A 57,671-nucleotide genomic window follows, 5' to 3' on the forward strand; every position below is an offset into this window, starting at 1 on the left:
GCCCTCAAAGAACATGTGCTCGGTACGGCAGAGGCCGATGCCCTGCGCGCCGAAATCACGGCCCTGTTTCGCGTCCTTCGGCGTGTCGGCGTTGGTGTAAACTTCCAGCTTACGGGCAGCGTCGGCCCACTTCATGAAGCGGTCGAAGTCGCCGGAAATTTTGGCGGCGGCAGTCGGAATCGCTTGTGCGTAGATATTGCCGGTGGAACCGTCGATGGAAATATAGTCGCCCTCTTTCACGGTCTGGCCCGCGAGGGTAAATTGCTTCGCGTCATAATCGACAACGATTTCGCCGCAGCCGGATACACAGCAGGTACCCATGCCGCGCGCAACAACCGCCGCGTGGGAGGTCATGCCGCCGCGTACGGTGAGGATGCCCTGTGCGACCGCCATGCCCTCGATGTCTTCCGGAGAGGTCTCCAGACGGACAAGAACGATCTTCTCGCCCCTATCGTGCCATTCCTTCGCGTCCTCCGCGGAGAATACGACTCTGCCGCAGGCAGCGCCCGGGGAAGCCGCAAGGCCCTTGCCGATTGCCTTTGCCTTTTTAATGGCGGCAGCGTCGAACTGCGGGTGGAGCAGGGAATCAAGCTGCTTCGGCTCTACTCTCAGCACGGCCTCTTCCTCGTTGATCATGCCTTCGTCAACCAGGTCGACGGCTACTTTCAGAGCGGCGGCCGCCGTTCTCTTGCCGTTTCTGGTCTGGAGCATATAGAGCTTGCCGTTTTCAATGGTAAACTCCATGTCCTGCATATCGGTATAATGTTTTTCAAGGTTGTTTGCGATCTCTGCGAACTGGTTGTAGACTTCCGGCATTTCCTGCTGGAGGTGGCTGATCGGCTGCGGGGTGCGGATCCCGGCGACAACGTCTTCGCCCTGTGCGTTAATGAGGTACTCGCCGAAGAGAGCCTTCTCGCCCGTAGCCGGGTTGCGGGTAAACGCGACGCCCGTGCCGGACTTGTCTCCGGAGTTGCCGAACACCATCGCCTGTACGTTGACCGCGGTGCCCCAGTCGTAGGGGATTTCGTTCATACGGCGGTATACGTTCGCGCGGGGGTTGTCCCAGGAACGGAATACGGCCTTGACGGCTTCCATCAGCTGAACCTTCGGGTCGGTCGGGAAGTCTTCGCCCTTCTGCTCCTTATAGAAAGCCTTGAACTTCTGAACGAGCTCTTTCATGTCGTCCGCGTCCAGCTCTACGTCCTGCTTTACGCCCTTCTTCGCTTTCTGGGCGTCGATGATCTTTTCAAACTCTGTTTTGGAAAGCTCCATCACAACGTCGGAGAACATCTGCACAAAGCGGCGGTAAGAGTCATAAGCAAAGCGCGGGCTGTTCGTCAGCTTTGCAAGGCCCTCCACAACGGTGTCGTTAAGGCCGAGGTTCAGGATGGTGTCCATCATACCCGGCATGGAAGCGCGGGCGCCGGAACGTACGGAAACCAGCAGCGGGTTTTCCGGATCGGCGAACTTTTTGCCGCAGATCTTTTCCATTTTTGCGAGGTATTCATAAATTTCAGCCTGAATATCGGCGTTGATTTCACGGCCGTCCGTATAGTATTGCGTACAGGCTTCGGTGGAAATCGTAAAGCCCTGGGGAACAGGCATCCCGAGAACGGTCATCTCGGCTAAGTTGGCGCCTTTGCCCCCGAGAAGCTCTCTCATTTTGCCATTGCCTTCGGAGAAAAGGTAAACGTACTTGTGGCTCATTAACAGTACCTCCTATTAAATTGTTGGTTTTTACGAGCTATATTAATTTGTAATTTTGTAAATAGTCGCTCAAAATGTATTATAGCAAAAAGAGTTGGAAATTACTATATGTTTTTTTATAAAACCGCCCGATATTTCAAATTAAATTTTGTAAAAACAGAGTATCTTTCACAAATCATCCTCAAAAGTTGATTTATATCTTGAAAATTCTGATTCTTATGAGATAATAGAGATAACCTAAAATGTGTTTTTATGCTCAAACGCGAATGCTATAGATGATCACGGAGGAAACAACATGCCAGAGGAATGCTGTGCAGTAATTCTTGCCGCCGGCGAGGGGAAACGGATGAAATCCAACCGCCCCAAAGTGCTTTCACCGGTGCTTTTCAAGCCGATGCTGCAGTGGGTGATAGATTCCGCGCACGGCGCGGGAGTTTCCGGTATCTGTGTAGTCACCGGCTATATGCACGAGGAGGTCGAGCGGTACCTTGCCCTTCTGAACGAAAGCGGCGCCTTCGCCCCGATTTCCCACGTTCTTCAGCCCGAGCGCAAGGGCACCGGCCACGCCGTCATGATGGCCGGGGGCTTTCTGCGCGGCCACCGCGGGGAAAACGTCCTGATTTTAAACGGAGACGCGCCGTTTGTGGGTTCCTCCGTCATCGGCGAGGCGCTGAAGGACCACGTTGAGAACGGCAACGCGGTCACCGTCATTTCCGCCGTTCTGGACGACCCCACCGGGTACGGACGCATTGTGCGCGACCCGGAAACCCACCTGATCAGCGCGATTGTGGAACAGAAGGACGCGGACTTCGCGACCCTTTCCATCTGTGAAATCAACTCCGGCGCATACTGGTTCCGCGTGGACGACCTTCTGGATATTCTTTCCAGAATCCGGAACAACAATGCGCAGGGTGAATATTATCTGACCGACGCGGTCAAACTGCTGATTGAAAACGGCAAAAACGCCGGAGCCCACACCACCAGCGACGCAAACGCCGTGCTGGGCGCGAACGACTGCCTGCAGCTCAACGCGCTGAACTCCGTCGCCCGCGACGAAATTCTCTCCCGGCATATGCGCAACGGAGTGGAAATTCCGTGCCGCGACGGCGTGATGATCGGTCCGGACGTGGTCATCGGCAGCGATACCTGCATCTTACCCGGCACCATTTTGCGCGGAGCAACCGTCATCGGCTGCAACTGCACTGTGGGGCCGCATTCTTTTTTATCGGACTGCCGGGTCGGGGACGGTGTGGAGCTGATTTCCGTGCAGGGCGAAAACAGCGTGATTTCATCGAACAAGGCCGTTGCGCCTTTTTCGGTCATCAACCGGAATATAGTTTGAGTCAACAGAATACAGGGGGATATGCAAATGAACTTTCATGGCAAGGATATCAAAATTTTTGCTGCCAACGCCAACCAGCGCGTAGCAAAACAGATTTCGGAGTGTCTGGGCCTTCCGATGGGCAAAAGCGAGGTTTCCACCTTCAGCGACGGTGAAATTTCCCTATCTCTTTTCGAATCGGTCCGCGGTTCCGACTGCTTTATTGTCCAGTCGACCTGCGCCCCGGTCAACAACAACCTGATGGAGCTGCTCATTATGATCGACGCGATGAAACGCGCTTCCGCGGCGCGCATCACCGCCGTCATGCCGTACTTCGGCTACGCCCGTCAGGACCGCAAGGCAAAAGCCCGCGACCCGATTTCGGCGAAGCTCTGCGCCGACCTGATCACCACCGCCGGCGCCGACCGCGTGCTGACCATGGATCTTCACGCGCCCCAGATTCAGGGCTTCTTCAATATCCCTGTGGATCATCTGCTCGGCGCGCCGATCCTCTCCTCTTTCCTGAAAGAGCGCATCGGCGACGAAACCGACGATTACGTGATCGTATCCCCCGACCTGGGCTCCGTTACCCGCGCGCGCAATTTCGCCGCCCGCATCGGCTGCCCGCTCGCGATCGTGGACAAGCGCCGCCAGAAGGCCAACGTGTGCGAGGTCATGAACATCATCGGCGACGTAAAGGGCAAAAAGGTGGTGCTCGTCGACGATATGATCGACACCGCCGGGACCCTCTGCAACGCGGCCAGCGCCATCATGGAAAAGGGCGCGAAGGAGGTCAACGCCTGCGCGACCCACGCGGTTCTTTCCGGCCCGGCCATCGAGCGGATTCAGGAAAGCCCCATCAAGGAGCTCGTCCTGCTCGACACCATTCCCCTCGCCCCCGAAAAGCTTCTGGACAACTTTACGATCCTGCCCGTCGCCCCGCTGTTCGCGGAGGCAATCGAGAGGATTTACGAAGACAAGCCCGTTTCTCCCATGTTTGTCTGATAAATAAAAAAAAGCAATATCGGGTGGGGTAGAGTGATCTATCCCGCCATATTGCTTTCCCCCTGCTCCGTATCGGGCGGGGTACCGGAGGGAGGGACGGCCTCCCCCGGCATATGTTAAACTCCCCCACCATAGTGGCGGCCCCTTCAGAAATCGGGGCCGAGTTGTAATCTTTTCAGTCGGATTGATCTGACTCCCTCAGTCAGGCTCCGTCTGCCAGCTCCCTCAAAGAGGGATTTGTTTCGGAGTGCTCCGAGACCGATTCAACATGCAACTGTCTGGGAGCATCGCCGTAGGCGACTGCCGACCGCATGGTCCGCATGGTTCCGGGGGGACTGAGGGAATCCCCCCGGCCAAGCATATGTTAAACTCCCCACCAAGTGGCGGCCCCTCAAAAACGGGGCCGAGTTGTATTCATTTTAAAATTTAACACAAGAAGGACCGGCGGGGAAAAGCCAAAATGGGGGACTCTCGCCGCCGGCCTTCCTGCGGCAGGGCACAAAAAAACGCCGTACACGGATGACTTCATCCATATACAACGCCGTCAGGTGCGGCGGATACAAATCACCCCTGTACAAAACTGCAAAGAGGCGGTATAATAATATCCGCAGTGCGCCGATTATTCGGTTGCGTATGGAGGTGCGACTCCGTATGCAGGGGGCGGGGTGGTGGTGCACCCCGTTCCTGCTCTGCACTTTTTATTGTGCCTTACAAACCGATTATAGCGCGTTTCTTCCCTCAGTGCAATAGAAATTGTAAAATAACGGAAGATTATGGAAATCGATGGGAGAGGCCCGGCTTTCTCAGGCTGATAGCATTCCAGCCGCTTTGTGGCAGCCCTTGCTTTCCCGTATCCCCCGTCAATGAAAACCATAACAGTATCGTGCCACACAAAGGTACTTTGGGGATACCCCGGGGGTGCAGGGGGATTTTATGGAACCCTCCCGCCGGGAATTCAAAATCCCCCTGCGCGCACTTTGCCTACTTTCGGGCAAGAACCGAAAGTAGGGGCCTGCCCGGCCTGAGGGCATAGCTAAAGATTAACTCTTGTTTGCGGCGATGCTCTAATGAAAACCAATGGGAGGAAATGCGGAGTCTCTGGGACAGGTCCCTGTCCCAATATCAGATCGAGGTTACGGAACATGTTTAAAAACATCTTTGCAAGAAGCGCCGAGCCGGCCGGTCCGGTCGAATACATTGTCGCCGGTCTGGGCAACCCCGGCGGCAAATACGAGGGCACGCGCCACAACGCGGGCTTTATGGCGCTCGACTATATTGCGGAGAAGGCCGGGGCGCGGGTCGACCGCGTCCGGTTCAAGGGGCTGACCGGCACCGCCGTGATCGGCGGGAAAAAGGTGCTTCTGCTCAAGCCCTCCACCTATATGAACCTGAGCGGGCAGAGCGTCACCGAGGCCATGGCCTTTTACAAGCTGCCCCCGGAAAAGGTGATCGTCCTTTTCGACGACGTTTCGCTGGAGCCGGGCCGTATGCGCATCCGCATGAAGGGCAGCGACGGCGGCCAGAACGGCATGAAAAACATCATCTACCTGAGCGGGAGCGACCGCTTCCCGCGCATCAAGCTCGGCACGGGCGCAAAGCCGAACCCCCAGTGGGATCTTGCCGACTGGGTGCTTTCCAAATTGACGGAAGCGGACAGAAAGGCGCTGTACGAGGCGATCGGCCACGCCAGCTCCTCCGTGGAGCTGATGGTGCGGGGAGACGCCGCCGAAGCGATGAACAAATATAATTCCTAACGAACGCATATAATAGAGAAGCAAGGAAAAGAATGGAAAAGCGCGATTTTTCCGATTCCTTCAGAATAAGGGAGATTTCATGAAATTTCTCACCAACGCCATCAGCGGCCTCAAGGAGTTTCAGGAGCTTGAAGCCGCCGTCAAAACCTCTGCGCTGCCGGCGGCGGTCACCGGGCTTTCCGGAATCCATAAAGCAAATATCATTTACTCGCTCTGCGTAAAATCAAAACGCAGGGCTTTTGTTGTTGCCGGTGACGAAAACGAAGCCCAGCGCCTGTGCGACGACCTTGCCGCCATGGGCATGAGGCCGCTGTTTTACCCCGTGCGCGACTTCAATTTCCGCGACACCGCGGGCAGCAGCCACGAGTACGAGCATCAGCGCCTGCAGGTGCTGGAGCAGACGCTGAACGGCGCGTGCGACGCGGTCGTCTGCTGTATGGACGCGGCGCTTCAGTACACCATCCCCCCCGCCGAGCTGAAAAAACGCACCGTGACGCTGAAGGCGGGCGATACCGTCTCCATGGAGCGGGTGCTTGCCGCCCTGACCGCCTGCGGGTACGAGCGCGCCGTTCAGGTGGACGGCACAGGCCAGTTCTCCCAGCGCGGCGGCATCCTGGACATTTATACCCCGGACGCGCCCAGCCCGGCGCGCGTGGAGTTCTGGGGCGACGAAATCGACACGATTTCCCTGTTCGACCTCGAAACCCAGCGCCGCACGGAAACCGCGGAGCAGCTCGTCATCGCCCCCGCGGTGGAGGCGCTGATCGACAACCCGGGGCTTCTCGCGGACAAGATCATAAAACACGCGTCCACCCTGCGCGGAAAGACGGCGCCCGCCGCCAAAGCCGTTCTGACGGAGCAGGCGGAAAAGCTGGAAAACGGCGTCCGCATCGGATGCGCGGATAAATATATCTCCCTGCTGTACGGCGCCGCGGCGACCCTGTTCGACTATATGGAGCCCGACACCCTGCTTTTCGTCAGCGAGCCGGTCAAGTCCAAGGAGCGGATGCGCAGCACGCTTTGGCAGTGGGGCGAGGATGTCAGGGACCTTCTGCAGGAAGGCACGCTCTGCCGCGGACTGGACACCTTCAGCGGGGACTGGCCGTACGCGCTCGAGCTGTGCGAGCGGCGCGGGGCGATCTATCTGGACACCTTTGTGCGCGGCAGCTACGAAACGCCGGTGCGCACCCTGATCGGGATGACCGCGCGGCAGCTTTCCGTCTGGGGCGGCAGCACCCAGCTTCTGAGCGAAGACGTGCAGAACATGATGGCGACCAGATGGGCCTGTGTGGTGCTCGCCGGAAGCGAGCGCAGCGCGCGGACCACCGCCGCCGACCTGCAGGCGGCCGGGCTGCCCGCGGGTTACGTGGAAAACCCGGAAACCGTCCAGCGCGGGACCGTTGTGGTCACCACCGGGGCGCTTTCCGCCGGGCTGGAATACCCCGGCGCGTTTTTCGGCCTGATCACCCACGGCCGCCTGATCACCGCGCCCGCCAAAAAGGCCAGGCGCAGCAAGAACAGTCAGGAAATCTACAGCCTTGCGGAGCTGACCCCCGGCGACTACGTGGTGCATGCGTCCCACGGTATCGGCGTGTTCGAGGGCATCCACAAGCTCGACATGCACGGCATTGTCAAGGATTATATCAAGCTGCGGTACGCCAAAAACGACACCCTGTACGTTCCTGTCACCCAGCTGGACATGGTTTCCAAATACATCGGCCCGCGCGAGGACGCGACCGTCAAGCTGCACCGCCTGGGCGGCGTGGAATGGCAGAAGGCCAAGGCGAGGGTCCGCGCGGCGGTCAAGGATATGGCGAAGGAGCTGATGAAGCTCTACGCCGAACGCATGCAGGCACAGGGACACGCCTTCCCGCAGGACAACGAGTGGCAGCGCGATTTTGAAGCGCATTTTGAATACGACGAAACGGAGGCCCAGCTCCGCTGTATCGACGAGATCAAGAGCGATATGGAGCGGGAAGCCCCCATGGACCGGCTTCTGTGCGGGGACGTGGGCTTCGGGAAAACGGAGGTCGCCCTGCGCGCCGCGTTCAAGTGCGTTACGGATTCCAAACAGTGCGCCATGCTCGTGCCCACCACCATCCTCGCGTGGCAGCACTTCCAGACCATCACCAAGCGCATGGAGGGCTTCCCGGTCCGGATCGAGCTGCTTTCCCGCTTCCGCACGCCGAAGCAGCAGGAGGAGATCCTGCGGCGCCTGAAGCGCGGGGAGATCGACATGGTGGTCGGCACGCACCGCCTTGTTTCCAAGGACGTGAAATTCCGCGATCTGGGACTGGTCATCATCGACGAGGAACAGCGCTTCGGCGTCGCGCAGAAGGAAAAGCTCAAGGCGCTGTGCAAAAATGTGGACGTCCTCACCCTTTCGGCCACGCCGATCCCGCGCACGCTGAACATGGCGCTCTCCGGCATCCGCGACATGAGCCTGATCGAGGAGGCGCCGCACGACCGCCACCCGGTGCAGACCTACGTGCTGGAGCACGACAGCGGCCTGATCAGCGAAGCCATCCGGCGCGAGCTGCGGCGCGGCGGGCAGGTTTACTACCTGCACAACGACGTCGCCACCATCGAGCGCACCGCCGCCCGCCTGCAGGCGCAGATTCCGGAGGCGCGCATCGGCTTCGGCCACGGCAAAATGAACGAGCAGGAGCTTTCCGAGGTCTGGCGCCGCCTGATCGAGCACGAAATCGACGTGCTCGTCTGCACGACGATCATTGAAACCGGCGTGGACGTGCCCAACGCCAACACGCTGATCATCGAAAACGCGGACCGGATGGGCCTTTCCCAGCTTCATCAGATCCGGGGCCGCGTGGGGCGGTCCAGCCGCCGCGCCTACGCTTACCTGACCTTTACGCCCAACAAGGTGCTGACGGAAATCGCCCAGAAGCGGCTTTCCGCCATCCGCGAGTTCACGGAATTCGGCTCCGGCTTCAAAATCGCGATGCGCGACCTTGAAATCCGCGGCGCCGGGAACATTCTGGGCGGCGAGCAGCACGGCCATATGGAAGCCGTCGGCTACGACATGTACCTGCACCTGCTGGCGGAGGCGATCAGCCGCGAGAAGGGCGAAGCCCCGCCCGAGTACGACCGGGAATGCCTGGTGGATATGCAGATTCAGGCGCATATCCCGGAAGGCTACATTTCCAACCTCAGCCAGCGGCTGGAGATTTACCGCCGCATCGCGGACATCCGCACCCGCGAGGACGCGCTCGACGTGACCGACGAGCTGATCGACCGCTTCGGCGACCCGCCGGAGAGCGTAAACGGCCTGATCGAGGTCGCGCTTCTGCGCAACCTCGCCTCCCAGCTGGGCATTTATGAGATCAAGCAGCAGAACGACGTTCTGCTCCTTTATAAGACAAACATCGACATGAAGCAGGTCGGTTCCCTCATTTCCTCCATGCGTTCCCGCGTGATGCTGAACGCCGGAGCGAAACCGTACATCAGCGTCAAAATCCTTCCGGGCGCCACCCCGCTGGACACCCTGACCGAAATTCTCAACACGATCCGGGAATAACGTCATACCGCGCAAAAACTCACCGGTTTTCCACCGAGGTTTCACACAACCTTCACAAAATCGGTGGGCGGCGCACTGGACAAGCCGGACGGATAAGAGTATAATAATCTGGTGAAACTTGAATCAGGTCTTGTTGACAGACGAGGCCCGGCACCTGTTCAAATTTGGCTGCGCACAAGCGCATGGAGGTAGTTATGTTAAAGAAGTCGAAAAAGGTGGTCGCCGCAGTGCTGGCCGTCGCCATGATAGCGGGTACGACCGCGTGTAAAAGCGACAAAAGCTGGGCGATGAAAAACGACAGCCTGACCGCTCCCATCGGGGCATATATCTATAATCTGTATTATGCTTACCAGAGTGCGCAATCCCTGGCGACGGACACGTCGAAGCCGCTTCTGGAACAGAAGATCGACGGCAAGGACTCGGAAGCCTATATCAAGGAAAAAGCGCTGAATTCCACAAAGATGCTCTTTGTGATGAACGATAAAATGAAGGAGCTCGGCCTTTCCCTGACCGCGGACGAGACGAAGTCCATCAGCTCCAGCACGGATTCCCAGTGGGCGCAGGCAAGCTCCACCCTTGAAAAATACGGCATCTCAAAGAGTTCGTTCAATCTTGTGTATTCGGATTATTACACCAAATACCAGAAGGTGTTTACGGCTCTCTACGGCAAAGGCGGCAAAAAAGAAGTTTCCGATGCCGACCTGAAAGCCTATTTCGAGAAGAACTACACCGACTTTTCCTATTTCCTCAAGCCGCTTTACAGCACCGACGCCAACGGCAGCACGGTGATGATCACGGAAACCGAGCAGGCCGCGCTGGAAAAAGAGTTCAACGGCTACGCGGCGGACATCAAGGCCGGAAAAATGACCATGCAGCAGGCTGCCGACGCCTATAAAGTCTCCTCCAAGCAGACGACCGACCAGCTTCAGTCCGGCACCGAGATCCTGGACAGCAGCTCCGGTTTCCCGGCGGATTTCCTTTCCCTCTTCTCTTCCATGAAGCCGGGCGAGGTCAAGGCGGCGGAAATCTCCGGCACCTATCTGGTCGCGATGAAGAACGACGTCACCAAGAAAACCGCCGGGCAGCTCGGTACCGAAAGCACCCGCAGCTCCATTCTGGCCCAGCTGAAGGGTCAGGAATACTCCGACGAAATCGAAAAGGAAGCGGCGGCGTACACCAACGTTACCCTGAACCAGAAGGCGATCGATTCCTATAAGCCTTCCATGTTTGAGACCAAGACCTCCTCCGCGGCTGCGGCATCCTCCGCTCCGGCCTCTTCGGCGGCCGCCTCAGCGGCAAGCGCCGCGTCGTCCAAATAAACAGCTAAAACAAATTAAGGGCGCGGACAGAAGCTTCTGTCCGCGCCCTTTTCTTTTCTATATCTACCGTCTTTACCGTCAATGAAAACCATGAAGGTACCGTGCCACATAGAGACATTTTGGGGATACCCCGGGGGTGCAGGGGGATTTTATGGAACCCTCCCGCCGGGAATTCAAAATCCCCCTGCGCGTCCTTTGCCTACTTTCGGACAAGAGCGAAAGTAGGGGCCCGCCCGGCCTGAGGGCGAAGCTGACGATCAACTCTTACTTGCGGCGATGCTCGCAGATAGCTACCTATTGAATCAAAAGAGGAACTCCCGGGGAGACTCCTTCCGTCGCGCCAAGCGCGACACCTCCCTCAAAGAGGGAGGCAAGGAGTTAGCCCGTCAGTACAGCACCACGGTGCCGCCCTGTACGGCGCAGCTGCACTCATAGCTTTTCTGGGTCCCCGTCTGCGCGTCAAATACCGAATTGAACTCAAAGGAATCCTTCTCGTCCGCAAGAACATAGCGGGCCAGGATAAACCGGTCGTCCACACAGGCGAAAAACTCCCCCAGCTCCTTGCTGTACCGCGTGTGGATTTCGGAATTCAGCACGCCGTCCACCCGGTAACCGTCCTCTTCCTCCGCGATCCGGTAGACCCGCGCGCCGTTGCCGTCGATGCTGAACATGGCGGGGGCCTCGTCCTCCTTCAGGTTCAGCTCCGCCACAATCGACTTTTTCCCCGTCGTCTTGTCGTAAGCGCAGATTCTCTGGTCGCCGGTCGGAAAATACTTGATCCGGAAATACAGGCTGCCGCCGTCCATGCCGGCAAAGCGCACCAGCCCCGGGGTTCCCGCGCTCAGGATCAGCTCCAGCGGGGCGCGCTCCTCCCCGGTCTTGACGGCGACAATAAAGTCGAACAGCGGGCAAAGCCAGACGTTGTCGTTGATATTGTCGCCCAGCCAGCGGATGTTCCGGTAGCAATGCTCCTTTTCCGCCTCGTCGCCGTGCGGCTGCAAAACCAGAAGCTGTCTCTGCCCGTCCGCCTCGTAGGGAATCAGTCCGGCGCTGTCCGCGGTACAGACGCGCGGGTCGCGCACATAATAGTACTTTTCGTCGTCAATATCGTAAAGATACGCCACTTTTTCAAAACCGGTCAGCTTTTTGTAGTCCTCAAACAGCGCCCGGTGCCGCGCGTTCTCCTTTGTGTAAATCATCAGGTGGCTTTCGTCCAGAGCGGTGCAGTCCGAAAACCCGCCGATAAAGTTCAGCGTGGCCATGTTCCGTTCCGCGCCCGTGCGCTTGTCGATCCGTAAAATCCACGCCTCGCTTTCCCCGCTTTCCATCACGACGATAATGTCCTCCGGAAAGCTGAAAAAATGCTGTACGAAAGCCGGATTGCTCAGAAAATAGTTCGCGATGATCCGCTCACGGCGCGTGACGCGGTTATATTCCAGAATAAAGAGGTTGTTGTGGCCTTCCTCTCTCTTCTCTTCCGCATAATAAATGAATTGATCGCTGATTTCAATCAACACGTCGTTACAGCTTGCAAAGACGTTTCTCAGATCGACAACCTTCACTCCGAATCCCTCCCGTTCTCTTTATTATAGCATAAAGGGCCCGATCGTCCATCCCTGTTTTTGACATTTCAGGCGCTTCCTTTTTTCAAATTGATGGGATCATAATCGCACGCGATGAGGATACCCGTTCGCCAATTTACAAATACGCCACAACGGCGCGCCGCGGCTGTGGTATAATAGCCGTAAAGACGATTCCATAAGAAAAGCGGGTTGGGGAAAGCAATGCGTCAGACAAAACACGGCAGCGTACTGGAAGTGGATATTCACGGCATGACCGCCGGCGAGGCCAAACGCGGCCTGGAGCAGCTTTTGACCCGCGCGGACAAAAGCATTTCGGAAATCCGCGTCATTCACGGCTACAACAGCGGCCAGGTGCTGCGCGACATGGTGCGCAAGCAGCTCAAGCATCCGCGCATTTCGGCCAAGCTCATCAGCCTGAACCCCGGGGAAACGCGCATCCTTTTAAAATAACAAGCGGGCAGGAAACCCTGTCCGCTTTCTGATATCCTGAAAATTTCCCGGGTAATATTGCCGGTTCCCTTCCCGGGCAATTTTTTCACCGGCCAAATTCTTCTTTTTTCCGTAAAATCCGGGCTATTTTTTAAATTCCTCGATCCGGAAACGCGGCCTTGCCTTGACTTCGCTGTAGATCTTGCCGACGTAGCCGCCCACCACGCCGAGGCACAGCAGCTGGATGCCGCCGAGCAGCCAGATGGAGCAGACGATCGCCGTCCAGCCCGCGACCGCAAGGCCCATAAAATACGAAACCAACGCGTAGATCAGGCCCAGAATGCTAAGCAGGGACAGGATGATCCCCAGAGTGGAGATCATTTTCAGCGGCTTTACGCTGAAGGACGTGATACCGTCCAGCGCGAAGGAAAGCATTTTTTTCAGCGGATATTTCGACTCGCCCGCAAAGCGCTCGTTCCGGTCGTAGTACACGTAGTCGCTCCGGTAGCCGATAAGCGGCACGATCCCGCGCAAAAACAGGTTGACCTCTTTGTATTCGCTCAGCGCGCCCAGCGCGCGGCGGCTCATCAGCCGGTAATCCGCGTGGTTATAGACGACGTCCACCCCGAGCACCTTCATGAATTTATAAAAGCCCTGCGCGGTGGTGCGCTTAAAAGCCGTGTCCGTCTCGCGCTTGTTGCGCACTCCGTAGACCACGTCGCAGCCTTCCATAAACTTGTCCACAAACTGGTCCAGCACCTCAATGTCGTCCTGCAGGTCGGCGTCCAGGCTGATGGCGCAGTCGCAGTACTCCTTCGCGGTCATCAGCCCCGCCAGAAGCGCGTTCTGGTGGCCGCGGTTGTGCGCGAGCTTGATCCCGCTGACCAGCGTATTTTCTTCGCAGTACCCGCTGATCAGTTCCCAGGTGCGGTCGCGGCTGCCGTCGTCCACAAGGAGCATCCGGCTTTTTTCGTCGGCGCGCCCGGCCTTGATCATGGAATTCATTTTGATTGTCAGCCGTTTCACCGTTTCCGGCAAAACCTCTTCCTCGTTATAGCAGGGTATCACCAAATATACAGTAGGCATAATTTCCTCCGATAAGATGTCATTGTGTCGTTTCCAGTGCCTCGGGCGCCGGCCGCACCTCTTCCGCCGGGAGTTCCTCGTATTTGATCCGGTACGTTTTCCGCTTGCGCGGCTTCCTTTTGTCATACGCCCGGGTTACAAGATAAAATACCAGATACAGCACCGCGCCGCCTGCGGATACCGCCGCGCCCAGCTTCAGGCCCGGCGTCGCGTAGTCGAAGCGGACGACCGACTCCCCGGCCGGCACCTTCACCGCCATGAACCCGACGTTTACCTTGGCGATTTCCGCCGGTTTGCCGTTGACCTGCGCGCTCCAGCCGCCTTCCCAGGGGACGCTGAAAAATACGAGCCGTTCCTTGTCCGCGGTGATTTTTGCGGTAAAGCCGCTGTTGTCCCGCTCAAAGGAGGAACAGGCTTCCGACTTCCGGTTCAGGCAGTCCTCGAAATAGGCGCTCTGCGTGAATTCACTGGACAGGAAATCGTCGTTATGGGGAAGAATCCCGGCGTACTTCTGCACGTCGTCGTTTTCCAGCACCAGCGTTTTCAGCAGAAGCAGATGGCGGCTCTCCTTGTCCACCTGCTCGTATTCCGCGCGGGTAATATAGGAATCGTAGCTGAACCCCATGGGGATATAATAGTCGTTTTCGTAAATATTGAAGCCGTTCTGCACCGCGTAGAACGTCCAGCCGGGCATCGCCGGGGTATCCCCGCCCTCGTCCCCCGCGAAATTCTTGCCGCTCTGTACCGGGTCAAACAGCCAGCGGCAGCTGGTCAGTCCGCGCAGGCCGTAATACTTGGCCTCCGGCCGCGAGCCCACGTCGCGCTGGACGCCGATGGACGGGTAAAAATCCATAATGGAGCCCGGCACAATGCTGTGGAAGGCCTGGATCGTCGGAATCTGCCAGAACATGGCCTGATTGTCCATGCCGTCGTACACGTCGATGCGGCAGTTTCTGGTGTCGGGCAGCTGGATGTCTTTCCCGCCGTTGAGGGAATAAGGGATCAGCTCCCGGTGGGCGTCGTCGCTCTGGGTTTTCCCCAGCGCGATGAAAAACAGCGAATACAGAACGGAAATCAGGGCCACCCCGTTCATACAGCGGCGGATAAACAGCTTTTTATCCCGTCGGTACCACTTGAAAATAATCGTCAGCAGGGTCAGGCTTAAAAGCGCGATCGCCACATACGTCCAGAAACGGGTGGGGTAATCCTCCAACCCGAAGGAAGTCACCTTTTGCCCGTCCTGCTGCGTCGTGGTCACCATCAGCCCGATGGGCAGCGCGATTCCCAGCGTGATGCCGGCCGTCCATTTGATGGAACTTTTCCAGTCGATGCACTCCCTCTCGAGCGAGATCACCGTCGCAAGGCTCATCATCAGGGTCAGCATATAGAACCAGCGCGCGTAATACGACGCGTTGAAAAGCTGGAACGCGGAATTCAGGATCGGAATAAAAGCCATCAGGAACAGGACGCCCAGCAGCTTTTTCAGCCAGTGCTCCCTGTGCATACGCAAAAAGCCGATGACCCCGGTCATGCTGAACAGCGGCAGCCATGCGCCGAGCGAAGCCCACTTCGCTTCCGACTTCGGGGTGAAGTTGGGCCGGGCCGGAATATCCGGCGGGAAGAAGAAGCATTCCAGAATGTGGACATAGCGCTGGTTCCAGTCGTAGAGCAGCGCGTTCCAGCCCTCGGGCGGGTTGTCCACCCGCGGGTTCTGGACCACCGCCAAAATGGTCGGCACCAGCAGGACGGCGGCGCCCAGAACGCCGATCACGGCCTCGCAGATAATCAGCAGGAAGTCCCTGAGCGTGATTTTCCAGTTGCCGGTCAAAAGACGGGTAAACCCGTAAAGCAGCGTGAAAACAACCTGTCCCACAAAGAAATAGTAATTGACAAAGCAGCAGGCGAACACCGTCACCGCGAAGATGCCGCGCCGCCGGGTGTAGATATATTCGTCCAGCGCCCAGAGCATCACCGGGAAAAAGATAATCGCCTCGTGAAAGTGGTTGAAAAAGATATTGTAGACCGAAAAGCCCGAAAACGCGTACAGCATTCCGCCGATGACCGCGTAATCCGGATTTTTGACGTACCTTTTCAGATAGAGAAAGCCCGTCAGGGAAGCGCAGCCGAATTTCAGGATCAGCAGCGGACCCATCAGGTGCGGCACCATCCAGCTGGGGAATGGGATGGTCAGCCAGAAAAACGGACTGCCCAGCAGGTAAAACGAATAGGAGCCGATAAAATTGGCGCCCAGGTCGGTTGTCCAGCTCCAGCCGATATTGCCGCTGCGCACCGCGTCGTGGCACATCTGGTAAAACGGGACCTGCTGTACGTTGAAGTCGCCGTAAAACAAAAAATAACCGTTATCAAAAATAATAAAAGGTATGAAAAAGAGAAAAGCTATTCCCATGCCGTAAAGCAGGGCCTTCCAATAATAATTTTGTCTCCCTTTGCGGGTCAGCACACCTGTCAAACTGTCGCCCCCATATTCCTGATTAACATATTATATCACACGGTTTTGTCTGAACAAAGCGAATTTAAAAATTACAAGACTGTTTCTTGCAATATTTACCGTTTGTTATTATATTGGTTATAATGTCGTAAAAGACGGGACCCTGCGGTCGGCACTCGTCTGCGGGACCCTGCGGTCGGCAAGCGCCTGCGGCGATGCTCTTGGGAAGTCGCTCCCGGAAACTCCCTCCGTCGCGCCGAGCGCGACGCCTCCCTCTAAGAGGGAGGCAAGGGTTTGGTCTTTTTCGGCCTCTTCAAGGAGGGGGCCAAATCCTGCCTTTCCGTATCCTCCGTCCATGAAGACCACAACAGTATCGTGCCACACAAAGGTACTTTGGGGATACCCCGGGGGTGCAGGGGGATTTTATGGAGCCCTCCCGCCGGGAATTTAAAATCCCCCTACGCGTCCTTTGCCTACTTTCGGACAAGAGCGAAAGTAGGGGCCCGCCCGGCCTGAGGGCGAAGCTGACGATCAACTCCTACTTGCGGCGATGCTCTCGGGCAGTTACTCCCGAGAAAACTCCCTCCGTCGCGCCGAGCGCGACACCTCCCTCACGGAGGGAGGCCGGGGACTCAGCTTTTTCAGGCTCCCTCTTTGAGGGAGCTGGCAGGCAAAGCCTGACTGAGGGAGTTCTTCCCTTGAGCCGGGCAGGCGAAGCCCGGACCGGCAGGTCCTGACCGGGGGAGTTTCAGCCTGAAGCGGCGCCTTCGGTGATACTCTCATGAAAGGGGAAAATACCATGTTTCATTTTTATGCGATGCTGTCGCGCATGAAATACATCTGCCGCTGGGGGCTGATGCGCAACACCCGCAGCGAAACCCTGAGCGAACACAGCTTTGAAACCGCGGTCATCGCCCACGCGCTGGCCGTGCTGCGCAACACGCGCTTCGGCGGCCACGTCAGCCCGGAGCGCGCGGCTTTGCTTGCGCTGTACCACGACGCGGCGGAGATCATCACCGGCGACCTTCCCACGCCGGTCAAATACTTCAACCCCAAAATCCGCTCCGCCTACCGAGAGGTCGAAACCGTCGCGCAGGAAAAGCTTCTGAGCCTTCTGCCGGACGATCTGAAGCCGAGCTACGAGTCGATCTTCACCGCAGCGCAGGAGGGTGACCGGGAGCTTCTGCCTCTTGTCAAAGCCGCGGACAAGCTTTCCGCCGTCATCAAATGCATGGAGGAAAAAGGGATGGGCAATTCCGAATTTACCAAGGCGGAAGCCTCCCTGCGCCGGACCGTAAGCGATCTGCACCTGCCGGAGGCCGACTGCTTCGTCGCGGAATTCCTTCCCTCCTACGCTCTGACGCTGGACGAACAGGACTGAACTTCCATATTCTGTTCATAAAATTATTCTTTCGAAAAATTATTCTTTTTCCGCAAGCGGTTATAATATAATGGTTATTATCTTAAAAAATGTCGATTGAGGACTGATGTTGTGAATAAAACAAAGAAAAGCCCGAATAAGGGCAAAGGTAAAAAAGCTCTCATCCGAAATATAGCGATCTTATTTTTGAGTGTCGTCCTTCTTCTTTCCGGCGTCGGCTGCGTTTATGCCGACCAGATGCTTGGAAGGATCAATTTTGTCCCGCCCGAGGATCCCGTCTCCAAGGTGGAAACCGCCCCGATTTTTCAGGAGGGAACCGCCAGCGGCGACACCAGCGCGCAGGCGGGCGTTCTGGGCGGGCTGTACCACGACGACGCCATCACCAATATTCTGGTCATGGGCGTGGACGATTACCAGCCGAACGATCCCGGCCGCAGCGACAGCATGATGCTGGTTTCGGTCGATTCCCGCCACAAGAAGCTGAAGCTGACCTCCTTTATGCGCGACATGTACGTCGCGATCCCCGGCCACGGCAGCCAGCGACTGAATGTGGCATACACTTCCGGCGGCCCGCAGCTTTCCGTTTCCACCATTGAAGCGAACTTCGGCACCGACATCGACCGCTTTGTCCTGATCGATTACGCGTCCTTCTCCAAAATTGTGGACAAGCTCGGCGGCGTGACCATGACCATCACTTCCGGCGAAGCGAAGCTGATCAACCAGAACTCCGGCGATTCCAGGCGCAACCTGTCCGCCGGCACCTTCCTGCTGAGCGGCAAGCAGGCGCTTTACTATTCGCGTATCCGCGCCATCGGCGACGACTTTGAGCGCACCGAGCGCCAGCGCAAGGTTTTTTCCAGCATCGTCGACAAATTTAAAACAGCGAGCCTCGGCACCGTCAATCAGGCGCTGTACGATATTCTTCCCCTTGTTACCACCAATATGACAAAAAACGAAGTGCTGAATATGGCGACAAACGCGCTGACCTACCTGAATTACCCCGTCAGCCAGAACCGCATTCCCGCGAATAACGAATATACCTCCCAGCGGGTCTCCATCGGCGGTTCCCCCGCGGACGTGCTGGTGCCCGACCTTGAAAAATGCCGGAAAACCGTCGCGGATTTCATCTATGAAACGGATCTGCCGAGCAAAACCTATCAGGGAAAATAATCAGAGGCCGCACGGTTTGAGCCGTGCGGTTTTTCAGTGAAAGGAAGAAACCGGCTATGCCGACTCCGCTTTATACCGCGCTGGTGAAGCACAGGGACTTAAATCGCGCTTCGTTCCACACGCCGGGCCATAAAAACAACCCTCTCTCTCTGCCGCAGGATTTATTTTCCCTGGATTTTACGGAGCTGCCGGACACGGACAGCCTGTTTGAGGCGGACGGCCCGATTCTGGAAGCCGAGCGTCTGGCCGCAAAGCTGTTTCACGCAGAACGCACCTGCATCTCCGCGGGCGGCTGCACCCTGTGCATCCAGGCCATGCTCCGGCTCGCCGCGCCGGACGGCGGAAAGGTCGTCTGCTCCCGGGTGCTGCACCGCAGCGCGGTCAACGCCATGGCGCTGCTGGACATTCAGCCGGTCTGGGTGCTGCCCGGGGAAATCGTCTCCGCCGTGGAAGGCAATCCGGACGCAAAGGCCGTCTACGTCACCAGCCCCAACTACTACGGGGAGCTGCTGGACATTCCCGCGATCGCGCGGGCCTGCAGACAGGCGGATATTCCGCTTCTTGTGGACAACGCGCACGGCGCGCACCTGATGTTCACCGACCCCGTGCTCCATCCGCTCACCCTCGGCGCGAGCATGACCGCCTGCTCCGCGCACAAAACGCTGAACGTGCTGACCGGCGGCGCTTGGCTCCATATCGCGGACAGCCGGTTCGCGGACGGCGCCAAGGACGCCATGGCGCTTTTCGGCTCCACCAGCCCCAACTACGCGGTGATGGCCTCGCTCGATCTGGCCCGCGCGTGGCTGGAAGCGCACAAAGGCGAGTACGCCGCCCTGCAGCAGCGCGTTCAGAAAATCAGGCTCGCCGCGCTCGAACACGGTATTTCTTTTCCGGAGGGATTGTCGGACCCGACGCGCATCACGCTGAACACCGCCTCCATCGGCCTTTCGGGTACCGCGGCAGCGGAAATTTTCCGCGGCGCGGGCGTGGAGCCGGAGTACGCCGACGGCGCCCATGTGGTGTTCATTGCGACTCCGTTCAATACGGAAAGCGATTTCGCCCGTCTAAAGGACGCAATCGATTTGCTTCCGGCGCGGCCCCCGCTTCCCGGAACGCCGGAGCTTCCTTCCCCGCCCCCTGTAAAAACCGGTCTGCGCGAAGCCGTTTTTTCCGCCGCGGAGACGGTTCCGCTGGAAAACGCGCTGGGCAGAGTCGCGGCGCAGGCCGCGTGCCCCTGCCCGCCGGGCGTCCCCGTCGTGATGCCCGGGGAGGAAATTACAAAAGATGTTCTCCGGTTTTTACAGGGGTATGGCTTTTTTTCAATAAAAGTGCTAAAATAATAAAACAGGAATCAGACAAATTAAGCGGAAAAGCGAAACGGAAAATATTTTCCGCGGATTTTGAATATTGCTGTTGGATCAGATTTGAATATCCGTTCTTTCCGTTAAATGATAAAAGTGAGGGATTCATTATGAAACTGGTACTTGCGATTGTGAGCAACGACGACAGCGGCATGGTTTCCGCGGCGCTGACCAAGGACGGCTTTTCCGTTACCAAGCTTGCGACAACCGGCGGTTTTTTAATGGCGGGCAACACCACCTTCATCGTAGGCACGGATGATGACAAGGTCGATCAGGTCATCTCCATCATTTCAAAGCAGAGCAGCCGCCGCACCCAGCTTGTTCCGAGCACGACGACCATGGACGTCGGCGTCTACTCCTCGTTCCCCGTCGAAGTCACCGTCGGCGGGTCGACCATTTTTGTTTTAAGCGTGGACCGGTTTGAGAAGGTATGACCAGTCTTCGCATCGGCGGATTTTCCGGCAATGAGGAAATCATAGAGCAGCTTGCGCTCTCGTTCGGCGAGGGCCGGCTTGCGCACGCGATCATTCTGGAAGGTCCCGCGCGGGAGCGCAACGCCCTGGCCGCGGCGCTGGCCCAAGCCGCCGTGTGCTCCGGCGAAGTCCGTCCCTGCGGCGGCTGCCCGGGCTGCGTCAAAGCGCGGGCCGGTTCCCACCCCGATATCCTCACGCTGGACGGCGACGCGAACCCGCGCGCCTTTCCCATCGACGCCATCCGCCGGATCCGCTCGGACGCGTACATCCGGCCCCATGAAGCGCAGACCAAGGTTTACGTCCTTTACGGCGTACAGAATATGAGCGAAATTTCCCAGAACGCCCTGTTAAAGGTTTTTGAGGAGCCGCCGGAAAACGTGCTGTTCCTGCTGACGGCCGCGAGCGCTTCGGCGCTCCTGCCCACCGTGCGCTCCCGCGCGCAGATTTTCTCGCTGGAGGGCGCACGCGCGGAAACGGAGGCCGACCCCGCGTATATGGAAAAACTGGCGGCGGCGATCACCGCCGCAAACGAAACGGACCTGCTGTATTTGACGGCGGATCTTTCAAAAGATAAAGACAGGCTGCGCGCCGTCCTGCCCCAGCTCGGGCTGATTCTGCGCGACGCGGCGGCGCTCCGTTCGGGCGGGAGCACCTGCCTTTCCGGTCAAAGGGAAGCGGCGGCGGCGCTCGGCGCGGGACTGACCCGCGAAAAGCTTCTTACCCTGCTGAACGAAGTGCGGAAGGCGCAGCGCGCGCTCGACCTGAACGCGAACGCGGCGCTGCTGGCAACGGCTCTGTGCGCGAATCTGCGCGCCGGCGCCGGAAGATAGTCCCTATTTTACGATATTGGAGGTTCCCATGGCCGAAGTAATTGGCGTTCGTTTTAAAAATGTAGGCAAGATATACTATTTTGACCCCGACGGGAATACACTGAAGCAGGGCGATATGGTCATCGTGGAAACCGCCCGCGGAATTGAATGCGGCGAAATCGCGATGGAAAACCGCCGGATCAGCGACGAAGGCATCGTGCAGCCGCTGAAAAAGCTGATCCGCGTCGCCACCAGGGACGACCTGAAAAAGATGGAGGAAAACGCCGCGAAGGAAAAGTCGGCTTTTCAGATTTGCCTGAAGAAAATAGCGGCCCACAAGCTGGAAATGAAGCTGGTGGACGTGGAATACACCTTTGACAACACCAAAATCCTGTTTTATTTTACCGCCGACGGGCGCGTGGATTTCCGCGAGCTGGTCAAGGACCTAGCGTCGGTTTTCCGCACCAGGATCGAGCTGCGCCAGATCGGCGTGCGCGACGAGGCGAAAATGCTCGGCGGGCTGGGCATCTGCGGCCGGCCGTTCTGCTGCTCGACCTTTTTGGGCGGTTTTCAGCCGGTTTCCATCAAGATGGCCAAGGAGCAGGGCCTTTCCCTGAACCCGGTCAAAATTTCCGGCACCTGCGGGCGCCTGATGTGCTGCCTGAAATACGAGCAGGAGGCTTATCAGGACCTGATCCGCTCCACCCCGAGCGTAAACTCCATCGTGACCACGCCGGCGGGCAGGGGCACCGTTACCGACCTGAACATGCTGACCGGCGTTTTGCAGGTGCGGCTCGACTCCGCGCCGGACGCCGCCCCCCAGACCTTTAAGGCGGGCCAGGTAAAGCTGATCAAGGGCGGACAGGTCAATATTGACCGCGGCGAGCTGGAAGAGCTGAAAAAACTGGAAAAAGATTAAATTTATTTTTTACCTGATTACAGTTGCAATTTTTGTTATTTATGATAAAATTATGTTGTAATTTTATATGGAGGTGTTTCCCATGGCATATGCAATTAGTGACGACTGCATTTCCTGCGGCGCATGTGCGGCAGGCTGTCCTGTAAACGCAATTTCGGAAGGTGACGGCAAGTACGTTATCGACGCTGATCTTTGCACAGAATGCGGTGCTTGCGCGGATGTTTGCCCCGTAGGCGCTCCCGTACAGGAATAATTTTACATGTGGACGAAAGGCGGAGCGTTGTTGCGCGCCGTCTTTTTTCTTTGCGGCGCGAAAACCTCCGGCGATGCCGATCCCACCCCTGCCCAACCCCTTTCCGCACCGGAATGCTTTCGATTTCGCTTTGTGGGCGGGAGGGGGCGGGGGTGAGAAGCGCCGCTGCATGTGTAATAAATTTTAGAAATCAGCCAAAACTCCTGAAAGCCAGTATTCTTTGAATCCTGTAAAAACAGGGATGACCGGGGGACCTTATGCTTTTACCCGATGAACATCTTGAACCGCTTTCGCGCGATATTTCGGTGATCGTTTCGCAGGCGCACCGCTTCAACACCGACACCGTTCTGCTCGCGTCGTTTTCCCTGCCGAAAACAGGCGAAATCTGCGCGGATTTCGGCACGGGCTGCGGCGCCGTCCCGCTGATCTGGTGCGCGAAGGCAAAACCGAAAAAAATTTACGGCGTGGAAATTCAGCGGGAGGCCTGTGAAATGGCCCGCCGCTCCGTGGAGCTGAACCGTCTGACCGGCACGGTCGGGCTGCTCTGCTGCGATATGACCGCGATCAAGCAAAATTTCGCCCTGCCCGCCAACCGGTTCGACCTCATCGCCTGCAACCCGCCTTATAAGGAAGAGGGCGCGGGCCTGAAAAATCCGGAGGAGTCCCGCCGCGTCGCGCGGCACGAGGTTGCGTGCAGCTTTGCGGAAATCGCCCGCAGCGCGGCGTACCTGCTCCGGTTCGGCGGCCGCTTCTGCTGCTGCCTGCGCCCGGAGCGCCTTTGCGGCGTCCTGCTGGACCTGAGAAGCGCGGGGCTGGAACCCAAGCGCCTGCGCCTGGTGCAGCAGCGCGCGGACAAGCCCCCGTCGCTTTTTCTGTTACAGGCAAACCGGGGCGGAAAACCCGGCATGGTGATCGATCCCGTCCTGCTGATCGAGGACGGCGGCGGATACTCTGAGGAAATGACCGCAATCTACGGCGAATACGCGCGGAACAAAGGAGCGGCGGCAACATGAGCGGAAAATTAATGGTGGTCGGCACGCCGATCGGCAATCTCTCCGATTTTTCCCCGCGCGCGGCGGAAACCCTGCGGGAAGCCGATTTCATCGCCGCGGAGGACACGCGGGTCACGCTGAAGCTGCTCAACCGTTTCGGCATCAAAAAACCGATGGTCAGCTATTTTGAGCACAACAAGCGCGAGCGCGGGGACGTGATCTGCGCGCGCATCGAGGCCGGGGAAACCTGCGCGCTCGTTTCGGACGCGGGGATGCCCGCCATTTCCGACCCCGGGGAGCTTCTGGTCGCCCAGTGCGCGGAGCGCGGAATCCCGGTTTACGTTGTGCCCGGCCCGAGCGCCGTCGTTTCGGCGCTGGCGGTTTCCGGGCTGCCGACCGGCCGCTTTACGTTCGAGGGCTTTCTGAGCGTCGGCAAAAAAAGCCGCCGGGAGCATCTGGAGGAAGTCAGAAACGAGACCCGCACCATGATTTTTTACGAAGCGCCACACAAGCTTTCCACCACCCTGAGCGACATGCTCGCGGCGTGGGGCGACCGGCGCATCGCGCTGGTGCGCGAGCTGACGAAGATTCACGAGGAGGTCATCCGCACCACCCTGTCCGAAGCCGCCGCGCGCTACGCCGACGGCGGCGCGAAGGGGGAATTTGTGCTGGTGATCGAGGGCGCGCCCCAAAAGGAACAGGCATCGTTTGCACTGGAGGACGGCGTCGCCTTCGCGAAAAGATATATGGAAGACGGCCTTTCGGCCTCGGACGCCGCCAGACAGGCCGCCGCCGAGACCGGTTTCAAAAAAGGCGAGATCTACCGGGCGATTTTACGGCAGGATTGAAATCCGCCGCATTCCGGCCATTTTTACGCCGGACGGCACAGCCTTAGCCGGGCCTGCGGTTTGCTGATTTTTTCAAACAGGACTTAGGGAAGCGGGGATGAAAGTGGAATACATCGATATGGAAACATGGCCCAGAAAAGAGCATTTCCGGCATTTTTATAAAATGGAATATCCGATGTTCAGCGTCAGCCTGAATCTGGACATCACCAAATTTCTGCCCTTTGTGAAGGAGCGCCGGCTTTCCTTCTACTACGCGATGGGCTTCGCCGTGACCCGGGCGGCGAACGAAATCCCCGAATTCCGCTGCCGCATCCGCGGGGGCCGGGTGGTTCTTCACGACAAAGTACACCCCTCCTTTACCGATCTTGACAGGGACAGCGACCTGTTCAAGTGCGTAGGAGTCGATTTAACGGAAGATATCTGCTCCTTTTCGGAAAAAGCGTCGCGCGCGTCCGCCGCGCAAAAGACGTTTATGGACCCGGCGCAGGAGGAGCGCGACGACGTGCTCTACCTCACCTGCGTTCCCTGGTTTTCCTTTACGCAGGTGACGCATCCCATCGCGCTGGACAGGAACGATTCCATTCCGCGCATCGCCTGGGGAAAATATTTTAAGGACGGTGAAAAAACGCTCCTGCCTTTTTCCATTCAGGCGAACCACGCGCTGATGGACGGCGTTCATGCCGGAAGATATGTGCAACGGCTGCAGCGCGATCTGGACCGCTGCTGACCGCGCGGCCGGAGTTTCGGCTATGCCCGTCCCCGCCCCCTTTCGCATTCCTGCTCTTCAGTAAGTTCAACCGGTGATGCGCAAGAGGAGTTCAGCGGGAGGGGGTTTTGTAATAAGACCGGCGCCGGAAGACACTCCCGGCGCCGGTTTTCCACTGGTAATCTGTCATATTTTTACATTCCCTCTTGCGTTACGGGAAAAAACGCGCTATAATGCCCTTGTAAGGCGCAATAAAAAGCGCAATGCAGGAACGGAGTGTTACAGCACCCCGCCCCCTGCTTACGGAGCAAGTACCTCCATAGGCAACTGAATAATCAGCACATTGCGGTTATTATTATACCGCCTCTTTCGGTTTTTGTACAGAGGTTCGTTGATAATATCCGTGCGCTTTGATGTAGAACGTTGTATATGGGTGAGTCATCCGTGTGCGGCGTTTTTTTGCGTCTTGCCGAAAGGGACGGCGGGAAGGGATCCCCCTAATAGATCTTTCCCCCGCCGCCTCTTTTTGTTTATAAAAACAGAAATGCACAGGACTGCGGATAAGGTTCAGCCTGCATTTTTGCTCACCGCTAAAGCTTTTTTAAACTCCCGGCTGTGCCGGGAGTTTTCGCACTGCAAAAAAAAAGCCATTGACTCTTTTACGAATCAATGGTATACTGTTGAATGGCGAACATATATATTATTCTCATAATACTGTTTATAGTTTAGCATATCTGTTTCCATTTGTCAATAGGTTTTTCAAAAATATTTTTTAGGGGGATTTTTGATTGGACAGCCGCCTATCCGCCGTCTTTTCTCTCGACCTGTTTTCCGACCCGACTGCCGCCGCCCAGCTTTTAAGCCTGAATGAAAAAACGGAGCCCCTGGGTCTGACGCTTTCCCCCACGGACGTTTCCGCGCTGATCCAGTCGCGCGCCGAAGCGCTCAGCGCAAACGGACGCATTGAAATCGGCAGCGCCACCATTGGCCGTCTGGTCGAGGCCTTCTGCGGCTCCGCCTACCTCAGCCAGCAGAATTATTCCCCGGTCCTGCACGAGCTGATCGAGCTGTTTTACTACTATAAAAATGAAACGCTCGACCTGATTTCGGACAGCGAGCTGATCGCTTTTATGAAGGACGCCTTTGAAAACCGCTGCGGCGGTTCGCTGGACCTGCTGGCGAACAGGGAGCTGCAGAAGCTGGCGGAAAATCTGCGCTTCGGCCGGGCAGACTATACCAATATGAACCCGGAGCCGGACGAGCTGGATGAGGACGAAAAGGAGGATTTGGATGAACAGTAACGCCGCGATCGCCGCTTTTTTAAATCCGGATGAAATTCAGGATGTGCAGGCCCGCCTGCTGAACATGCTCAGCGAGGAGATTCTGCGGTACACGGGCTACGAAAGCAATTCGGTGCCCGTGGAAACGGCGCAGTCCCTTTTTGAATCCATGCTTTACTGCATGACCGCCTACCTCAACACCCTGCCCGACCCGTACGCCGCGCTGCGCGCGTTGGATCTGCAGCAGATTTTTTTCAGCGGGCTGGAGCTTGTCAGGCAGTATGTTACCGAGTGCAGACAGCTTTTAAAGAAAGTGAAAGCGACCCGCGTGCAGACGGAGCTGATTGCCTACAATCATACGATCGACGTCGGAATCAAGGAATTTTTTCAGTCCTACGACCCGCGCTTTCACGCGCACGAGGGCGCCTGTACCATTGATTACCCGCTTTGTCAGGACGATCAGGACGTTACCGGCGTGCTCTATATCCGCAATTACCTGATGGAACTGCTGGAGGAAAACGAATTCTGCGCCGGGTACGGCAAAAATTATATCCGCGCCCTGCTGCTGACCCACGGGGTCAGGCATCATCTGGACTACCGCGAAATGCTGATGAATATCAAAGAGCTGATTCTGGAACAGAAATAGGGGCGGGCCGCTCTGATTTCCGCTCACGGCACCTCAACGACGATCACCTCGACCCTGCGGTTCTGCTGTCTTCCGCCGGCGGTGCCGTTGTCCGCGATCGGCCGGTATCCGCCGTACCCCACCGCCTGGAACCTCTGCGGGGCCAGCTTTTCCGTATCCGTAAAATACCTCAGCACCTTGGTTGCGCGATCGCAGGAAAGCTCCCAATTCGACTGGTAGTTTCCCGTGTCGACGGGCTGGTTGTCGGTGTGTCCGGCGATGATGATGTCGTTTGACAGCGACCCGATATATTTGCCGATTTTATCGAGGATCGTATCGCTCTCCGGCCGGAGCTGCGAGCTTCCCTCGTCAAAAAGCACCTCGGCCTGAATGTCGAACACGATGCCGGTCTCCACCTGCTGTACGCTCACCGTGCCTTTCAGGCTGCTGCCTTCCACAAACGATTCCACCTCGTTATACGTGGGCCTCTTGCCGGTACTGCTCTTTCCCGCGCTGCTTTTGGCCGCGGTACCGACTTTTTTCGTACTGCTGCTTTTGCCTGTGGCGCTCTTGCCCGCCGCGGTTTTTGCCGCGGCGCTTTTGCTGCCCGAACTGCTTTTGCTTGCGGTTCCCGCGGCGGAGCTGTTTTTGTCGATATAATAATACGCGGCCGTCTCCCCCGCACTGCTCTGGTCCGCGGCCTGACCGGCGGCAGACGCGGCCGGGGCGGCGGAAGCGGCAGGTATTTGGTTTGCCCCTTCCTTCTGCACCGCCATGGCGTACAGAATAATAAACAGGAACAGCAGCAGCGTCATCATATCGGCATAGGAAATCAGCCAGTTGTCCTCCGAGTTTTCCAGACTGTTTTTAAGCGACATGGTTCTTTACCTTTTCGTCGCCGCGGCTCTTGAGATTTTTGATATCCACCAGCTCGTAGCCCAACTTTTCCGACGGCGACAGGAAAGCCTTCAAATTATCTTCCATAATTCTGGGGCTTATTCCCGTCTGGATGCCTATGATTCCTTCCAGAACCATCTGCATTCTGTTGATCTCTTCGGAATTTTTGATATCCAGCTTATTGGCAAGCGGAGAAAATACCAGGTTGGCCAGAATGACCCCGTAGAACGAAGTGACCAGCACAGTCGCGAACGCAGCGGAAAACTTGCTCATATCCTGAAAATTCCCCATCATCTGAATCAGGCCCATAAAGGTGCCCAGCATCCCGAACGACGGCGCGAGGTTCGCCCAAAGCCGGAACAGCTGGATGCATTTTTTATGCCTTTCGATGGTGTTGTCTATTTCCAGCGTCTTGATCCTTCGGATCGTCTCTTCATTCGTGCCGTCGATGACCAGCATGATCCCCGATTTCGTGTATTTGTCGGTAATTTTCTCCAGATTGTTTTCCAGCGATAAAATTCCCGTTCTGCGCGCCTGTTTGGACAGCTCCACAAACAATTCGATGGTCTTTTTTTTGGGAAGCTGTTTGTCCAGAAAAGCATTTTTCAGGATGGACGGCACGCTTTTAATCGTATCCCATTGAAAGGCGACCACAATGGCGCACAACGACCCGCCCAGCACAATAAAAATCGACGGGACATCATAAAAAAGCAGCAGCGCGCTTCTGATGTCCTTTTTCCCCCATATGGCGCTGATCGCGATTACCATAGCCCCGCAAATCAAACCAAAGGCGGTGGAGTGATCATGTTTTCTCATCTTTTTCCCTTCAAATCTACTTGAATTGTCATTTTATTTTTATAATATATATCGTTTTATTCTACAAAAACTTAATAATCTTATTTTTAAAACCTATTAAGTTTTCATAAAGAAAATGATAAAATATGTGACCTCTTGTTTCCCGCTGTCAACCCAAAAAGGCAAAGCACCGTTTCCGATGCTTTGCCTTTTTGACTGAAGGGCGGGCCGCACGGCCCGCCTCTTTTGAAAGCTTGGATTAATAATTGACCGCTCTGCGCTCGAAGTAGGATTGCGGATGCTTGCAGGCGGGGCATTTTTCCGGCGCGTTCTTGCCGATATAGATATAACCGCAGTTGCGGCAGACCCAGACGGTCTCTTCCCCTGCTTTGAAGACGATGTCTTCCTTGATATTCTGCAGGACCTTGCGGTAACGCTCCTCGTGGCTCTTTTCCACGGTTGCGATCAGGCGCATGGTCTGCGCGATCTCGGTAAAGCCTTCCTGCTCGGCGACATCGGCAAATTCCTTGTACATTTCGGTCCACTCATACCGCTCGCCGCTCGCCGCGTCGTCCAGGTTATCCGTTGTCGGGCCTACCTCGCCGCCGTGCAGATATTTAAACCACAGCTTCGCGTGTTCTTTTTCATTGTTGGCAGTCTCTTCAAAAATGGCCGCGATCTGCTCGTATCCGTCCTTTTTCGCCTTGGACGCGTAAAAGGTATACTTGTTTCTTGCCTGGGATTCACCCGCAAATGCAGCCAATAAATTCGCTTCTGTTTTACTTCCTTTTAATTCCATGATAAAGTTCCTCCTTCAGATAAATTTCCATATAGATAGAATTTGTTTGCCTGAGTCAATTATACATCAGGAATCCGCCCCACGCAAGAAAACATCCGATTTTTCTTCCAAAAAATGGGACCTGCGGTCGGCACGCGCCTACGGCGATGCTCTCAGATAGTTATCTGTTGAATCGGTTTCGAAGGACCCCGAAACAAACCCCCTCACGGAGGGAGGCTGGGGTTAGAAAAGGGCCGGAATCCTTGTTTGTCAGACGTTGAACCGGAACAACACAATGTCCCCGTCCTTCATCACATACTCTTTTCCTTCGCTGCGGACAAGCCCCTTTTCCTTTGCGGCGGCCATGGTGCCGCACGCCATCAGGTCGTCGAACGCGACCACCTCGGCGCGGATAAAGCCGCGCTCAAAATCGGTGTGGATCTTCCCGGCCGCCTGCGGCGCCTTGGTCCCTTTTTTGATCGTCCACGCGCGCACCTCCGGCTGGCCCGCCGTCAGGTAGGAAATGAGCCCCAGCAGGCTGTAGCAGGCGTTGATCAGCCGGTCAAGGCCGGACTCCTTCAATCCCATGTCGGAAAGGAACAGCTCCTTTTCATCCCTGTCCATGCCGCTGATCTCCGCCTCGATCTCCGCGCAGATGGGCAGAACGCCCGCGTGCTCGCTGTCGGCGATCTCTTTTACCACCTTAAAATAGTCATTGTTTTCGATTCCGCCCTTAAAGTCGTCCTCGCTCACATTGGCGGCGTAAATGACCGGCTTGTTGGTCAGAAGGGAAACGGAGTTGAGCAGCTCCGCCTCTTCCTCTGTGCACTCCACGCTGCGCGCGGATTTGCCGGCGTCGAGCGTTTCCCTGACACGCAGGAAAAAGTCGTATTCCGCCTGGTATTTCTTGTCGGCCTTGATCATCTTCTGCGTTTTGTCGATCCGGCGGTCAAGGACCTCCATATCGGAGAGGATCAGCTCCAGATTGATGGTCTCAATATCTCTTTTCGGGTCGATGCTCCCCTCCACATGGATGATGTCGTCGTTGACAAAGCACCGCACCACATGCACGATCGCGTCGGACTCGCGGATATTGGCAAGGAATTTATTGCCGAGCCCCTCGCCCTTGCTCGCGCCGCGCACCAGCCCGGCGATATCCATAAACTCGATGGTGGCGGGGGTGTATTTTTCCGGATGGTACATTTCCGCCAGCTTGTCCAGCCGTTTGTCCGGCACTGCGACCACGCCCACGTTGGGCTCGATGGTGCAGAACGGATAGTTCGCGGACTGTGCGCCCGCGTTTGTGATCGCGTTGAACAGGGTGCTTTTGCCGACATTCGGCAGCCCCACGATACCAAGCTTCATATTTTAATTCCTTCTTTGTCTCTGTTATTCATGACCCTATTATAAAGGTTTCCATTCCCCGATGCAAGGCGGTTTCTCCCCCGTCAGCCGATTCCCCCGCCCTTCATGGTCAGCGCGATGCGCTTTTTCGCGGTATCCACGGACAGCACGCGCACCTTCACCACGTCGCCGACCTTCAGCACCTCGCCCGGATGCTTGATAAATTTGTCGCAGATCTGCGAAATATGGACAAGGCCGTCCTGATGCACGCCGATATCCACAAACGCGCCGAAATCGATCACGTTGCGCACCGTGCCGGAAAGCTCCATGCCGGGCTTCAGATCCTCCATGCTCAGCACGTCGGTGCGCAGCATGGGAGCGGGCAGCTCGTCGCGCGGGTCGCGGCCCGGACGCAGCAGCTCGGTCACAATGTCCCTGAGCGTCGGCACGCCGATGCCGAGCCTGTGGGCCGCGCTGTCCGCCCCGACTTTGTCCACCCGGTTTTTCAGATCGCCGATGCCGTTCTTTTTCAGGCTGTCCATGTCGTAGTCGCACAGGGTGAGCAGCGCCTTTGCCGCGTCGTACGATTCGGGATGGACGGCGGTGTTGTCCAGAATGTTTTTGCTCTCCGCCACGCGCAGGAACCCCGCGCACTGCTCAAAGGCCTTCGGCCCCAGCTTCGGCACCTTTTTCAGCTCGCTGCGCGAGTGGAACGCGCCGTTTTCCTCCCGGTACGCCACAATATTTTTGGAGACCGCCGCGGAAAGCCCGGCGATTTTTTCCAGCAGGGACGGCGACGCCGTGTTCAGGTCCACGCCCACGGTGTTCACACAGTCCTCGACCACGCCGCCGAGCGCCTCGTCCAGCTTCTTTTTCGGCATATCGTGCTGGTACTGCCCCACGCCGATGGCCTTGGGGTCGATTTTGACCAGTTCGGCCAGCGGGTCCTGCATCCGCCGCGCAATGGAGACCGCGCTGCGCAGGGTGACGTCGAACTCGGGAAATTCCTGCGCGGCGAGCTTGCTCGCGGAGTAGACGGACGCGCCCGCCTCGCTGACCACCATATAGGAAACGCCGCTGTGCAGCGCTTTGATCACGTCGGCGGCAAACATCTCCGTCTCTTTCGACGCCGTTCCGTTTCCGATCGCGATGACTTCGACCTTATATTTCAGAATAAAATCGGTAATGACTTTTTTCGCTTCCTCCACCTTCGCCCGGGAGTGGGTGGGGTAAATCACGCCGGTGTCCAGCACGCGGCCGGTCGGGTCCACCACGGCGACCTTGCAGCCCGTGCGGTACCCGGGGTCCAGCCCCATGGCCACCCGGTTTTTGACCGGCGGCTGCATCAGAAGCTGGCGCAGGTTGACGGAAAAGACCTTGATCGCGGCCTCCGCCGCGGCTTCGGTCAGGGCATTGCGGATCTCGCGCTCAATGGACGGGAAAATCAGCCGGTCGTAGGCGTCCTCCGCTGCCTCCTGCACAGCCTGTGCACAGGGGCCGTTCCCCTTCACGCTCGCGGAGGAAACAATATTCAACCCTTTCAGGCGCTCCAGCTCGACGCTTACCTTCAGGAAGCCCTCCCGCTCCCCGCGGTCGACGGCCAGCACGCGGTGCCCGGCGATCTTCGCGGCCGGCTGGCGGAAGTCGTAATACTGCGCGTAAACGGAGTCCTCGTCCGGCTTCGCCGCCTTGGAAACCACCTCGCCCTGCGCCATGGCGACCACGCGCAGCCGTTTGCGGATCCCCGCGTCGTCGGAAATGCGCTCCGCAATGATATCGAGCGCGCCCGCGAGCGCGTCCTCCGGCGTTTCCACGCCCAGCTCCGCGTTCACATAGCTTTCCGCCATGTCGATCGGGTACGCGCCGTCTTTTTTCTGCTCGAAAATCGCGTCCGCAAGCGGCTCAAGGCCCTTCGCCTTTGCCACGGACGCGCGCGTTTTGCGCTTGGGACGGAACGGCCGGTAAATATCGTCGATTTCGGAAAGGGTGGCCGCGGCGGCCAGCGCGGCGGCAATTTCCTCCGTCATGCACTCGGCGGCGGCAATCAGGTCCGTGACCTCCTCCCGGCGCTTCTGCAGCGCGCGCAGGTACTCCAGCCGCTCCGAAATCTCGCGCAGCGTCTGGTCGTCCAGCGAGCCGTGCGCTTCCTTGCGGTAACGCGCGATAAACGGGATGGTGTTCCCCTCGTCGATCAGCTCCATGACCTTCTGCACCTGCCACTGCTGTAAATGAAACTGTTCCGCGATCAATAACGCAAAATCCATAAATATCCTCCAACATCTTCCGAAAATTTAAAATTCATAGCAAAATACGGAAACTCCCTTAGTCAGGATTTTGCCGGTCCGGGCTTCGCCCGCCAGCCCCCTCGGAGATGGGGCTGAAAGAAGCCGAACCGCGTTTTCGTATCCCCGTCAATGAAAAGCACGAAGGTGATGTGCCACATAAAGACACTTTGGGGATACCCCGGGGGTGCAGGGGGATTTTATGGGACCCTCCCGCCGGGAATTAAAAATCCCCCTGCGCGTCCTTTGCCTACTTTCGGACAAGAGCGAAAGTAGGGGCCTGCCCGGCCTGAGGGCAGAGCTAACGATCAACTCATACTTGCGGTGATGCTCTCAGAAAGCAAGAGGAAACTCCCCCAGTCGGGCTTCGCCCGCCAGCCCCCTCAAAGAGGGCGCCAAAAGAGACCAGCCCCGCCTCCCTCCATGAGGGAGGTGGCGCGCTCGGCGCGCCGGAAGGAGTTCCCGGGACCTTCACCCCCGAATCCACCGCACAACGGCGGAAACGGCGCAGCACACGCCGTAAATCACCGGCTGGTGAATCACATAAATGATCAGCGCGTACCGCCCCAGCCAGGAAAAAAACGGCGCGCGGGAACGGTACATAAACGCCGGAAACCGCTCCTGCGCGGCAAGCTTGCCCAAAAAGGTGCCCGCCGCAAAAACAAACATCCACGGGAAAAGCGGAAAATAGTCCGCGCTGCGGAACGTATCGCTGTAAAGGCCGAACGGCGCCAGCCAGTCGGTATGGTACAGGAAAGGCGGCAGTGTCGCCCCCCATTCCGGCGAAAGGCCGAGGTACCCCCTTGAAATCCCCCTGGTCAAAAGGTACAGCAGCGCGCAGACGGCGACCGCCGCCCACGAGAAGCAAAAGCGGTCGGCAACCGGTTTCAGCAGCCCGTAAAGGATCATGCAGACTGACAGGAAATGCAGGATGCCAAACACAATCATCTCTTCCGGTACAACAAAATACGTTGCCAGCGTGACCGCGAGCGCGACCCCCAGCAGCTTGAACCCGCGCGCAAGGTTGGAGTGCGACAGGTTCGAGGAAATACCGGAAATCAGCATGAACAGCCCGGCGAAAAAAGGTTCCGCGGGCATAAAGAAATTCAGCAGGAGCATTCCGATTTTCAGGTTATACAGGTAGGCAAGCGTATAAAAGCCGTGGTAAAACACCATGCAGAAAACCGCCAGCCCGCGCAGTTCATCCATAAAATAAATCCGTCCGCGCCCTGCCCCTTTGCTTTGATTCGGCATTCGTTCACCCTCCGATTTCGGATTTGCACGGTCAAAACCGGCGTTTCGCATAGGAATGAAAGGGATAACCGCTGAAAGTTCTATATTTATAAATCCCCCGGATCATGTTATAATATAGGCAAGTCCGCGCGCCCTGTTTTCAGGCCGCACGGAAGCGGGCCTTAATAAAACCGCTTGTTTTTATTATATCATGGTACGGGAGGTAATTTCAATGAAAGAGACAAAATTGACCCGCGAATACACGGTTACCGAGGATATGCTCGCGGTGAATATCGGCAGCGGCAGCGTCCGCGTGCTTGCCACCCCGATGATCGCCGCTTTTTTTGAGGGCACGGCGGCGCAGCTGGCCCAGACCTATCTTGAGGACGTCTACACCACCGTCGGCTCCGTCATCACGGTGAACCACCTGAACCCCACGGCTCCGGGCTGCAGGGTGACGGTCAGCGCGGAGCTGACCGAAGCGGAAGGCAGGGTCTACCGGTTTCGGCTCGAAGCCTACGACAACGCCGGCCTGATCGCGACCGGGACCCACGAGCGCGTCAGCGTGAAAAAGGAAAGCTTCGCCGCCAAAGCGGAAGCAAGAAAAAACAAATAAGGCAGGATAACGATGAAACCGGTTTATGATCTGATTATTTTTGACCTGGACGGCACGCTGACCAATTCCGAACCCGGCATTACCGGCACGGTAAAATATACCCTTGAAAAAATGGGACGGCCCGTACCCGACATTTCCATCCTGCGCAAATTCATCGGCCCGCCGCAGTGGCACAGCTATATCCGGTACTGCGGAATGACGGACGAGCAGGCTACGGAGGCGGTCAAAATTTACCGCAGTAAATACAACGTGTCCGGCGCGTTCCAGAACAAGCCCTACCCCGGCATGATCGATTTTCTGGAGGAGCTGCGGGCAAACGGCGCAACGCTTGCCGTCGCCACAACCAAGCCCGCCAAAATCACCGGCCGCGTGCTGGACTATTTCGACATGACAAAATATTTCGCCCACGTTTCCGGCCCGGACGACTCGGAGCGCAGCGGCGACAAGAGCATCCTGATCGACTCCTGCCTGAACGCCTGCCATGTGAAGCCCGACCGCGCCGTCATGGTCGGCGACACGGTGTACGACACGGCGGGCGCCCGGAATTCCGGCACCGGCTTTATCGGCGTCCTGTACGGCTTCGGCACCAGGGAAGAGATGCAGGCGGAGGGCGGCAGCGTTTTTGCCCGCGATATCGGCGAGCTGAGAAGCATGCTTCTGAAGGATTCCTGAATCCGGCGGAAAGCCCCTTGACAAATCGGAAAGGTTGGGTTATGCTGGACACAAGAACTGAATATACAGGGGCGCTGAGTAACCTCGGCTGAGATGAAGCGAACTGACGTTTATGTCCCTTAAACCTGATCTGGATAATGCCAGCGTAGGAAAGTTGATTTTTAACGCTCTGTGGCATCACAGGGCGTTTTTATTTTCCCTCAGGTAATTTTTTAATTTCAGTTCCATATAATTGACTGGAGGGTAATTTATGAAAAAGAACACGACCGTTATCCTTGTGGAATGCGCGCTGATGATCGCGATGTCCACCGTACTGAGCATGTTCAAGATTTTTGAGCTGCCGCAGGGCGGCGCCGTTACCTGCGCGAGCATGGTCCCGCTGGTGCTGGTCTCTTACCGGCACGGCCTGAAGTGGGGCATTTCCACCGCGTTTACGCACAGCCTGCTGCAGATGATCATCCAGTTCACCGCGCCGCCGGCAAACACCTTCGGGGCGTTCGCCGCCGTCGTTCTGCTGGACTATGTTCTGGCGTTCACCGTTTTGGGCACCGCGGCCTTTTTCGGCAAGCCGTTTAAAAGCAGGGCCGCCAGCGTCGCCGTCGGCTCCGTCGCCGCCGTGTTTCTGCGGTTTCTCTGCAGCTTTTTGTCCGGCATCCTGATCTGGGGCGGCTACGCGCCGGAAGGCACGCCGGTCTGGATTTATTCCCTGACCTACAACGGCAGCTACATGCTTCCCGAGGCGGTCATCACCGCCGTTGTCTCGGTCATCCTGATCCGGGTCCTTGACCGTGTGGAGCACCGCGCTCCCGGAAAGGCCTCCTGAAACAGGAATCGCAATTGAACAGGAAAGCATGAAGCGCGGGGTTCCGTCCTTCATGCTTTTTTATATCGCACCCGGTGTTTTTTTCTGTTTTGTGTGCGGGAGGGGGCGGGGCGTGAGGTACGATTCCATAAGAACCCGGGAAACGAGGCGGAACGGATGACGATTCTTCGAACGGGGTCAAAAAAGAAAAAATCCGGCCCCCCGCCGGAAATCACCGCCGCCGACCTGCCGGAAATCGCGGGCCCGGCGCTCCGCGACCGGCTTCTGGGCGGGGCTGTGCTTCTCGCGGCCACGGGGCTGTTCCTCTGGCTCACGGTCGTTCTGTGCAGACCGCTTCTGTCGCTGCTCCGGGACCCCGGCCGCTTTGAAAGCTTTATCCGCAGCCGGGGCGCGATGGGCCGCGCCGCGTTCCTGGGCATCCAGATCCTGCAGGGCTTTCTCCCCATCCCGCTGGAGCTGACGACCATCGCGGGCGGCTACGCCTTCGGGCGGGTGCAGGGCAGCCTGCTGACCCTCTGCTCGTCGGTGATCTCCACCACCATCATCTTTTATTTCACCCGGATCTTCGGCCACCGGCTGATCGGCCTGTTCTTCACTCCCGCCCAGCGGAAACACCTCCGCTACCTGCGCAGCCCCAAATCGCGCGACGCCTTTTACTGGATCGTTTTCCTGATCCCCGGAATGCCCAAGCGCCTGTTTGTGTTTTCCGCCGGGCTTGTGCCGCAGGATTTCGGCAAATTCCTGCTGATTTCCACCCTTGCGCGCATTCCGTCCCTGCTGGCCTGCTCGTTCGGGGGCTGGGCGCTCTTCAGCGGCAATTACACACAGGCCGCCGTCCTCTTTGCGGCGACCGGCGTTCTGAGCGCCGCGGGCTACCTGCTGTACCGCGCCGTCGCGAAGCATCCCAATCAAAAGGGCGGGATTTCCGCGCTGAAAAAGAAAGAACGATAATTTATCCCTTTAAATCATTGAAATTTCTTGACTCATACGAGCAAAAAACTTATAATAATTAGAAATACAGGCGGCGGAACCTCCTTCAAAGAGGAAACCGTTGTCCGTATCCCGTCAATGAAAACCACAACAGTATCGTGCCACACAAAGGTACTTTGGGGATACCCCGGGCATCCCGACCGGCAGGTCCCAGCCCGGCCTGAGGGAGTTTCCGGGAGTAACTGCCTGGGAGCATCGCCGAAGGTGTTGCCGACCGCAAGCAAGAGGAAAACGGCGGCCCGAGCCGCTATGACAAATCAATGATTAAGAGGTGACTGTTTTTGATAAGCGGAGCAGAAATTATGGTGGAATGCCTGAAAAACGAAAACGTACAGATCGCCTTCGGATATCCCGGAGCAGCGATCTGTCCCTTCCTGGATTACCTATATCGCTCGCCGATCAAAAACGTTCTGGTGCGCGAGGAGCAGAACGCCGCCCACGAGGCCAGCGGCTACGCCCGCGCAAGCGGGAAACCCGGCGTCTGCGTCGCGACCAGCGGGCCGGGCGCGACCAACCTGATTACCGGCATCGCGACGGCCTATATGGACTCCATCCCGCTGATCGCCATCACGGGGCAGGTCAGCTCCGAGCTTCTGGGCCGCGACGTGTTTCAGGAGGCGGACATCACCGGCGCCTGCGAGCCGTTCACCAAGCACTCCTATCTGGTGAAAAGCGCCTCGGACCTTCCGCGGATTTTCAAGGAAGCCTTTCATATCGCTTCGACCGGCCGGCCGGGACCGGTTCTGATCGACGTCCCGGTGGACATTCAGGCGGAAGAGGTGCCGGAATTCGTCTACCCGCAGAAGGCGAACATCATCGGGTACAAGCCCCGCACCACGGGACATGCCATGCAGGTCAAAAAGGCGCTCGCCGCCATGGCCGAAGCGAAGCGCCCCGTTCTTGTCTGCGGCGGCGGCATCGTGCTTGCCGGGGCGCGGGACGAGCTGGTCGCCTTTGCGCAGAGCAGCGGGATCCCGGTGGTTTCCACCATGATGGGCATCGGCGTGGTTCCCATGGACAGCCCGCTGTACCTTGGCATGATCGGGATGCACGGCCACAAAAACGCCAACCGCGCCATGCATGAGGCCGACCTGATCATCCTCTGCGGCGCGAGGGTCGGCGACCGGGCGGTATCCGCGCCGGAGCAGATGGGGGAAAAGGCAACCATTATCCATATCGATATCGACCCCGCCGAAATCGGAAAAAACGTGACCGCCCATATTCCCATCGTCGGCGATATCCGGCTGGTGCTGCGCGATTTCATCGAACAGAGCGCCGTTTCCGTTCCGAAAGAGTGGATCGACGCCGTGCTGCGGTATAAAAAAGAATTCGTCCCGGGCGGCAGGCCGGACAACAGCAGCGGTTTTGTCGAGCCCCGCTCCTTTATGCGCGTGCTTTCCTCGCTGATGGAGGAGGACGCGATCCTCACCGCCGACGTTGGCCAGAACCAGATCTGGGCCGCGCGCAATTTCAACGTAAAGGAGGGCCGGTTCCTGACCTCCGGCGGGCTGGGGACCATGGGCTACGCGCTCCCCGCCGCCATCGGCGCAAAGCTGGCCAAGCCCCGCCGCCAGGTGCTGTGCATCTGCGGCGACGGTTCCTTCCAGATGGCCATGTGCGAGCTGGGCACGCTTTGCCAGAACAGCGTCAACATCAAGATCATCGTGATGCAGAACGACCGGCTGGGCATGGTGAAGGAAATACAGGACAACAAGTACGGCAGCCGCTACGCGATGACCCTGCTGCAGGGCAACCCCGATTTCGTGAAGATCGCGGAAGCTTACGGCATTCCCGCGGCGCTGGCCGCCTCCAACGAAGAAGCGGAGCGCCTCGCCAGAGAAATGTTCGCGTCCGACAGGGCTTTTATCCTGGTGTGCCGGGTCGATCCCGACGCGCCCACGATATAGGGAGGGCAGGAAAATGAAATACACCCTTTCGATTTTAGTTGAAAACCAGCCCGGCGTCCTCTCAAAGGTGTCCGGCCTGTTTTCCCGCCGCGGCTTCAACATTGACAGCCTTGCCGTCGGCATTACCGAGGACCCCGCCATTTCCCGCATCACCATTGTGGTAAACGGCGACGAACATATTGTGGAGCAGGTGGAAAAACAGCTCAACAAGCTGATTCCCGTCATCAAGGTCAAGGTGCTGCAGCCCGACCTGTTCATCAGCCGCGAGCTGTCGCTGATCAAGGTGAACTGCCCGACGAAGCAGCGCGCCGAAATCATGAAGATCGTCGAGCTGATGCACGCCCAGATCGTGGACGTGGCCACCACCTCGCTGACCATCCAGCTGACGGACAACGACGAGCACACCCAGACGCTCATCAGCCTTTTAAAACCCTACGGCATCAAGGAAATCGTCCGCGCGGGTACCCTGGCCATTGAAAAAGGCCCCGCCACCGCCCGCAAGCAGAACAGCTGACCCAAGCCAACCAACCCTTATGCGGCAGCGCCGTCTAAGTGTTTCGTTAATATTTTGCCATCAGGCAAGGAGGAATTTATCATGCCAAAAATTTATTATCAGGCGGATTGCGACATCAATCTGCTCAAAGGTAAAACCGTCGCTATTATCGGCTACGGCAGCCAGGGCCACGCCCATGCGCTGAATCTGCACGACAGCGGGGTCAATGTGGTGGTCGGCCTGTACGAAGGCAGCAAGAGCAAGGCAAAAGCCGAGGCTGCCGGTTTGAAGGTTTTGAGTGTCCCGGAGGCCACCAAAGCCGCGGATATTATTATGATTTTAATTCCCGATGAGCGCCAGGCGGATATGTATCAAAAGGACATCGCCCCCTACCTTACGGAGGGAAAGGCGCTTGCGTTTGCCCACGGCTTTAACATTCACTACGGCCAGATCAAGCCGCCGAAGGATGTCGACGTATTCATGATCGCCCCGAAGGGCCCGGGCCACACCGTGCGCAGCGAGTTTGTCGCCGGCAAGGGAGTCCCCTGCCTGATCGCCGTCGAGCAGGACTACACCGGCCACGCGCAGGAAATCGGCCTTGCCTACGGCGCGGGACTCGGCGCGGCGAGAGCGGCCATCATGGAGACCACCTTTAAAATCGAGACCGAAACCGACCTGTTCGGCGAGCAGTGCGTGCTTTGCGGCGGCGTGACCGCCCTGATGCAGGCCGGCTTTGAAACCCTTGTGGAAGCGGGCTACGCTCCGGAAAACGCCTACTTCGAGTGCATCCACGAAATGAAGCTGATCGTCGACCTGATTTACCGCGGCGGCTTCGGCCTGATGCGCTACTCCATCAGCGACACCGCGGAGTTCGGCGACTACGAGACCGGCAAGCGCCTGATCACCGACGAGACCAAAAAGGAAATGAAGAAGGTCCTCGGCGAAATCCAGGACGGCACCTTCGCTTCCAAATGGATCGCGGAAAACAAGAACGGCCGCTCGCATTTCAACGCCTGCCGCCGCATCGGCGCAAGCCATCAGCTGGAGGAAGTCGGCAAAGAACTGCGCAAAATGTATGCGTGGAACGACGATCCGATTGACTAATTTCACGATTTAAAACATATAATCAAAAAGGTACCGATTCCGCCATATCTTTTTCCGGGGCATCTTTCGATACGAAAACCTGTTTCCGATGCCGTCCCGGAAAGACGGCGGAATTATTTTTGACGACTGAAGGGAGCCATTGTTATGTGGGACAGAGGGATTCTGAAATCCAACGCGAAAATTGCTTTGGGGGGGCGGTACTGGACCGCGTTCGGCGTGTCGCTTCTCGCCGGGGTTATTTCGCGCGGATATTCTTGGATTACAAATCAATATACGGATACTTTCCAAGGCGTCCCATGGGTTCCTGAGTTCTTTGCTTCACCAATTTCAGTTATTGGTAGATTGGCAACTGTGATTTCCCTAATTGGGATCATCTATTCTATCTTTATCGGACTGCCCACTGCTATCGGCGAAAGCCGGTATTACGTGCACAACCATTTCGGCGCTACGGATTTCGGCACGCTGTTCAGCAGCTTCCGCTACGGCTACATCAGCAGTGTTGCCGCCATGCTCGTTACGGAAATCTTTATAGGGCTCTGGTATCTTCTGCTGATTATCCCCGGCATCATCAAACAGCTCGAATATTCCATGGTGAAGTATCTCCTTGCGGATAACCCCAACCTGACGGGCAGCCGCGCAAGGGAACTCAGCCGCATCCTGACAAACGGCGAAAAGGGCGCGATTTTCGTGCTGGGCCTTTCCTTTATCGGGTGGTACCTGCTCGGGGCCATCTGCTTCGGCGTGGGGATTTTATTTGTGAATCCCTATTATCAGGCTACCATGGCGGAGCTTTACATCTTCCTGCGCGACCGCGCGATCCAGACCCATCAGATCGACCCGGCGGAGCTGGGGCTGGTTCCCCCTGCCGGACCGTATTACAATCCGGAAAATCCCCCCATCCTGTAAGGCCGTTCTTTACAGGACGGGAAAATCGGAATTTTTTATAACACAAAAGACGGCGGGCCGCGCCACCCTGGGGGACTCAATCCCGGGGCGCGGGCCCGCCGCCTTTTTCCGCAAGGCACAAAAAAACGCCGTACAGGAAATTTTCCCATATACAACGTCGTCAAAGTGCCGCGGACTCAAGATACCCCCTGTACAAAATGGAGAACAGGCGGTATAATAGTAACCGCAAAGCGCTGAGCATTCAGCTGTGTATGGAGTGCGTGCTCCGTATGCAGGGCGGTTGGTATTGCCGTACCTTCCGCCTGCTTTGCACTTTTTATTTGTGCCTTACAGGTAGATTATAGCGCGTTTTTGGGGAATGCGCAATATCAACCGCAAATATTTTCCAAAATTTTCAAGAAAGGGCCGGCGGGTGCCTACGGCGATGCTTCCAATCGGCTTACCTTAAATCAAAGTCCGATCGCTCCGAAACTCCTTCCGTCGCGCCGGGCGCGACACCTCCCTCACGGAGGGAGGCAGGGGCTCGGCACCCCGGGGGAGTTTAATCCCAATTTCCGTATCCCTTCGTCAATGAAAATCACAGCAGTGTTGTATCTCCTAAAGACACTTTGGGGATACCCTGGGGGTGCAGGGGGATTTTATGGGACCCTCCCGCCGGGAATTAAAAATCCCCCTGCGCGCACTTTGCCTACTTTCGGGCAAGACCGAAAGTAGGGGCCTGCCCGGCCTGAGGGCAGAGCTGACAATCAACTCCTACTTGCGGTGACGCCTCAATGAAGCAAGCGGAGACTCCTTCCGGCGCACCGTTCGCGGACCTGCCGATCGGGGTTCCGCCTGTCAGCTCCGAGCCGAAACAGCGGGAGTCTATACAAGCCGAAGGGGCCGCCATGCTCAGCATGGCGGCCCCTTCCCTTCTGCAAAATATCTTTCAGCCGTATTTTTCAACTACCGTGGGAAAGCTTTCAGCCGTCCCCTTGGACTCCGGTGGGGCGGCCTTCAGCGGGACGACCGCGCCGGCCTTTTTCGCCGCGCCCTCTCTCAGGCGAAATTTCGCCGCGAGCGCGCGCAGCCGCCGGGCCTGTGCGGACAGGTCCTGGCTGACCGCCGCGTTTTCCTCCGACGTTGCGGAATTCGTCTGCACCACCTGCGCGATCTGTTCAATCCCCTGCGTGACCTGCTCCACGGCGGCGGCTTCGTCGCCGGTCGCCTCTGAAATTTCCGAAATCAAGCCGGCGGACTCGCTTGTCCGGGTCCTGATGTGCTGGAAGGACTCCGCGGTGGAGTTCGCGACCGTCATTCCGTTGTTGACCAGCGAAATCGTGTTCTCGATCAGCTTGGCGGTCTGGCCCGCGGCCTGTGAGCTCTTCCCCGCCAGATTCCGCACCTCGTCCGCGACAACGGAGAAGCCCTTGCCCGCCGTCCCGGCCCTCGCCGCTTCCACGGCGGCGTTCAGCGCCAGAATATTGGTCTGGAACGCGATGTCTTCGATCGTTTTGATGATCTTCCGGATTTCCGCCGAAGCCGAATGGATATCGCCCATGGCGGACAGCATCTGCTCGATATCGCGGTTTCCCTTTTCCACCGCCGTGGTGGATTCCTTCGCAATGGTGCTGGCGACCGCTGCGTTTTTTGCGGTTTTCTGTATCTGGGCGGAAATCTCGGAAATGGTGGCGGAAAGCTGCTCCGTGGCGCCCGCCTGTTCCGAAGCGCCCTGAGAAAGCGCCGCCGCCCCGTCCGAAATCTGCTCCGAACGGAGGGAAACGGATTCCGCCGCGTGGTCGATATCGGAAAACACCCCGTTCAAAGAATCGACGATCTGGTCGAGCGCGCCCCTGATCTCGGAGAAGTCGCCCAGATACTGCATCCGCGTCTTTACCGTCAGATCCCCTTTGGAGACCGCGTTCAGCACCTCGGAAATTTCCCCGATATACATCTGCAGGCTGCCGAGCGTGTTTTCAAGCGCCCCGGCCACCTGGCCGACCTCGTCCTTTGTGCCGACCGTCAGCCTCACGGCGTCCTTGTTGCTGATGCCGATTTCTCCGCGTTCCATGTTGTTGGCCAGCGCCACGACCTGACCGAGCGGCTTTTTGACCCGCTTGCGGACGATCCTGCCCAAAATCACGGTGGCGATCACCATGACCACCAGCGCCGCGCCGATGGAAACGGCCACGGTCTGCATGGAGCGCTGTTCCGTCGCCGCAATGCTCTTTCCGGTGAACATCGCGCCGACCGCCTTTCCGTCAAATCCCAGAACCGGGACATAATTCACCATCATGGACGTACCCGTGATATCCATTTTTCCTGTATAATTCTGCTTTTCGGTCAGAACCTTCCGCGCGACGGCCGCGTCCATTTTGGTGCCCGTCTGGCGCTTCTGGTCCTTCATCAGGGTGGTGTTGACCCGCTCGTCCCCGTAAAACACCGTAAAGTCGCAGCCCGTGTACTGCTTGAGCTGGTCGATGACATTGTGGTCCTCCAGCGACTGTACGGTGGAAATCATGCCGATCAGGTTCCCGTACCGCTTCACCGGCGTGCCGCAGCAGATACAAAGCGTCTTGCCGGAAATCGCCTCGTTTACGACCACGCTTTTCCCTTTCATGGCTTCCTGCACATGATGGAGCTTTGAAAAGTCGGGAAGGTCAAAATCGGTGGTCGTGGAGTACAGCAGGTTGCCCCGCGCGTCCGTCAGAAAAGCATAGCTGATGTTGTAGGCCTTCACACGGTTTTTCATGGATTCCACAGTACTGTACTGGTTGCCGCCGGCCACCGCGTTCAGAAAATCGGTGTCCTGTGACAGCTCCTGTCCCGACTGCCTCAGGTTTGCCTCATAATTGGAAAGGATATTGTTCAGCCCCTGCATGGCGGTTTGGTTCTGCTCCTCGTAGGTATCCTCAAAAATCCGGCCCGTAAACACGGAATTGATGGATACGACAACGGTCAGAGCGACCGCCAGCGTCACGATAAAAAACACGGACAAAAGAGTCCCCAAACTGTTTTTCCGAATTTCCCCTCTGCTTTTCAAAAAACTCACTCCTCAAATAAATTCAGGTCTGAGCCGGACATCCGCCGCAGTATCTTCCCCATAATAATTATCGGCAGCCATCCTCATTTTTTAATTTTTTAATGCAATGATAATCCACAATGTTTGGCCCTGTTTTTTGGTTATTCTTCTAAATTTATTATTATATTAAAATTTAAACTATGGATAATATACAAAATACCGCCCTGCCGGAAAGCATGGCGGTATCTTCTGTCTGTGCGCTCTGTGCTCTGCCTACAGCGCGGCCTGAAGGCCGCCCGCTTCGTACAGGCTGCACTGGTCTTTTCCGCTTTTTTTGGAACAGTACAGCGCCTCGTCCGCGTGGCGGTAAAGCTCCTCAAAGCATGTGCCGCCGTACGGGTAGAACGCCCCGCCCACGCTTGCCGAAATTTTATACATCTCGTCCTCGCCCGTATAGGCGCAGTGGAAAATTTCACAGATAGCGTTCATCTTATCCCGGAGCAGGTCCGCCGAATCAATATCCCTGATAAAAATGATAAACTCGTCGCCCCCGGTGCGGCCCACAATATCCGACGCGCGGAACAGTCGCTTGATGTCCGTGGAAACCTTTTTCAGGACCGCGTCGCCGAAAATATGCCCCAGCGTGTCGTTGATATCCTTGAAATTGTCAATATCCACGATGATAAGGCCATGAAGGACATTTTTCTCCGATTTTTTCAGGCACTCCTCAATCATGGACTCAGTGGTCACCTTGTTGTAAAGCTGCGTCAGCAAATCCATTCTGGACCTGCTTTCCAGCTTCTGGATCATTTTCTTCTGGTGGTCGGTGTCCACGATCAGGCCGATCGCGCGGTAAGGCTCCTTATTTTCGTCATACAGGATCTTGATGTTTACCGTACACCAGATGTATTTGCCGTCGACGTTTCTCATCCGCACGTCGGTCGGCCCGGGCTGGCCCCCGGCCCTGATCCTGCGGAAAAGCCGCGACATGCTCTCCTGGTCGGCGGGGTGGACCTGTTCAAAGTACGGGATATCGGAGTCGGGCACCTGTGCTACGGTGGAAAAACCAAATTTATTGGTCCAGTAAACGGTATGATAGATGTGATTCTGAAGGATGTCCCATTCAAAAACGACCTGATTGGTTTCTTCCATAATCAGCGCATACCGCGCCTCGCTGACCTTGAGCACGTCGGTGTCCTCCTTTATTTTTTCGATCAGATGGTTAAAAGCGGACGCCATTTCGGCAAATTCCCCTTTGTAACAGGCGGGCAGCCGGGCCTGGTAATCCCCTTTTTCCACCCTGACAAATTCCGCGGACATATCCCTGAGCGGGTTGAGAAAACGGTTGGCGGCCAGATAGGCGCAGCTAATCAGCGCCGCCGCCAGCACCAAAAGCGCCGCGATATAAACCTTTAACATGCTCTGGAACGGGCTCATCAGCTCATCCGCCTCGACCGCGCTCAAAATAATCCAGCTTTTCCCGGCAACACGGGAATAGTAGCCGAATTTTTCCATTCCGCCCGCCCAAAAGCGGATGACGCCGTTGGGGTTCCGGTCCAGGTCGATATTTTCAAGCTTTTTCCCGCCGGGGTTCCCCTCCAGCTCGATCTGGTCCGCGCTGGCCATCCGCTGGCCGGCGCCCAGTATGTTTCCGCTGACAACGCCGCCCACGGAGTCCAGAATGACGGTCCGGCCCGTTTCCATAAAGGTCTGGCGGGTGATGAGGTCCAGATAAATCATGTCGATGGAGGACTGGATGGAGCCTTCGTAGACGCCGTCCTTATAAATCGGCACAGCAATCACAAAATAGTTCTGGCCGTCAATGAAGTCCGGTTGGCGCATCCTGTCGGAAATATACAGCCCGTACGCCGGAACGGTCCGCATGTCCACCTTGAGAAAAGAGGGCTGTCCGATCAGCCGTCTGTCGTCGGAGGCGATAATCACGCCCTTCCGGTTAATCAGGCTGGAACGCCTGACGAAATTCCCCTTGGAGTCCCCCTGCCCGTTGATGGTCTGTTTGTCGGTCATCGTTTTGAAGGTGTTCACCGTAATCGACCGGTACTGCTCCAGATCCCCGTCCGGCGCCCCCGCGTTGGACAAAATCAGAAGCTCCTTCACCCCCGGCAGGTCGGACGCCACCTCCAGCGCCATTTTCCGCTGACTGAAAAACTGGTCCAGATTGTTGGCCGTCTGCATGGCGGTGGATTTCACGTTTGCCTGTAAAAGCTGCGAAGTGTTGCTCTGAAAGAAAAGAACGCTGAACACCATCACCAGAACCATCGGCAATATGGAAAAGACAGCCAGCAAAACAGTAAGGTACTTCCTGATTCTCACCCGGCTGCCCTCTTTCATTTTGGATTTCGAATGTAAAATTCTGTAAATTTATTATAACAGAAAATCCTTTTAATTCAATAGAATAATTTGGTACATGCAAATAATCATATAAATCTTTTGAATTTATTTTTATTTAAATTTAACATATTTTTTGTGACCAACTAAAAAAGCAACAAAAACAGACAGAATCCGCTGTTTCCCAAAACGGCTTGGGCTTTTGCCCGGGCGGGCTTTTTCTTCCGGCTGCGGACAGAAAAGGGCATCACAAAAGGCGCCGTTTCCCCAAAAAAACGGCGCCTGACGATCACTTTTTATGGATTTGATCCGTCGATTCCTGAATTATTTTTTCTCAATAGGCTTCTGATAAAAGAAAAGGATCACCAAAGAAATCATACAACTTCCGATCATCTCTCTGATGAAAAAAGCGGCGGAAAAGAGGGCTGGGTCCGCCGCGAAAACCAGTACGAGAAAGAAAACAACCCAATTTAAAAAGAATTTTTTCCAGTCAATCAATTCCAATTTTTCTTTCATGGCGTCATTCTTCCGGTTTTTTGGGGCGGTATTTGTGGTCCCCGACAGCGCGAAGGATCCCGACCACGATGAATACCGCGAGAAGCCCTTTTTGCAGCCACAGAAATTCCGGAAGCAGCAGAATCACCAGAAGAACAAGCAGGAACAGGAAGAAAAACCGGTCGATACACCGATAAAGGTGATAAAAAGGGCTGCTGCCGGGCTGTATGGGAAAATAGTCGCGTTCCATAATATCCATGTAGTAAATTTCACCGTTTACAAACCAGAGCCAAAATAAAACCACCCTGATTTGCCAGTAGGTTCTGGGAATCGACCACGCGGCCACAAGCAGTACCAAAGCGATAAACGGGTAAAACCGCTCAATGAACGGAAAGAAAAAGTGTACCAGCTTATTGCGGAATTTTTCAAGAATGTCCATCGGAACCAGCCCTTTTCTTAAATACGATTTCAATACGAATTAGCCCTCCTAATACCCAGCGGGAAGGCCCCCTTCGCTTATTCGAGATTTACAGGAATCTCGATATTCTTATCTTCCAATTGGACAATTGCGGTTTTGTAAAGATTTCTCCCGGAATCGTAATAGTCGTATATCGTAAAAGGAAGATGCGGATTCTCTTTCTGGTCAGGCGTCATGTTCATCAGTAAAATATCACTGACAGTTTCTCCGTTCGTTCGAACCAGTTTAATATTGCAGTGCGGCACGTTTTCCCAGCGTCCTTCCAGGAGCACCTCCCCCGCAATAAATCCTTTTACGTCCTTAACTTCATCCTTTGAATCATAAATTGAGATATCCGGAGATTTCTTTTCCAAAAAAACACGATAGTCCCGGTAACGGGTGAACTGAACGCGAGTGTTGCCGTTTTTGCCGCTGTACCGTGCGGTTTCCGGTTCCTGACGACTTCTAAGTAAAGAGAATCCGGCCAGTAAGAGTGCAAAGCAGCAAAGCACTACACTTCCCAGTATTACTCCACGCTTTGTGAAATGCTTTATAAATTTCATAATTCACTCCCCCCTCCATTCAGCCATCCTCTGTAAGCCATCATTCTGTTTTATTGATCCGGCTTTTTCGGTCTCCGACAGCTTATAAAAAAGCAGTAACAAGCCTCCTGTAGACCCCTTCTCAGATCGATTTTTATTAGCAAGTCCCTGCTACAAGCATAGCAAGGACTTGCTTCCAACGTTTGGCATCTGTTATTCTTACCAGTTTGAACTTGATACTAAGCTAATGAAATGCAGCTTATAAAAAGAACAGGAAGGTGATTTATCCCTGTTGAGGCGTTTTAGACGATTTAAAAATCGGATTACTTGCCTTTAACGGTATTACAACTTCTTTATCTTCAATGCGGATAATCGCAGTTTTATATATGTTCTTTGCTGAATCGGGAAAATCTTCACCTGTAAACGGCAGACTTACAGACCCTTTTTTACCCGGTTCTGCATTCATAGCAATTGTACCTGTATTCCATTCACTTTCTCTTATGAGCTCAACTTCACAGCTATTAAATTCCCAACTGCCATTAAAGACCACTTCACCTGCTATATACCCGCTTCCCGGTGGATCCTGCTGTATGTCCCCCTTGCTATTATATAGAATAATCAAAGGGGACTTGTTCTCCAGGAAATGATCATAATCCGTAAACCGTGTAAAACGAATGCTGAAAGAGCCATTGTTGCCGGAGTAGCTAACCGTTTCCGGCTCAGGGCTGTTACCGATAAAGACGAATACTCCATATATAGCTACTATCACAACAAGGCATACTAATACCAACATCAGCATTTTTAATTTGGTCCAGTTCTTAAATAATCTCATTTCATAGCCCCTAACTACTCAAAAGTTCAGGTTAGATCATAATTAGAGCTGAAAGTATCATCAATTGACACAAACTTCCTCATATAATAGGTTCCTCCTACACTGGTTCCTACTGAAAAGCCAACTTGATTAGCATAACCTATTTGTACAGATTGAGTAACTGCAACCTCGAGATTTCCAGATAGCATAAATGCAATTTTATTTTCATATCCTGTGTCACCGTAAATATCAGCCGACTCGGCTATTTTATTCCATGTGGCTGAACCCGATCCTAAAGCCGAAGATCCCACGTCGGTAACTGCGGCGAATTTTTGGTATGTACCAAAACTGCTTGAATTATATCTCTCAAGTTTTACTTGAATGATAACAATAAGCTTCGAATAAAAACTTCCATACGATCCAGTATTATAAGTTTGTTTAATTTGCTTATATACAGTTGCCATTGGAGTTACAGTAGCAAGAGCTGTATTAGATTGCTGTTTCGATATATTGTATTTAGCAACTTCATCTTTATTGTCTTTTAGAGTTTGAAGTTTGTCGAACTTATCCGCTTCTGCTAGCGAAATTCCTTTTTGCTTAGCGAAACTTTTTAAGAACTCTTCTCGAGAGATGTCTGTAACTTCAGTAGAGATTTCTTTTATTCGCGTCGTTTTGGCATTTTGATTTTCCTTCTCCGCCGCAAACCCCGGTACAGAAATAGCAAGCGACATTGCCAAAACAAGAACCAAACTGATTATTTTTTTCATGTTATGTTTCATCATTTTATTCTCCTTCATTTTGTCAATAGTTTCAATTTGAGCGGAAATGAATGGAGGAATTTTTCACCCCGTTACCCGTCCATCGGAACCATCTCTTTTCTTAAATATTTATTTTCAATGCGCGCATTTGAAAGCTTTTATTTTTCCTTCTATAACATTAACGACGAACCCCCATGTTTTGTTACACTTTTTTCCAAACTTTTTTAAATTTATTTTTGCTGCTCCGCACTTTCGGCGATCCGGATCAGTTCGTCCTTTGAAATCGCGGAGCTGACATTGTCAACTTGACTTTAAAAGCTATTCTAAGCAATCATTCTTCCGGTTTTTTGGGGCGGTATTTGTGGTCTCCGACAGCGCGAAGGATTATGCCCACAATGATCACACCAGAAAAAACACGCGCAATGAACATCAGTTGCGGAATCAGCAGGATGATCAACCAAATAAGATAAAAGGGGAAGAAAAACCAATCGATGGTCCGGTAAATACGATAGAAAAAATCTGTTTCAGGTTGTATGGAAAGATGGTCGCGTTCCATAACACCTGAACTATAAATGTCATAAATTAAGCCCAAAGTCCATAGTAAACCCACTCTGATTTTCCAATAGGTTTCGGGAAGCGACCACGCGGCCACAAACAATCCCAAATCTATGAACAGGTAAAACCGCTCAATGAACGGAAACAAAAAGTGTACGGTCTTATTACAGAATTTTTCGAGAAAACCCATAGAAACCACTTCTTTTCTTAAAGATTGGTCTTCAATGCGCGCATTGAAAAGCTTTTATTTTCCCTTCTGTACTATTAACGGCGCCCCTGTTTTGCCATGTTTTTTTCAAATGTCGTTTGTTTCTTTCTTGTTAACAAACTATGGCCGCCGGTTTCCCGGCGGCCACTTCGGCATTTTTTGCGCGGACTGTTTACACAGCCCCGCCGCTGACAGAAAAAAACCGAACCGTTCTTAACCCTGTTTTTGAAAGGTGAACTTAACAAGCTGCACATCACCGAGACGGATAGACTTCTTAGCGTTTATTGTATGAAGCAGCCCGCCATCCGCCACGTCACAATTGTGCAACTGACTTCCGGTTGCAATATATCCAACCGCCTTTTGACTGCCTTTTGTAGCGATCTGTTGAAAAGAAATTTTGCGATTTCGTGCGCCGCGCGGGAATGGCTGCCGAAATCCCATCCCACCTACCGCACTTTTCATGTCATAAGAATCAAGAGCATCTACCTGTGAATGATATTCTTTTCCATCCAACATATATGAGCATATGGCAAGAAGATCACCCACCGCTCTATCATCATAACTTGCGGCTAAAAGAAAATCCTTCGGCATTCTAGCCGCATCGTCGAAATATATCTCGATGACTCCTTTCATATATCCAGACGCATCGTGATTCATTTGCGCAGAAACCGTATAACCGTCTCCAGCAAGACGTTCCCCGCTTTTTATGTTTCCAAGGTCGTTCGTTTGTACATCCGAGGTCAGGAAAGCATGTAAAATAAAGGCGGCTAATAACAGCAGAAGGGCAGCATACATCGCATATTTGACCGTCTTTCTGGGCGTTTCGAATCGTTCCTTGCTCATTTATTTAACTTCTCGTTCCGTCAGAATAATGAGTTGTTAGGTTCTCAATGAAAAAGTTTTTTAATAAATCCGAGAAAATCGTTGGCAGGTCAGTAAGCTTTAAAATGTATTGGCAAACTGCACAGTCAGTTTTAAGAACTTGTCCGGAAGTATTTCCTTCGCAGCCAGCTCCAAGATAGAAATACCTGTCTGTTTCTGTGACCATTTCCGGAACTGTATACTTCGCAGTTTTGTAATCAAACTCGGAATAGATTGTTGAACTATCAGTTGTATAGCTACCAACTTTATACCGCGAATAAAGAGTTGTTCCGCCAACCATAGTTCCACGTAAGTTGTTTATAGTTAAAGCCACATCGTAGGAACCTGATGTTCCTGTATGAAATGAATCGAGCAAATCCATTGACATAGCACCCTTCTTTCCTTTCATATTTATTTTCAATGCGCGCATTGGAAAGCTTTTATTTTTCCTTCTACTACATTAACGACGGACCCCCGTGTTTTGTTACACTTTTTTCCAAACTTTTTTAAATTTATTTTTGCTGCTCCGTGCTTTCGGCGATCCGGATCAGTTCGTCCTTTGAAATCGCGGAGCTGAGCACGAGGCTGGTTTTTTTGCTCTGCCAAAGGACAAAGGACCTGTCTTCCGCCCGTTTTGCCTCGAACAGGACCGCCTTTTCCCCTTTTACGGTGATTTCATGGTAAGTGGTGTGCTCGGAGTCGATCGACATTTTCCCCGCCTTGTCCAAAGGCGTCTGCGTAAAGGTCACGGAAGCGCCCTTCCCGTCTTCATAAGTGGTTATGTGGACGGGACCGACATTCTTTTCCTCCGCCATAAAGAATCCTTCCGGAAGATACTGCGGCTCCCAAACTTCCGGCTGTTCCCCGGTGGGGGATTCTTCGGCGGGAGCGCCGCTTGTCGTTTCCTCAAAATAGATATCCACATGCTCCGCTTTCCACTCCAGTACGGAGTTGAAAATGGCGTTCCTGCTCGCTTCCACGCTCAGCAGGCTTCCCAGGGAAACCGGGATGACGACGGCGACAATGACCGCCGCCCGTTTCGCAAGCCGCAAAAACTTCTTCCGCCTGCTCCGGCGGTCGTTTTCCCTGATAAGATCCCGGATCCTTTTTGTAAGCCGTTCCGGAAGCGCGTATTCTTTGTTCAGCTCCCGTTCGGACGGGAGCGCGTCCAGTTCACGCTGAAAATCCTCCTCTGCCGCCGCTTTCAGAAGCGTGTCGAACAGCCGGATGTTCAGTTCCGATTCATTCATTGCCTTTCTCCCTCCTGCTCATCTCCTGCATAAGCGCCTTTCTGGCACGCTGAAACCGGACGCGGACATTTTCCTGAGAAATTGCCAGCATTTCTGCGATTTCTTCATCCTCATACTCATAAACCAGCTTCAGCCTCAACACATCCCTGTAACGTTCGTTCAGGCAGGAAAGGCAATCCATAACAAAATGATAGCTTTCCGCGGAAACGATCGATTCCAGTGGGGCGTCGTCCTCCGCTCCGGGAACCGCTGTTTCCAGCTCCTCCAGCGGAATACTCTGCCTGCGCTTTTCGCTTTTCAGCATGTCGTAAGAAATATGCCTTACTATGATAACGACTAACCCCCTGGTTTTGTTACAGTTTTCAAAGTGAAATTTTTGCAGATTGTCAATAATTTTAATAAAAGCCTGTGAAACCGCGTCTTCCGCGCGGGCCTGATCCTTTAAAATACCCTGCGCTATGTACAGCATGGTACCGCCGTGCTTCCGGTAAAGCTCCTCTACGAAGCTTCGGTCCGCTTCGTTTTGGATTTCCTGTATAATCATCAGCACTTTTCTTTCCCTTTCTTATTCATAAGAATTAAGTTATTGCCATTATAACAATTCAGCCGCAATTTTACAAATAAAAAAGGAAATTGATCCAGGAACTGGAAATTTCAAGAGCAAAGCCACGGACACCCTGCGGTATCCGTGGCCTTCATTAAGAGAAGAATATTTTCGCGGAAAAACATGCGGAATATTATTTCTCCGGCTTATTATCTTTTGGGATATGCTTGGACAGGAATCTCCTGATATTGTCTCTCCATATGATCATATTCAGGATGACCAGGCCTATGATCTTCAAAACATATCTGTCATTCGGCAAATACGCCGTAATGATAAAAATGATACAGCCAACGCCCGTAATGATATAACTTTTTACACTTTTCAACTTCTGCATTCCTCCGAAATAATTCAGACATGATCCTTTATTATTTGTGAAAAGAAATGAATGTGGTTAAGAGGGCAATACCAACGGCAATGATCAGCAGGCTGATCCCCTGTTCTTTCCGGATAATCAATTTATTTTGCGTTTTGCTTTCCCGGGCGATTTCAATGATATCCGGAATCGAAAGGATGATAAACGACGCGATTGCGAAGAAGAAATAATACCGTCTGAAAAGAAAACCCAGGATAAGAGGAACTCCCCAGAGCGCCCGGCAGATCAGCAGAAAGCTGCTTTCCGTTTCTCCATCGCTTTTTCCGGCAATCCTGAGCACCAGCTTTTCAATACTGTTCCGGGACAGAATCATAAAATATACAGCTATGGCGGCCACCTTAAAAACATACCAGTCAAGCGGTGCTAAAATTCCAAAAACGCCGGCTGCAGAAGCTATGAATGGAAGCGCCGGATGATCGATTATCTTTTCTATACGTTTCAATTCCCACATTCCCCCCGACTGATCTTATTGCCGCAAAATTTTTCTCCCCCAGAACAATTTTGTTCCTAATTATCATTATAAAGCAATTCCATGCTTCTGTCCAATAGAAATCTCCCGATTAAGAAATCGTCTATCAGAATGAGCCCATGCGCCGTTCTTTCCGCTGTACTGCGCGTTTTCCGGTTCCGGACGTCCGCCGGGGAAAAAGAAAACGGCAGCCATGAGCACAAGGCAGCAAAGTATCACGCCCCCCGGTATTGCTTCCCGCCTGGTAAAACGTTTCGCAAATTTCATGATTTACTCATTCCCTCCTTCCGTTTATTCCTCCGGCCTGAATCTTGGAATATCTTCTGTTTCAGAGCCGCCCCCTCCTTTAAGAAATCTAATTTTAGTGCAATACTAAAGATGTTGGATGTGTCATTAAATAGATCATAAAAATTCTGGATAAAACATCTGAAAAAAATATAGAGATGCCTAAAGTCACACAGCCAAGCAGAAATAATACCCCACAAAAAATCGCCGAAATCCTGTGCAAAATAATACTCCAATCTAAATATTAATAGATTTTTTCCTTCTACAACATTAACGACTGACACCCCCGTTTTGTTACACTTTTTTCAAAACTTTTTTATATTATTATCTCCATCCTGATATCTGCAGGCGGACACGGTCATATGGATTCCATCAGAGCAGACATGGCAAGCCAAAAATTTTTCCAAAAAAAGTGTTACAAAAATTGATTTCAATCGTTATATTATCAGAAAGATGAATTTGATCCTTCATACACGTGTTGTGGATTACCGGCAATCCCTTTGAAGAAAGTTGTCAGCCAAGGATTTAAAGGTTCAAAGATAGGAGATTGACGATTGTTAAAAAATAACCAAAAATACAGGAAAGTGATTCTCGCATGTGCCGGTTCAATCGCTGTGATCCTTTATATTTTCTTTATTATTTATTCAAACAAGGCTCATGAGCTTTTAATCCTTAAAAATCCTATCTACAATAAAGCGTTCTCTCAGTATCATTACCTTGCGGGCATGTTTATTCAGTTATATGTAATATGGCTTCACCTGGTAACCCTTTCCGTATACTGTCTGAACAGCATAACCCGGCTTCGGGGGCTTTTGCTGCTGGGAATCCTCTCCATGCTGATATTTGGATTTTGTTTGATTATGGAAATAGCGTTAAACTACTATTTTTTTAAGCTCAATTCCGAAATTCTGCAATTTATCTTAATATTGATCAGTGAATTTGTATTTTACTCCATTTTGTGTCTGCTGAACAGGATAAAAAATAAAGCCCGTCTAAAAAAGAGGTCGTAGCGGTACGAACACAAAAACAGCTATGAGCGCACAAAGCGCCCATAGCTGTTTTCATATATTCAGTTTTCGAAAAGGAGTTCCGTCTTTATTCCGCTGCCGGTTTTTCCTTTCCGATATTCAGAACCAGGTTCAGCAGGATCCCGAAAATCGCCGCGGTGGCAATTGCCGGGAATTTCGCGCCGAGCATGGGGATCATGCCGTCGGAAAACGCGAAGCTGCCGCCGATGCCGATGGTCAGGACGGTCGCGATGATCGCGAGGTTGCGCGAGTCGAACATGTCGACCTTTTTGCTGATCATAATGGTTACGCCCTGCGACGCGATGACGCCGAACAGGTAAATGGAAATGCCGCCGATCACCGCGTTGGGAATCGAGTAGACCGCCGCGGTCAGCGGGGTGAAGCAGGAAATAACCATGGTGATGACGGCCGCCGCAATCAGCATCGGCGTGGAAAAGTTCTTGGTAATCGCCATGGTGCTCAGGTTTTCGCCGTAATTGGTGCCGGCCGGCCCGCCGACCACGCCGGAAATCATATCGCCAAGGCCGTCGCCGATCAGGTTCAGCCCCAGCTTGTCCGAAATATTGTACCGCTTGTCTGAGCCCTTTTGTTTGGCAAGGTTGTTGACATAGATATCAAGCTGATAAAGATGGGCCGTGGATTCCGGAATCGTGGCAATCGCGATCGGCATAATCGCCCCGACCGCCGCCCAGCTTGCTTTCGGCAAAGTGAAGTGCGGGAGCGCGAAGCCGATTGCCGGAATGGAAAACAGGGAGCTTGTTTCCGGAATTTTATTGAAGTCGCAGAAGGCGATTCCATAGATGCCGCCAAGAATCAGCGCCAGAACATAGCCGGTCAGAAGGCCGAGCAGAATCGGGATCTGGCCCCAGGTGCCTTTCAGGTAAACGGAGAACAGGACGGTCACGATCAGGGTCACAAGGCAGATGGTCCACGACAGATTCAGCGCAAGCGCCTTTGCCGCGTCGGTCACGCCGTTCGGCAGGTTTGTGGGGTTGCTCAGTGCCGTTCCCGCGAGGGAAAGACCGATCACCATGGCAATGCTGCCCGTAATGGTGGGAGGAAGGACCTTTTCGATCGCCTCCTGCCCGAACTGCTTGATGATAATCCCGGCCGCAATGGAAACCAGCCCCGAAAGGACGATGCCGAACTGCGCGGCGGCGATTTTGTCATCGGCCACCGGGCCGGCAAACGCCTGTGCGCCCGTGATGGAGCAGATCGCCGTGATGTACGAAAAACTCGATCCGTAGAAAAGCGGGATTTTTCTTCCTGTAATCAGGATAAATCCGATGGTTGCAAGTCCGCTTGCAAAGATCGTGGTGGAAACATGGAATCCGGTGAGCAGCGCGACCAGCACCGTAGCCGGAAACATCACGATGATCTGCTGGAACGCGAACAGCAGCAGTTTCAGAAAAGGTGGCTTTTCATCAGGCAAATAGCCCGCTGCGGGTTGTTTGGTTGACAAAGACGATCCCTCCGTTTATTCAATTGGTTTTTGGCTTTCCGATTATTATACCGTATAATTATCCACAATACAACATAAAATTTAATTTTTGTTCTTTATTATTTTACGCCGTTACGATTGATTTTTTGTTGAAATTATACTATCCTATAGAAGTAAGCGTCAAAATCAACAAGAATATTCCTCAGATATATGCTATAATCACAATTCAATGCGCTGCGCAGGGCCAACGAATAATAATGAGGAGGCAGATTTCATGATTGACGAGCGTTATCTAAAGCTTCTGGCCAAGGATTATCCGAACGCACAGGCCGCCGCATC

The 57,671-nt window shown here is 54.8% G+C and carries 52 protein-coding genes and 1 riboswitch (2 of these 53 cut by a window edge); of the genes, 27 read left to right on the forward strand and 25 right to left on the reverse strand.

All coding sequences use genetic code 11. The features are described 5' to 3' along the window. A protein-coding gene (gene ppdK / locus ACQGQ5_RS07905; RefSeq protein WP_455735984.1) for a pyruvate, phosphate dikinase crosses the window boundary here: on the reverse strand, nt 1–1,707 show its 5' portion. 930 nt of this gene lie to the left of the window's left edge; only the first 1,707 of its 2,637 coding nucleotides appear in the window; it begins with the start codon at nt 1,705–1,707; the stop codon falls past the left edge of the window. 295 nt (nt 1,708–2,002) lie between these two features. Between ppdK and ACQGQ5_RS07910 the strand changes: the two genes are divergently transcribed. From ACQGQ5_RS07910 to ACQGQ5_RS07930, 5 genes are all read left to right on the forward strand, one after another. After that, a complete protein-coding gene (locus ACQGQ5_RS07910; protein ID WP_455735985.1) occupies nt 2,003–3,049 on the forward strand; it encodes a sugar phosphate nucleotidyltransferase in 1,047 nt (348 codons plus the stop codon). Between the two features lie 27 nt (nt 3,050–3,076). Beyond that, nucleotides 3,077–4,033: a ribose-phosphate diphosphokinase gene (locus tag ACQGQ5_RS07915; RefSeq protein WP_455735986.1), complete on the forward strand. Its 957-nt coding sequence runs from the start codon at nt 3,077–3,079 to the stop codon at nt 4,031–4,033. Nucleotides 4,034–5,175: 1,142 nt separating this feature from the next. Beyond that, nucleotides 5,176–5,787, forward strand: coding sequence for an aminoacyl-tRNA hydrolase (gene pth / locus ACQGQ5_RS07920; protein ID WP_444658880.1), 612 nt, complete (start codon nt 5,176–5,178; stop codon nt 5,785–5,787). A 79-nt stretch (nt 5,788–5,866) separates the two neighbouring features. After that, the gene (mfd, locus tag ACQGQ5_RS07925) at nt 5,867–9,322 is read left to right on the forward strand and encodes a transcription-repair coupling factor (RefSeq protein ID WP_455735987.1); all 3,456 of its coding nucleotides are present in this window, start codon (nt 5,867–5,869) and stop codon (nt 9,320–9,322) included. Nucleotides 9,323–9,516: 194 nt separating this feature from the next. Then, on the forward strand, nt 9,517–10,641 hold the full coding sequence (locus ACQGQ5_RS07930) for a peptidylprolyl isomerase (RefSeq protein ID WP_455735988.1): 1,125 nt from the start codon (nt 9,517–9,519) through the stop codon (nt 10,639–10,641). Nucleotides 10,642–11,027: 386 nt separating this feature from the next. On the opposite strand, the gene ACQGQ5_RS07935 is transcribed toward ACQGQ5_RS07930, so the two are convergent. Beyond that, a complete protein-coding gene (locus ACQGQ5_RS07935) occupies nt 11,028–12,203 on the reverse strand; it encodes a hypothetical protein (protein ID WP_455735989.1) in 1,176 nt (391 codons plus the stop codon). Nucleotides 12,204–12,425: 222 nt separating this feature from the next. On the opposite strand from ACQGQ5_RS07935, the gene ACQGQ5_RS07940 reads away from it, so the two are divergent. After that, nucleotides 12,426–12,674 carry a Smr/MutS family protein gene (locus ACQGQ5_RS07940; protein ID WP_275714496.1) on the forward strand — a complete coding sequence of 83 codons (249 nt, stop codon included), beginning with the start codon at nt 12,426–12,428 and terminating at the stop codon, nt 12,672–12,674. Between the two features lie 123 nt (nt 12,675–12,797). On the opposite strand, the gene ACQGQ5_RS07945 is transcribed toward ACQGQ5_RS07940, so the two are convergent. The 3 genes from ACQGQ5_RS07945 to ACQGQ5_RS07955 all read right to left on the reverse strand — a co-directional run bounded on the left by ACQGQ5_RS07945 (nt 12,798) and on the right by ACQGQ5_RS07955 (nt 16,545). Beyond that, the gene (locus ACQGQ5_RS07945) at nt 12,798–13,739 is read right to left on the reverse strand and encodes a glycosyltransferase family 2 protein (RefSeq protein ID WP_455735990.1); all 942 of its coding nucleotides are present in this window, start codon (nt 13,737–13,739) and stop codon (nt 12,798–12,800) included. 19 nt (nt 13,740–13,758) lie between these two features. Further along, nucleotides 13,759–16,200, reverse strand: a complete 2,442-nt coding sequence (locus tag ACQGQ5_RS07950) for a YfhO family protein (protein WP_455736078.1) — start codon at nt 16,198–16,200, stop codon at nt 13,759–13,761. A 126-nt stretch (nt 16,201–16,326) separates the two neighbouring features. Continuing rightward, nucleotides 16,327–16,545, reverse strand: coding sequence for a hypothetical protein (locus tag ACQGQ5_RS07955; RefSeq protein WP_455735991.1), 219 nt, complete (start codon nt 16,543–16,545; stop codon nt 16,327–16,329). A gap of 442 nt (nt 16,546–16,987) precedes the next feature. Here ACQGQ5_RS07955 and yfbR point away from each other — a divergent pair, with 442 nt between their 5' ends. The 12 genes from yfbR (at nt 16,988) to ACQGQ5_RS08015 (ending at nt 27,026) form a co-directional block, all read left to right on the forward strand. Beyond that, nucleotides 16,988–17,569, forward strand: a complete 582-nt coding sequence (yfbR, locus tag ACQGQ5_RS07960) for a 5'-deoxynucleotidase (protein WP_455735992.1) — start codon at nt 16,988–16,990, stop codon at nt 17,567–17,569. A 111-nt stretch (nt 17,570–17,680) separates the two neighbouring features. Then, on the forward strand, nt 17,681–18,739 hold the full coding sequence (locus ACQGQ5_RS07965; RefSeq protein WP_455735993.1) for an LCP family protein: 1,059 nt from the start codon (nt 17,681–17,683) through the stop codon (nt 18,737–18,739). 56 nt (nt 18,740–18,795) lie between these two features. Then, nucleotides 18,796–20,079 (forward strand): aminotransferase class I/II-fold pyridoxal phosphate-dependent enzyme, encoded by a 1,284-nt coding sequence (locus ACQGQ5_RS07970; protein ID WP_455735994.1) that lies wholly within the window; start codon nt 18,796–18,798, stop codon nt 20,077–20,079. Nucleotides 20,080–20,210: 131 nt separating this feature from the next. Next, nucleotides 20,211–20,534 carry a cyclic-di-AMP receptor gene (locus ACQGQ5_RS07975; protein ID WP_455735995.1) on the forward strand — a complete coding sequence of 108 codons (324 nt, stop codon included), beginning with the start codon at nt 20,211–20,213 and terminating at the stop codon, nt 20,532–20,534. After that, nucleotides 20,531–21,403, forward strand: coding sequence for an ATP-binding protein (locus ACQGQ5_RS07980; protein ID WP_455735996.1), 873 nt, complete (start codon nt 20,531–20,533; stop codon nt 21,401–21,403). Before ACQGQ5_RS07975 ends, ACQGQ5_RS07980 begins: the two co-directional genes overlap by 4 nt. 28 nt (nt 21,404–21,431) lie before the next feature. Next, nucleotides 21,432–22,301, forward strand: coding sequence for a PSP1 domain-containing protein (locus ACQGQ5_RS07985; protein ID WP_455735997.1), 870 nt, complete (start codon nt 21,432–21,434; stop codon nt 22,299–22,301). Nucleotides 22,302–22,383: 82 nt separating this feature from the next. Then, nucleotides 22,384–22,554 (forward strand): DUF362 domain-containing protein, encoded by a 171-nt coding sequence (locus ACQGQ5_RS07990; protein ID WP_455735998.1) that lies wholly within the window; start codon nt 22,384–22,386, stop codon nt 22,552–22,554. Nucleotides 22,555–22,811: 257 nt separating this feature from the next. Then, complete coding sequence (locus ACQGQ5_RS07995; protein ID WP_455735999.1) at nt 22,812–23,567, forward strand: tRNA1(Val) (adenine(37)-N6)-methyltransferase; 756 nt, start codon at nt 22,812–22,814, stop codon at nt 23,565–23,567. Next, nucleotides 23,564–24,394 (forward strand): 16S rRNA (cytidine(1402)-2'-O)-methyltransferase, encoded by an 831-nt coding sequence (gene rsmI / locus ACQGQ5_RS08000; RefSeq protein WP_455736000.1) that lies wholly within the window; start codon nt 23,564–23,566, stop codon nt 24,392–24,394. The genes ACQGQ5_RS07995 and rsmI overlap by 4 nt, the downstream gene beginning before the upstream one ends. Before the next feature lie 97 nt (nt 24,395–24,491). Further along, complete coding sequence (locus ACQGQ5_RS08005) at nt 24,492–25,121, forward strand: CatA-like O-acetyltransferase (RefSeq protein WP_455736001.1); 630 nt, start codon at nt 24,492–24,494, stop codon at nt 25,119–25,121. 767 nt (nt 25,122–25,888) lie between these two features. After that, a complete protein-coding gene (locus ACQGQ5_RS08010; RefSeq protein ID WP_455736002.1) occupies nt 25,889–26,401 on the forward strand; it encodes a DUF6323 family protein in 513 nt (170 codons plus the stop codon). Beyond that, nucleotides 26,391–27,026 (forward strand): DUF6179 domain-containing protein, encoded by a 636-nt coding sequence (locus tag ACQGQ5_RS08015; protein ID WP_455736003.1) that lies wholly within the window; start codon nt 26,391–26,393, stop codon nt 27,024–27,026. The genes ACQGQ5_RS08010 and ACQGQ5_RS08015 overlap by 11 nt, the downstream gene beginning before the upstream one ends. A gap of 23 nt (nt 27,027–27,049) precedes the next feature. Here ACQGQ5_RS08015 and ACQGQ5_RS08020 read toward each other — a convergent pair whose 3' ends face one another. The 6 genes from ACQGQ5_RS08020 to ACQGQ5_RS08045 form a co-directional block, all read right to left on the reverse strand. After that, a complete protein-coding gene (locus ACQGQ5_RS08020; protein ID WP_455736004.1) occupies nt 27,050–27,883 on the reverse strand; it encodes an OmpA/MotB family protein in 834 nt (277 codons plus the stop codon). Next, entirely contained in the window at nt 27,873–28,718 is an 846-nt protein-coding gene (locus ACQGQ5_RS08025) for a motility protein A (protein ID WP_455736005.1), read from the reverse strand. Before ACQGQ5_RS08025 ends, ACQGQ5_RS08020 begins: the two co-directional genes overlap by 11 nt. Before the next feature lie 238 nt (nt 28,719–28,956). Further along, nucleotides 28,957–29,496, reverse strand: coding sequence for a rubrerythrin (gene rbr / locus ACQGQ5_RS08030; protein ID WP_455736006.1), 540 nt, complete (start codon nt 29,494–29,496; stop codon nt 28,957–28,959). Nucleotides 29,497–29,745: 249 nt separating this feature from the next. Beyond that, a complete protein-coding gene (ychF, locus tag ACQGQ5_RS08035) occupies nt 29,746–30,840 on the reverse strand; it encodes a redox-regulated ATPase YchF (RefSeq protein WP_455736007.1) in 1,095 nt (364 codons plus the stop codon). A gap of 83 nt (nt 30,841–30,923) precedes the next feature. After that, entirely contained in the window at nt 30,924–33,083 is a 2,160-nt protein-coding gene (locus ACQGQ5_RS08040) for a Tex family protein (protein WP_455736008.1), read from the reverse strand. A 489-nt stretch (nt 33,084–33,572) separates the two neighbouring features. Further along, nucleotides 33,573–34,355: a heparan-alpha-glucosaminide N-acetyltransferase gene (locus ACQGQ5_RS08045; protein WP_455736009.1), complete on the reverse strand. Its 783-nt coding sequence runs from the start codon at nt 34,353–34,355 to the stop codon at nt 33,573–33,575. 211 nt (nt 34,356–34,566) lie between these two features. Here ACQGQ5_RS08045 and ACQGQ5_RS08050 point away from each other — a divergent pair, with 211 nt between their 5' ends. The 8 genes from ACQGQ5_RS08050 (at nt 34,567) to ACQGQ5_RS08085 (ending at nt 41,845) form a co-directional block, all read left to right on the forward strand. Continuing rightward, nucleotides 34,567–34,950, forward strand: a complete 384-nt coding sequence (locus ACQGQ5_RS08050; RefSeq protein ID WP_455736010.1) for a thioesterase family protein — start codon at nt 34,567–34,569, stop codon at nt 34,948–34,950. Nucleotides 34,951–34,962: 12 nt separating this feature from the next. Next, nucleotides 34,963–35,622 carry an HAD hydrolase-like protein gene (locus ACQGQ5_RS08055; protein WP_455736011.1) on the forward strand — a complete coding sequence of 220 codons (660 nt, stop codon included), beginning with the start codon at nt 34,963–34,965 and terminating at the stop codon, nt 35,620–35,622. Between the two features lie 57 nt (nt 35,623–35,679). Then, nucleotides 35,680–35,792: riboswitch (TPP riboswitch) on the forward strand. Between the two features lie 80 nt (nt 35,793–35,872). Further along, complete coding sequence (gene thiT / locus ACQGQ5_RS08060; RefSeq protein ID WP_455736012.1) at nt 35,873–36,445, forward strand: energy-coupled thiamine transporter ThiT; 573 nt, start codon at nt 35,873–35,875, stop codon at nt 36,443–36,445. A 156-nt stretch (nt 36,446–36,601) separates the two neighbouring features. Continuing rightward, nucleotides 36,602–37,396, forward strand: a complete 795-nt coding sequence (locus ACQGQ5_RS08065; protein ID WP_455736013.1) for a TVP38/TMEM64 family protein — start codon at nt 36,602–36,604, stop codon at nt 37,394–37,396. A 320-nt stretch (nt 37,397–37,716) separates the two neighbouring features. Then, a complete protein-coding gene (ilvB, locus tag ACQGQ5_RS08070; RefSeq protein WP_455736014.1) occupies nt 37,717–39,342 on the forward strand; it encodes a biosynthetic-type acetolactate synthase large subunit in 1,626 nt (541 codons plus the stop codon). Nucleotides 39,343–39,355: 13 nt separating this feature from the next. After that, nucleotides 39,356–39,856 (forward strand): acetolactate synthase small subunit, encoded by a 501-nt coding sequence (gene ilvN / locus ACQGQ5_RS08075; RefSeq protein ID WP_455736015.1) that lies wholly within the window; start codon nt 39,356–39,358, stop codon nt 39,854–39,856. Between the two features lie 81 nt (nt 39,857–39,937). Continuing rightward, nucleotides 39,938–40,939: a ketol-acid reductoisomerase gene (gene ilvC, locus ACQGQ5_RS08080; protein WP_455736016.1), complete on the forward strand. Its 1,002-nt coding sequence runs from the start codon at nt 39,938–39,940 to the stop codon at nt 40,937–40,939. A 351-nt stretch (nt 40,940–41,290) separates the two neighbouring features. Then, complete coding sequence (locus ACQGQ5_RS08085) at nt 41,291–41,845, forward strand: DUF975 family protein (RefSeq protein ID WP_455736079.1); 555 nt, start codon at nt 41,291–41,293, stop codon at nt 41,843–41,845. Between the two features lie 928 nt (nt 41,846–42,773). On the opposite strand, the gene ACQGQ5_RS08090 is transcribed toward ACQGQ5_RS08085, so the two are convergent. From ACQGQ5_RS08090 to ACQGQ5_RS08155, 14 genes are all read right to left on the reverse strand, one after another. Continuing rightward, nucleotides 42,774–44,867 (reverse strand): methyl-accepting chemotaxis protein, encoded by a 2,094-nt coding sequence (locus tag ACQGQ5_RS08090; RefSeq protein WP_455736017.1) that lies wholly within the window; start codon nt 44,865–44,867, stop codon nt 42,774–42,776. Between the two features lie 252 nt (nt 44,868–45,119). Further along, a complete protein-coding gene (locus ACQGQ5_RS08095; RefSeq protein ID WP_455736018.1) occupies nt 45,120–47,180 on the reverse strand; it encodes a diguanylate cyclase domain-containing protein in 2,061 nt (686 codons plus the stop codon). A 535-nt stretch (nt 47,181–47,715) separates the two neighbouring features. Continuing rightward, complete coding sequence (locus ACQGQ5_RS08100; protein WP_455736019.1) at nt 47,716–48,162, reverse strand: hypothetical protein; 447 nt, start codon at nt 48,160–48,162, stop codon at nt 47,716–47,718. 44 nt (nt 48,163–48,206) lie between these two features. Next, a complete protein-coding gene (locus tag ACQGQ5_RS08105; RefSeq protein ID WP_455736020.1) occupies nt 48,207–48,710 on the reverse strand; it encodes a hypothetical protein in 504 nt (167 codons plus the stop codon). 262 nt (nt 48,711–48,972) lie between these two features. Beyond that, on the reverse strand, nt 48,973–49,521 hold the full coding sequence (locus tag ACQGQ5_RS08110) for a hypothetical protein (protein ID WP_455736021.1): 549 nt from the start codon (nt 49,519–49,521) through the stop codon (nt 48,973–48,975). Nucleotides 49,522–49,547: 26 nt separating this feature from the next. Next, complete coding sequence (locus tag ACQGQ5_RS08115) at nt 49,548–50,282, reverse strand: hypothetical protein (RefSeq protein WP_455736022.1); 735 nt, start codon at nt 50,280–50,282, stop codon at nt 49,548–49,550. Between the two features lie 307 nt (nt 50,283–50,589). Continuing rightward, entirely contained in the window at nt 50,590–51,003 is a 414-nt protein-coding gene (locus ACQGQ5_RS08120; protein ID WP_455736023.1) for a hypothetical protein, read from the reverse strand. A 231-nt stretch (nt 51,004–51,234) separates the two neighbouring features. Continuing rightward, nucleotides 51,235–51,864: a hypothetical protein gene (locus ACQGQ5_RS08125; RefSeq protein WP_455736024.1), complete on the reverse strand. Its 630-nt coding sequence runs from the start codon at nt 51,862–51,864 to the stop codon at nt 51,235–51,237. 4 nt (nt 51,865–51,868) lie between these two features. Next, the gene (locus ACQGQ5_RS08130; RefSeq protein WP_455736025.1) at nt 51,869–52,264 is read right to left on the reverse strand and encodes a hypothetical protein; all 396 of its coding nucleotides are present in this window, start codon (nt 52,262–52,264) and stop codon (nt 51,869–51,871) included. Nucleotides 52,265–52,394: 130 nt separating this feature from the next. After that, nucleotides 52,395–53,132 (reverse strand): DUF4367 domain-containing protein, encoded by a 738-nt coding sequence (locus ACQGQ5_RS08135; protein WP_455736026.1) that lies wholly within the window; start codon nt 53,130–53,132, stop codon nt 52,395–52,397. Next, nucleotides 53,125–53,676, reverse strand: coding sequence for an RNA polymerase sigma factor (locus ACQGQ5_RS08140; protein WP_455736027.1), 552 nt, complete (start codon nt 53,674–53,676; stop codon nt 53,125–53,127). Before ACQGQ5_RS08140 ends, ACQGQ5_RS08135 begins: the two co-directional genes overlap by 8 nt. 425 nt (nt 53,677–54,101) lie before the next feature. Then, the gene (locus ACQGQ5_RS08145) at nt 54,102–54,551 is read right to left on the reverse strand and encodes a hypothetical protein (RefSeq protein WP_455736028.1); all 450 of its coding nucleotides are present in this window, start codon (nt 54,549–54,551) and stop codon (nt 54,102–54,104) included. A 75-nt stretch (nt 54,552–54,626) separates the two neighbouring features. Continuing rightward, the gene (locus tag ACQGQ5_RS08150) at nt 54,627–54,845 is read right to left on the reverse strand and encodes a hypothetical protein (protein WP_455736029.1); all 219 of its coding nucleotides are present in this window, start codon (nt 54,843–54,845) and stop codon (nt 54,627–54,629) included. 1,113 nt (nt 54,846–55,958) lie between these two features. Beyond that, nucleotides 55,959–57,353 carry a uracil-xanthine permease family protein gene (locus tag ACQGQ5_RS08155; protein ID WP_455736030.1) on the reverse strand — a complete coding sequence of 465 codons (1,395 nt, stop codon included), beginning with the start codon at nt 57,351–57,353 and terminating at the stop codon, nt 55,959–55,961. Nucleotides 57,354–57,606: 253 nt separating this feature from the next. On the opposite strand from ACQGQ5_RS08155, the gene ACQGQ5_RS08160 reads away from it, so the two are divergent. Beyond that, a protein-coding gene (locus ACQGQ5_RS08160; RefSeq protein ID WP_455736031.1) for a fructose-1,6-bisphosphatase crosses the window boundary here: on the forward strand, nt 57,607–57,671 show its beginning. The gene runs 1,867 nt beyond the window's last position; 65 of the gene's 1,932 nt are visible here — the first part of the coding sequence; its start codon is at nt 57,607–57,609; the stop codon falls past the right edge of the window.

Source organism: Caproiciproducens sp., assembly GCF_053840905.1.

What these genes read in the sequence shown, in the direction of transcription:
- ACQGQ5_RS07910 (WP_455735985.1), top strand. Translation starts at nt 2,003, where the DNA reads ATGCCAGAGGAATGCTGTGCAGTAATTCTTGCCGCCGGCGAGGGGAAA.
- ACQGQ5_RS07915 (WP_455735986.1), top strand. Translation starts at nt 3,077, where the DNA reads ATGAACTTTCATGGCAAGGATATCAAAATTTTTGCTGCCAACGCCAAC.
- pth (WP_444658880.1), top strand. Translation starts at nt 5,176, where the DNA reads ATGTTTAAAAACATCTTTGCAAGAAGCGCCGAGCCGGCCGGTCCGGTC.
- mfd (WP_455735987.1), top strand. Translation starts at nt 5,867, where the DNA reads ATGAAATTTCTCACCAACGCCATCAGCGGCCTCAAGGAGTTTCAGGAG.
- ACQGQ5_RS07930 (WP_455735988.1), top strand. Translation starts at nt 9,517, where the DNA reads ATGTTAAAGAAGTCGAAAAAGGTGGTCGCCGCAGTGCTGGCCGTCGCC.
- ACQGQ5_RS07940 (WP_275714496.1), top strand. Translation starts at nt 12,426, where the DNA reads ATGCGTCAGACAAAACACGGCAGCGTACTGGAAGTGGATATTCACGGC.
- ACQGQ5_RS07945 (WP_455735990.1), bottom strand. Translation starts at nt 13,739, where the DNA reads ATGCCTACTGTATATTTGGTGATACCCTGCTATAACGAGGAAGAGGTT.
- ACQGQ5_RS07955 (WP_455735991.1), bottom strand. Translation starts at nt 16,545, where the DNA reads ATGGACGGAGGATACGGAAAGGCAGGATTTGGCCCCCTCCTTGAAGAG.
- yfbR (WP_455735992.1), top strand. Translation starts at nt 16,988, where the DNA reads ATGTTTCATTTTTATGCGATGCTGTCGCGCATGAAATACATCTGCCGC.
- ACQGQ5_RS07970 (WP_455735994.1), top strand. Translation starts at nt 18,796, where the DNA reads ATGCCGACTCCGCTTTATACCGCGCTGGTGAAGCACAGGGACTTAAAT.
- ACQGQ5_RS07975 (WP_455735995.1), top strand. Translation starts at nt 20,211, where the DNA reads ATGAAACTGGTACTTGCGATTGTGAGCAACGACGACAGCGGCATGGTT.
- ACQGQ5_RS07980 (WP_455735996.1), top strand. Translation starts at nt 20,531, where the DNA reads ATGACCAGTCTTCGCATCGGCGGATTTTCCGGCAATGAGGAAATCATA.
- ACQGQ5_RS07985 (WP_455735997.1), top strand. Translation starts at nt 21,432, where the DNA reads ATGGCCGAAGTAATTGGCGTTCGTTTTAAAAATGTAGGCAAGATATAC.
- ACQGQ5_RS07990 (WP_455735998.1), top strand. Translation starts at nt 22,384, where the DNA reads ATGGCATATGCAATTAGTGACGACTGCATTTCCTGCGGCGCATGTGCG.
- ACQGQ5_RS07995 (WP_455735999.1), top strand. Translation starts at nt 22,812, where the DNA reads ATGCTTTTACCCGATGAACATCTTGAACCGCTTTCGCGCGATATTTCG.
- rsmI (WP_455736000.1), top strand. Translation starts at nt 23,564, where the DNA reads ATGAGCGGAAAATTAATGGTGGTCGGCACGCCGATCGGCAATCTCTCC.
- ACQGQ5_RS08005 (WP_455736001.1), top strand. Translation starts at nt 24,492, where the DNA reads ATGAAAGTGGAATACATCGATATGGAAACATGGCCCAGAAAAGAGCAT.
- ACQGQ5_RS08015 (WP_455736003.1), top strand. Translation starts at nt 26,391, where the DNA reads ATGAACAGTAACGCCGCGATCGCCGCTTTTTTAAATCCGGATGAAATT.
- ACQGQ5_RS08020 (WP_455736004.1), bottom strand. Translation starts at nt 27,883, where the DNA reads ATGTCGCTTAAAAACAGTCTGGAAAACTCGGAGGACAACTGGCTGATT.
- ACQGQ5_RS08025 (WP_455736005.1), bottom strand. Translation starts at nt 28,718, where the DNA reads ATGAGAAAACATGATCACTCCACCGCCTTTGGTTTGATTTGCGGGGCT.
- rbr (WP_455736006.1), bottom strand. Translation starts at nt 29,496, where the DNA reads ATGGAATTAAAAGGAAGTAAAACAGAAGCGAATTTATTGGCTGCATTT.
- ychF (WP_455736007.1), bottom strand. Translation starts at nt 30,840, where the DNA reads ATGAAGCTTGGTATCGTGGGGCTGCCGAATGTCGGCAAAAGCACCCTG.
- ACQGQ5_RS08040 (WP_455736008.1), bottom strand. Translation starts at nt 33,083, where the DNA reads ATGGATTTTGCGTTATTGATCGCGGAACAGTTTCATTTACAGCAGTGG.
- ACQGQ5_RS08045 (WP_455736009.1), bottom strand. Translation starts at nt 34,355, where the DNA reads ATGCCGAATCAAAGCAAAGGGGCAGGGCGCGGACGGATTTATTTTATG.
- ACQGQ5_RS08050 (WP_455736010.1), top strand. Translation starts at nt 34,567, where the DNA reads ATGAAAGAGACAAAATTGACCCGCGAATACACGGTTACCGAGGATATG.
- ACQGQ5_RS08055 (WP_455736011.1), top strand. Translation starts at nt 34,963, where the DNA reads ATGAAACCGGTTTATGATCTGATTATTTTTGACCTGGACGGCACGCTG.
- thiT (WP_455736012.1), top strand. Translation starts at nt 35,873, where the DNA reads ATGAAAAAGAACACGACCGTTATCCTTGTGGAATGCGCGCTGATGATC.
- ACQGQ5_RS08065 (WP_455736013.1), top strand. Translation starts at nt 36,602, where the DNA reads ATGACGATTCTTCGAACGGGGTCAAAAAAGAAAAAATCCGGCCCCCCG.
- ilvN (WP_455736015.1), top strand. Translation starts at nt 39,356, where the DNA reads ATGAAATACACCCTTTCGATTTTAGTTGAAAACCAGCCCGGCGTCCTC.
- ilvC (WP_455736016.1), top strand. Translation starts at nt 39,938, where the DNA reads ATGCCAAAAATTTATTATCAGGCGGATTGCGACATCAATCTGCTCAAA.
- ACQGQ5_RS08105 (WP_455736020.1), bottom strand. Translation starts at nt 48,710, where the DNA reads ATGAAATTTATAAAGCATTTCACAAAGCGTGGAGTAATACTGGGAAGT.
- ACQGQ5_RS08110 (WP_455736021.1), bottom strand. Translation starts at nt 49,521, where the DNA reads ATGAGATTATTTAAGAACTGGACCAAATTAAAAATGCTGATGTTGGTA.
- ACQGQ5_RS08115 (WP_455736022.1), bottom strand. Translation starts at nt 50,282, where the DNA reads ATGATGAAACATAACATGAAAAAAATAATCAGTTTGGTTCTTGTTTTG.
- ACQGQ5_RS08120 (WP_455736023.1), bottom strand. Translation starts at nt 51,003, where the DNA reads ATGGGTTTTCTCGAAAAATTCTGTAATAAGACCGTACACTTTTTGTTT.
- ACQGQ5_RS08125 (WP_455736024.1), bottom strand. Translation starts at nt 51,864, where the DNA reads ATGAGCAAGGAACGATTCGAAACGCCCAGAAAGACGGTCAAATATGCG.
- ACQGQ5_RS08130 (WP_455736025.1), bottom strand. Translation starts at nt 52,264, where the DNA reads ATGGATTTGCTCGATTCATTTCATACAGGAACATCAGGTTCCTACGAT.
- ACQGQ5_RS08135 (WP_455736026.1), bottom strand. Translation starts at nt 53,132, where the DNA reads ATGAATGAATCGGAACTGAACATCCGGCTGTTCGACACGCTTCTGAAA.
- ACQGQ5_RS08140 (WP_455736027.1), bottom strand. Translation starts at nt 53,676, where the DNA reads ATGATTATACAGGAAATCCAAAACGAAGCGGACCGAAGCTTCGTAGAG.
- ACQGQ5_RS08150 (WP_455736029.1), bottom strand. Translation starts at nt 54,845, where the DNA reads ATGAAATTTGCGAAACGTTTTACCAGGCGGGAAGCAATACCGGGGGGC.